The 57,671-nt window shown below is 63.1% G+C and carries 47 protein-coding genes and 1 tRNA gene (1 of these 48 running past the window's edge); 22 read left to right on the forward strand and 26 right to left on the reverse strand.

Annotation, left to right across the window (positions count from 1 at the left end; genetic code table 11):
* Window positions 1-482: 482 nt before the first annotated feature.
* Window positions 483-1,559 carry an ABC transporter substrate-binding protein gene (locus ACK59Z_RS09295; protein ID WP_108191861.1) on the reverse strand — a complete coding sequence of 359 codons (1,077 nt, stop codon included), beginning with the start codon at window positions 1,557-1,559 and terminating at the stop codon, window positions 483-485.
* 213 nt (window positions 1,560-1,772) lie between these two features.
* On the opposite strand from ACK59Z_RS09295, the gene ACK59Z_RS09300 reads away from it, so the two are divergent.
* Both ACK59Z_RS09300 and ACK59Z_RS09305 read left to right on the forward strand, forming a co-directional pair.
* Window positions 1,773-3,425 carry a nitrite/sulfite reductase gene (locus tag ACK59Z_RS09300; protein ID WP_012052949.1) on the forward strand — a complete coding sequence of 551 codons (1,653 nt, stop codon included), beginning with the start codon at window positions 1,773-1,775 and terminating at the stop codon, window positions 3,423-3,425.
* Window positions 3,409-3,903: a DUF934 domain-containing protein gene (locus ACK59Z_RS09305; protein ID WP_003250391.1), complete on the forward strand. Its 495-nt coding sequence runs from the start codon at window positions 3,409-3,411 to the stop codon at window positions 3,901-3,903. Before ACK59Z_RS09300 ends, ACK59Z_RS09305 begins: the two co-directional genes overlap by 17 nt.
* Window positions 3,904-3,949: 46 nt before the next feature.
* On the opposite strand, the gene ACK59Z_RS09310 is transcribed toward ACK59Z_RS09305, so the two are convergent.
* On the reverse strand, window positions 3,950-8,137 hold the full coding sequence (locus tag ACK59Z_RS09310; protein ID WP_409292869.1) for an NEL-type E3 ubiquitin ligase domain-containing protein: 4,188 nt from the start codon (window positions 8,135-8,137) through the stop codon (window positions 3,950-3,952).
* Window positions 8,138-8,341: 204 nt separating this feature from the next.
* On the opposite strand from ACK59Z_RS09310, the gene dkgB reads away from it, so the two are divergent.
* The 5 genes from dkgB (at window position 8,342) to ACK59Z_RS09335 (ending at window position 13,924) form a co-directional block, all read left to right on the forward strand.
* A complete protein-coding gene (gene dkgB, locus ACK59Z_RS09315; protein ID WP_108191863.1) occupies window positions 8,342-9,145 on the forward strand; it encodes a 2,5-didehydrogluconate reductase DkgB in 804 nt (267 codons plus the stop codon).
* A 20-nt stretch (window positions 9,146-9,165) separates the two neighbouring features.
* Window positions 9,166-10,338 (forward strand): MFS transporter, encoded by a 1,173-nt coding sequence (locus ACK59Z_RS09320; RefSeq protein WP_047604042.1) that lies wholly within the window; start codon window positions 9,166-9,168, stop codon window positions 10,336-10,338.
* Between the two features lie 253 nt (window positions 10,339-10,591).
* Window positions 10,592-11,824: an MFS transporter gene (locus tag ACK59Z_RS09325; RefSeq protein WP_409292871.1), complete on the forward strand. Its 1,233-nt coding sequence runs from the start codon at window positions 10,592-10,594 to the stop codon at window positions 11,822-11,824.
* 36 nt (window positions 11,825-11,860) lie between these two features.
* A complete protein-coding gene (locus tag ACK59Z_RS09330) occupies window positions 11,861-12,634 on the forward strand; it encodes a helix-turn-helix domain-containing protein (protein WP_108191865.1) in 774 nt (257 codons plus the stop codon).
* Window positions 12,635-12,775: 141 nt separating this feature from the next.
* Window positions 12,776-13,924: a M14-type cytosolic carboxypeptidase gene (locus ACK59Z_RS09335; RefSeq protein WP_003250378.1), complete on the forward strand. Its 1,149-nt coding sequence runs from the start codon at window positions 12,776-12,778 to the stop codon at window positions 13,922-13,924.
* 76 nt (window positions 13,925-14,000) lie between these two features.
* On the opposite strand, the gene ACK59Z_RS09340 is transcribed toward ACK59Z_RS09335, so the two are convergent.
* The 7 genes from ACK59Z_RS09340 to ACK59Z_RS09370 all read right to left on the reverse strand — a co-directional run bounded on the left by ACK59Z_RS09340 (window position 14,001) and on the right by ACK59Z_RS09370 (window position 20,345).
* Window positions 14,001-14,972, reverse strand: coding sequence for a spore coat U domain-containing protein (locus tag ACK59Z_RS09340; protein ID WP_108191866.1), 972 nt, complete (start codon window positions 14,970-14,972; stop codon window positions 14,001-14,003).
* Window positions 14,969-17,266 (reverse strand): fimbria/pilus outer membrane usher protein, encoded by a 2,298-nt coding sequence (locus ACK59Z_RS09345; RefSeq protein ID WP_108191867.1) that lies wholly within the window; start codon window positions 17,264-17,266, stop codon window positions 14,969-14,971. The genes ACK59Z_RS09340 and ACK59Z_RS09345 overlap by 4 nt, the downstream gene beginning before the upstream one ends.
* A 108-nt stretch (window positions 17,267-17,374) precedes the next feature.
* Entirely contained in the window at window positions 17,375-18,151 is a 777-nt protein-coding gene (locus ACK59Z_RS09350; protein WP_014861818.1) for a molecular chaperone, read from the reverse strand.
* A gap of 40 nt (window positions 18,152-18,191) precedes the next feature.
* Window positions 18,192-18,695, reverse strand: coding sequence for a spore coat U domain-containing protein (locus tag ACK59Z_RS09355; protein ID WP_003250371.1), 504 nt, complete (start codon window positions 18,693-18,695; stop codon window positions 18,192-18,194).
* 3 nt (window positions 18,696-18,698) lie between these two features.
* A complete protein-coding gene (locus ACK59Z_RS09360) occupies window positions 18,699-19,232 on the reverse strand; it encodes a spore coat U domain-containing protein (protein ID WP_060537680.1) in 534 nt (177 codons plus the stop codon).
* 18 nt (window positions 19,233-19,250) lie between these two features.
* Window positions 19,251-19,787, reverse strand: coding sequence for a spore coat U domain-containing protein (locus ACK59Z_RS09365; RefSeq protein ID WP_003250366.1), 537 nt, complete (start codon window positions 19,785-19,787; stop codon window positions 19,251-19,253).
* A 30-nt stretch (window positions 19,788-19,817) separates the two neighbouring features.
* Entirely contained in the window at window positions 19,818-20,345 is a 528-nt protein-coding gene (locus tag ACK59Z_RS09370; protein ID WP_033725550.1) for a spore coat U domain-containing protein, read from the reverse strand.
* A 268-nt stretch (window positions 20,346-20,613) separates the two neighbouring features.
* On the opposite strand from ACK59Z_RS09370, the gene ACK59Z_RS09375 reads away from it, so the two are divergent.
* Genes ACK59Z_RS09375 through ACK59Z_RS09385 form a run of 3 tightly spaced genes read left to right on the forward strand, consistent with a single transcriptional unit; the run spans window position 20,614 to window position 25,738 of the window.
* The gene (locus ACK59Z_RS09375; protein WP_004575754.1) at window positions 20,614-22,860 is read left to right on the forward strand and encodes an ATP-binding protein; all 2,247 of its coding nucleotides are present in this window, start codon (window positions 20,614-20,616) and stop codon (window positions 22,858-22,860) included.
* 15 nt (window positions 22,861-22,875) lie between these two features.
* Window positions 22,876-23,337 carry a response regulator gene (locus tag ACK59Z_RS09380; RefSeq protein WP_003250360.1) on the forward strand — a complete coding sequence of 154 codons (462 nt, stop codon included), beginning with the start codon at window positions 22,876-22,878 and terminating at the stop codon, window positions 23,335-23,337.
* A gap of 13 nt (window positions 23,338-23,350) precedes the next feature.
* Complete coding sequence (locus tag ACK59Z_RS09385; protein ID WP_108191869.1) at window positions 23,351-25,738, forward strand: hybrid sensor histidine kinase/response regulator; 2,388 nt, start codon at window positions 23,351-23,353, stop codon at window positions 25,736-25,738.
* A gap of 124 nt (window positions 25,739-25,862) precedes the next feature.
* On the opposite strand, the gene ACK59Z_RS09390 is transcribed toward ACK59Z_RS09385, so the two are convergent.
* Window positions 25,863-25,937: transfer RNA gene (locus tag ACK59Z_RS09390), tRNA-Gln, on the reverse strand.
* A gap of 259 nt (window positions 25,938-26,196) precedes the next feature.
* On the opposite strand from ACK59Z_RS09390, the gene ACK59Z_RS09395 reads away from it, so the two are divergent.
* Together ACK59Z_RS09395 and zapE are read left to right on the forward strand one after the other, a co-directional pair.
* A complete protein-coding gene (locus tag ACK59Z_RS09395; protein WP_012052965.1) occupies window positions 26,197-26,439 on the forward strand; it encodes a hypothetical protein in 243 nt (80 codons plus the stop codon).
* A gap of 132 nt (window positions 26,440-26,571) precedes the next feature.
* Complete coding sequence (gene zapE, locus ACK59Z_RS09400; protein ID WP_409292876.1) at window positions 26,572-27,642, forward strand: cell division protein ZapE; 1,071 nt, start codon at window positions 26,572-26,574, stop codon at window positions 27,640-27,642.
* A gap of 349 nt (window positions 27,643-27,991) precedes the next feature.
* Here the strand turns inward: zapE and ACK59Z_RS09405 are convergent, their stop codons facing one another.
* Window positions 27,992-29,881: a propionyl-CoA synthetase gene (locus tag ACK59Z_RS09405; RefSeq protein ID WP_102885213.1), complete on the reverse strand. Its 1,890-nt coding sequence runs from the start codon at window positions 29,879-29,881 to the stop codon at window positions 27,992-27,994.
* A 180-nt stretch (window positions 29,882-30,061) separates the two neighbouring features.
* On the opposite strand from ACK59Z_RS09405, the gene ACK59Z_RS09410 reads away from it, so the two are divergent.
* The gene (locus ACK59Z_RS09410) at window positions 30,062-30,928 is read left to right on the forward strand and encodes a LysR family transcriptional regulator (RefSeq protein ID WP_004573884.1); all 867 of its coding nucleotides are present in this window, start codon (window positions 30,062-30,064) and stop codon (window positions 30,926-30,928) included.
* Here the strand turns inward: ACK59Z_RS09410 and ACK59Z_RS09415 are convergent.
* From ACK59Z_RS09415 to ACK59Z_RS09435, 5 genes are all read right to left on the reverse strand, one after another.
* The gene (locus ACK59Z_RS09415; protein ID WP_047604054.1) at window positions 30,902-32,056 is read right to left on the reverse strand and encodes an HPP family protein; all 1,155 of its coding nucleotides are present in this window, start codon (window positions 32,054-32,056) and stop codon (window positions 30,902-30,904) included. The two genes, ACK59Z_RS09410 and ACK59Z_RS09415, sit on opposite strands and share 27 nt — an antisense overlap.
* A 322-nt stretch (window positions 32,057-32,378) precedes the next feature.
* Complete coding sequence (locus ACK59Z_RS09420) at window positions 32,379-33,698, reverse strand: sensor histidine kinase (RefSeq protein WP_409292878.1); 1,320 nt, start codon at window positions 33,696-33,698, stop codon at window positions 32,379-32,381.
* Window positions 33,695-34,363, reverse strand: a complete 669-nt coding sequence (locus tag ACK59Z_RS09425) for a response regulator transcription factor (RefSeq protein WP_003250345.1) — start codon at window positions 34,361-34,363, stop codon at window positions 33,695-33,697. The genes ACK59Z_RS09420 and ACK59Z_RS09425 overlap by 4 nt, the downstream gene beginning before the upstream one ends.
* Window positions 34,364-34,678 (reverse strand): PepSY domain-containing protein, encoded by a 315-nt coding sequence (locus tag ACK59Z_RS09430; protein ID WP_003250344.1) that lies wholly within the window; start codon window positions 34,676-34,678, stop codon window positions 34,364-34,366. It lies immediately after the preceding gene.
* Complete coding sequence (locus tag ACK59Z_RS09435) at window positions 34,678-34,986, reverse strand: PepSY domain-containing protein (protein ID WP_088512902.1); 309 nt, start codon at window positions 34,984-34,986, stop codon at window positions 34,678-34,680. The genes ACK59Z_RS09430 and ACK59Z_RS09435 overlap by 1 nt, the downstream gene beginning before the upstream one ends.
* A gap of 219 nt (window positions 34,987-35,205) precedes the next feature.
* Here ACK59Z_RS09435 and ACK59Z_RS09440 point away from each other — a divergent pair, with 219 nt between their 5' ends.
* Both ACK59Z_RS09440 and queD read left to right on the forward strand, forming a co-directional pair.
* Window positions 35,206-36,285, forward strand: a complete 1,080-nt coding sequence (locus ACK59Z_RS09440; RefSeq protein ID WP_004573881.1) for a patatin-like phospholipase family protein — start codon at window positions 35,206-35,208, stop codon at window positions 36,283-36,285.
* Window positions 36,286-36,338: 53 nt separating this feature from the next.
* Window positions 36,339-36,695, forward strand: a complete 357-nt coding sequence (gene queD / locus ACK59Z_RS09445) for a 6-carboxytetrahydropterin synthase QueD (protein ID WP_003250327.1) — start codon at window positions 36,339-36,341, stop codon at window positions 36,693-36,695.
* 10 nt (window positions 36,696-36,705) lie between these two features.
* Here queD and ACK59Z_RS09450 read toward each other — a convergent pair whose 3' ends face one another.
* Window positions 36,706-37,188, reverse strand: a complete 483-nt coding sequence (locus tag ACK59Z_RS09450; RefSeq protein WP_181318770.1) for a DUF1289 domain-containing protein — start codon at window positions 37,186-37,188, stop codon at window positions 36,706-36,708.
* 405 nt (window positions 37,189-37,593) lie between these two features.
* Here ACK59Z_RS09450 and acnB point away from each other — a divergent pair, with 405 nt between their 5' ends.
* A complete protein-coding gene (gene acnB / locus ACK59Z_RS09455) occupies window positions 37,594-40,203 on the forward strand; it encodes a bifunctional aconitate hydratase 2/2-methylisocitrate dehydratase (RefSeq protein ID WP_014861831.1) in 2,610 nt (869 codons plus the stop codon).
* Window positions 40,204-40,378: 175 nt separating this feature from the next.
* Here acnB and prpD read toward each other — a convergent pair whose 3' ends face one another.
* The 6 genes from prpD to ACK59Z_RS09485 form a co-directional block, all read right to left on the reverse strand.
* Complete coding sequence (gene prpD, locus ACK59Z_RS09460) at window positions 40,379-41,863, reverse strand: 2-methylcitrate dehydratase (protein ID WP_003250321.1); 1,485 nt, start codon at window positions 41,861-41,863, stop codon at window positions 40,379-40,381.
* Between the two features lie 171 nt (window positions 41,864-42,034).
* The gene (gene prpF / locus ACK59Z_RS09465) at window positions 42,035-43,225 is read right to left on the reverse strand and encodes a 2-methylaconitate cis-trans isomerase PrpF (protein ID WP_108079072.1); all 1,191 of its coding nucleotides are present in this window, start codon (window positions 43,223-43,225) and stop codon (window positions 42,035-42,037) included.
* Window positions 43,226-43,290: 65 nt separating this feature from the next.
* A complete protein-coding gene (gene acnD / locus ACK59Z_RS09470; RefSeq protein WP_019752043.1) occupies window positions 43,291-45,879 on the reverse strand; it encodes a Fe/S-dependent 2-methylisocitrate dehydratase AcnD in 2,589 nt (862 codons plus the stop codon).
* Window positions 45,880-46,040: 161 nt separating this feature from the next.
* Entirely contained in the window at window positions 46,041-47,168 is a 1,128-nt protein-coding gene (gene prpC, locus ACK59Z_RS09475; protein ID WP_003250313.1) for a 2-methylcitrate synthase, read from the reverse strand.
* Window positions 47,169-47,228: 60 nt separating this feature from the next.
* Window positions 47,229-48,119, reverse strand: coding sequence for a methylisocitrate lyase (prpB, locus tag ACK59Z_RS09480; protein WP_003250310.1), 891 nt, complete (start codon window positions 48,117-48,119; stop codon window positions 47,229-47,231).
* Window positions 48,116-48,832 (reverse strand): GntR family transcriptional regulator, encoded by a 717-nt coding sequence (locus ACK59Z_RS09485; RefSeq protein ID WP_003250308.1) that lies wholly within the window; start codon window positions 48,830-48,832, stop codon window positions 48,116-48,118. Before ACK59Z_RS09485 ends, prpB begins: the two co-directional genes overlap by 4 nt.
* Window positions 48,833-49,138: 306 nt before the next feature.
* Between ACK59Z_RS09485 and ACK59Z_RS09490 the strand changes: the two genes are divergently transcribed.
* From ACK59Z_RS09490 to ACK59Z_RS09510, 5 genes are all read left to right on the forward strand, one after another.
* Complete coding sequence (locus tag ACK59Z_RS09490; protein ID WP_010953297.1) at window positions 49,139-49,675, forward strand: ATP-dependent zinc protease; 537 nt, start codon at window positions 49,139-49,141, stop codon at window positions 49,673-49,675.
* A gap of 5 nt (window positions 49,676-49,680) precedes the next feature.
* Entirely contained in the window at window positions 49,681-51,216 is a 1,536-nt protein-coding gene (locus ACK59Z_RS09495; protein WP_003250305.1) for an inactive transglutaminase family protein, read from the forward strand.
* A complete protein-coding gene (locus ACK59Z_RS09500) occupies window positions 51,216-52,196 on the forward strand; it encodes an alpha-L-glutamate ligase-like protein (RefSeq protein ID WP_409292881.1) in 981 nt (326 codons plus the stop codon). The genes ACK59Z_RS09495 and ACK59Z_RS09500 overlap by 1 nt, the downstream gene beginning before the upstream one ends.
* A gap of 208 nt (window positions 52,197-52,404) precedes the next feature.
* The gene (gene pabB / locus ACK59Z_RS09505) at window positions 52,405-53,745 is read left to right on the forward strand and encodes an aminodeoxychorismate synthase component I (protein WP_108191163.1); all 1,341 of its coding nucleotides are present in this window, start codon (window positions 52,405-52,407) and stop codon (window positions 53,743-53,745) included.
* 80 nt (window positions 53,746-53,825) lie between these two features.
* Window positions 53,826-54,560, forward strand: a complete 735-nt coding sequence (locus tag ACK59Z_RS09510) for a phosphoadenylyl-sulfate reductase (protein ID WP_108191164.1) — start codon at window positions 53,826-53,828, stop codon at window positions 54,558-54,560.
* 125 nt (window positions 54,561-54,685) lie between these two features.
* On the opposite strand, the gene cysB is transcribed toward ACK59Z_RS09510, so the two are convergent.
* The 3 genes from cysB to ACK59Z_RS09525 all read right to left on the reverse strand — a co-directional run bounded on the left by cysB (window position 54,686) and on the right by ACK59Z_RS09525 (window position 57,358).
* Entirely contained in the window at window positions 54,686-55,660 is a 975-nt protein-coding gene (gene cysB / locus ACK59Z_RS09515) for an HTH-type transcriptional regulator CysB (RefSeq protein ID WP_003250297.1), read from the reverse strand.
* 128 nt (window positions 55,661-55,788) lie between these two features.
* Window positions 55,789-56,286, reverse strand: a complete 498-nt coding sequence (locus tag ACK59Z_RS09520) for a universal stress protein (RefSeq protein ID WP_003250295.1) — start codon at window positions 56,284-56,286, stop codon at window positions 55,789-55,791.
* A gap of 124 nt (window positions 56,287-56,410) precedes the next feature.
* Window positions 56,411-57,358 (reverse strand): putative 2-dehydropantoate 2-reductase, encoded by a 948-nt coding sequence (locus ACK59Z_RS09525; RefSeq protein WP_108191165.1) that lies wholly within the window; start codon window positions 57,356-57,358, stop codon window positions 56,411-56,413.
* A gap of 232 nt (window positions 57,359-57,590) precedes the next feature.
* On the opposite strand from ACK59Z_RS09525, the gene ACK59Z_RS09530 reads away from it, so the two are divergent.
* Window positions 57,591-57,671: the 5' end (the start) of a 3-deoxy-7-phosphoheptulonate synthase gene (locus tag ACK59Z_RS09530; protein WP_003250292.1), read on the forward strand. 996 nt of this gene lie beyond the right edge of the window; only the first 81 of its 1,077 coding nucleotides appear in the window; it begins with the start codon at window positions 57,591-57,593; the stop codon falls past the right edge of the window.

Genomic DNA, 57,671 nt, shown 5'->3' on the forward strand with positions numbered 1-57,671 from the left:
TTTCGCGGGTAAACCCGCTCCTACGACGGCCTTTCCCCAACCAGCGATGCGTGTGTAGGAGCGGGTTTACCCGCGAATACGGTCGCGGCCGCAACGGTGAACGGCGGGTGGATATTGGCCAGCAGGGCCGGCCCTTTCGCGGGTAAACCCGCTCCTACGACGGTACTGCGCCATTCTCAAGGGATATGTTTTCACCGCGAAGAGGCGGCCACAGGCAATAATAAAGCGCCTGCGAGATTCCCTCCCACAGGCGCCCTGCTACATCACGGTCTTGAGTTTCAAGTCACTGGTGGCTGACCCAATACACGGCAGTGACCACCACCAGAACGATCAGGCAGAGGATCGCCCAGGCATCGACGCTGCTGTCAGCTTTGCGGACCTTGGTTGAGTTTCCCATTGCATTGCCTCTTGTAGTGGTTATGGGAATGCACTTCACCACCAGCAGTTAAGACGAGCAATGCCCTTCCCTCAAGCAGGGTCATTCAATATTCGACCGGTGACGCCAGAAACGGGTAACGGTAACCGGGCGGGCGCCCTTCAGCACTGTAACGCCGAAAATCGACGCCGTAGTCGTCCCTTTCCAACAGCTTCAGCCAACGCCTGGCCTTGGCCTGATCGATTTCCTGCAATACCGGAACACGGCGCTCGCGCAGGCCGTCGCGGTTCAACGCCAGCCCGTGGGCGTCATCGTGCAGCATCACCATGGCCCAACCGCCAAGGGTGAAATGCCCCCCCATCAGCACGCTCAAGCGCCCATCGATACGTGCGCGCAACGCTTCGGGCGAGCTGTTGACGGCAGCGAACAGCACGTCACGACCCGCCGTGTACCCGGCCTCCTCGAACGCCTGCATGGCACCAAAGGCCATCTGGTCATTGGCCGACCACACCAGCCGGGTGGCCGGGTAACGCTCAAGCAACTGCTTCGCTTGCTCGTAGGCGCGCTGGCGGTTCCAGCCGCCGTATACCACTTGCCGCAAGCGCACCTGAGGGAAATCGGCCAAGGCGCGGCGCATGCCCTCAACGCGCAACTGCGAGGCCGGGGTGGTCTTGACCCCGGCAAAAGCCACCAGATCCACCGGCCCTGCGTCGCGAGGCAGCTGCGCGAGCATCAGGTGCAACATCTGGAAGCCTGCCTGCTCGTCGTTGCTCATCAAGGTACCCAGTGGCTCGGCATACTTGCCGGGCTGGGCCTCGATGCTAAGGCGCTGGCTGGCGGTCAGGCCATTATTGACCAGCAGCAGTTTCACCCCGGTGCCACGCGACAACCGCAGGATTTCCGGTGCCACGTACTGCTCATTGACCAGCACCAAGTAATCCGGACGCTGCGGCGCACTCAGGATCGCCCGGGCCTGGGCCAGTGCCAGGTCGGCTCGGCGCTCGCTGTATTGCACCTGCAGGGTCATGCCCAGCTCGTCCGCGGCAGCCTGCATGAAGCGGGTATAGCTGGTCCAGAATGTCTCGGTGGACAGCCCCGGGTTGAGGAACACCACCGAAGCCGGTTGCGCATTTGCCACCAATGGCAACACAAGGCACAAGCTTTGGCACAGGGCCTTGAGCATGGGGTCACATCTCTGCGAAGCAAACGCCGGATTATAAACGCCTGGCGATGCTCCGCGCACAAATGGCAGTCAATCTCACATAGTCCATTTGGTTCTTTTCATATGCAAAAACATCACTTTAGCGCATAACCGCAACCTGCTATCGTTCCCCGGCTCCGTACCGGAGTGCGCGGCCGTGCGCGCGAATAGCTGCATGCCTGAGACAGGACTTTTATGTACGTATACGACGAGTACGATCAGCGGATCATCGAGGACCGCGTCAAGCAGTTCCGTGATCAGACCCGCCGCTACCTGGCCGGTGAGCTGAGCGAAGAAGAATTCCGCCCTCTGCGCCTGCAGAACGGCCTATACATCCAACGTTTCGCGCCGATGCTGCGTGTCGCGGTGCCGTACGGCCAGCTGAACGCCAACCAGGTCCGCACCCTGGCCAAGATCGCTCGCGACTATGACAAGGGCTATGCCCACATTTCCACCCGCCAGAACGTGCAGTTCAACTGGCCGGCGCTGGAAGACATCCCCGACATCCTCGCCGAGCTGGCCACCGTGCAGATGCACGCGATCCAGACCAGCGGCAACTGCCTGCGCAACACCACCACCGACCAGTTCGCCGGTGTGGCCGCAGACGAGATCGTCGACCCGCGCCCGTGGTGTGAAATCGTCCGTCAGTGGACCACCTTCCACCCGGAATTCGCCTACCTGCCACGCAAGTTCAAGATCGCCATCAACGGTTCGCAGGAAGACCGCGCCGCCATCGAAGTGCACGACATTGGCCTGGAGCCCGTGCGCAACGCGGCCGGCGAACTGGGCTTCCGAGTGCTGGTCGGTGGCGGCCTGGGCCGTACCCCGGTGGTGGGCTCGTTCATCAACGAGTTCCTGCCGTGGCAGGACCTGATCAGCTACCTCGACGCCATCCTGCGCGTGTACAACCGTTACGGTCGCCGTGACAACAAGTACAAGGCGCGGATCAAGATTCTGGTCAAGGCCCTTACCCCGGAAGTGTTCGCCGAAAAGGTCGAGGCCGAAATGGTCCACCTGCGTGGCGGCACCACCACCCTGACCGAAGCCGAAGTGCAACGCGTATCGCGCCACTTCGTCGACCCCGAGTACCTCGCACTCGACAACGTCGACTACACCGCCCTGGATGCGGAGCACCCAGGGTTCGCCCGCTGGCGCTCGCGCAACACCCGCGCCCACAAGCGCCCGGGCTACGTGGCTGTTACCCTGTCACTCAAGCCTACCGGTGTTGCCCCGGGCGACGTGACCGACAAGCAGCTGGACGCCGTGGCCGACCTGGCCGAACGCTACAGCTTCGGCTTCCTGCGCACCTCGCACGAGCAGAACATCATCCTCGCCGACGTCGAGCAACGCCAGCTGCACGCGCTGTGGCTTGAACTGCGCGAAGGCGGCTTCGCTACCCCGAACATCGGCCTGCTGACCGACATCATCTGCTGCCCAGGTGGCGACTACTGCTCGCTGGCAAACGCCAAGTCGATCCCGATTGCCGAGTCCATCCAGCGCCGCTTCGACGACCTGGACTACCTGTTCGACATCGGCGAAATCGACCTGAACATCTCCGGCTGCATGAACGCCTGCGGCCACCACCACGTGGGCCACATCGGCATCCTCGGCGTGGACAAGAAGGGTGAGGAGTTCTACCAGGTGTCGCTGGGCGGCAACGCCGCACGCGGCGCAAGCCTGGGCAAGATCCTTGGCCCGTCCTTCGCGCAGGATGACATGGCCGATGTGATCGAGAAGCTGATCGCCGTGTACGTCGAGCAACGTACCGAGGAAGAGCGTTTCATCGACACCTACCAGCGTATCGGCATCGACCCCTTCAAGGAACGCGTCTATGCAGCGAATCATTAAGAACAACCAGATCGTCGACGAAACCTGGCACCTGCTGCCCAAGGAAACCTCGTTCGACGAGCTGACCAACTGCGACGACTACATCGTGCCGCTGCAAATGTGGCGCGACCATGCCCATGTGCTCAAGGCCCGCGATGGCGGCCTGGGTGTATGGCTGGACAGCGACCAGGAAGCGGAGGAAATCGGTGAAGACGTGCACCACTTCCAGGTCATCGCCCTGAACTTCCCGGCATTCACCGACGGCCGCAGCTACTCCAATGCGCGCCTGCTGCGTGACCGCTACAAGTTCAAAGGCGAACTGCGCGCCATCGGCGATGTGCTGCGCGACCAGCTGTTCTTCATGGCCCGCTGCGGCTTCGACGCATTCGCCATCCGTGCCGACAAGGACCCGGAAGACGCGCTGCAAAGCCTGAAGGACTTCTCGGTGACCTACCAGGCCGCCACCGACGAACCGCTGCCGCTGTTCCGCCGCCGCTGATCGTCCCGCCCCAGCGAACAGCCCGCCTCTCGGCGGGCTGTTTCGTTCACAGGGCGTGGCGTTGAATTGCCTCTCGGCTCAATTCAAGCAAAAGCTGCCGTTTCGCGACCTCACGCGCTGCGCAGATATGCTCGACCTGGGCAAAGTAGTCGCCATCGCTCAACGTCTTCGACTGTTCGAGCAACGCATCCAGGCGCTGCTGAAAAGGCTCGTCCAAGCGGCTGAAGCGCGCCGCCTGCTGCTCGTGCAGGTAGTCCTGCCAGAAGGATCGATCTGCCAGCGCCTGCGCCAAGGCTTGTGGCGTTTCCTGCCGCAGCACCTCGCTGCGCGCGGCGTCCAGGTCTTCGCGGCCAACCCCGCTGAAACTCTCATACGAAAGATGGCTGGGCTGCACCGGAAGGTCGAGACTATCTGCCAGCCTGACGCGATAGGTCAGGTAAACCTCAACGGGATCGTTCGAAAAGTAATCCGCAATATGCCGCGCGGCAATTGCGTTGACTTTGTCGAGGCGGAACAACGAGCGCCCCAGCCTGACCAGCGCCCGCTCCTTCTGCAACCCGGTACCGGCTGTTCCGGCCTTGGCGACCAGCACGCCAACCTCCAGCTCGCTGAGCGTCAGCAGCAACTCGTCGCTGCAACTGCGCGGCCGGGCAACTTGCTCGAACAGGCTCGCGCGTACTTCAGCGTGCTGCTCGCAGGCTTCGAGGATATGCCACACCCGCGCCTGAAGGTCGCGCGGTTGTGCGTCGTATTCACGCAGGGCGCGTAAATCATAGAAAAAGCGAAACAGATCCTGTGCCCCGGCTTCCTGGCTCAAGCGGTTCCAGCTCGCCAATCGCATCTCGCGCTGGGCTGGCGTGAACCCTGAAAACCAAGGGGCTGCAGCGTTCGGGATCGAAGTGGCATGAGCTGCACGTCGACGCTCGGCGGCCCCGGCCGACGCCCTGGCCAACTGCAAGCGCTGCAGGGTTTCGTCCGAGAGTGGATTGTCGTGCAGCTCCAGGCCCCGCAGCAAGCGAAGCGGCACTAAAGACAGCGCTTCAGGCAGCGTCTGGATCTGGTTATCACGCATGTCCAGCAACTCCAGATTACCGTGCCTGGCCAGATCAGCGGGCAGTTCGCCCAGCCCGGTGTTGCGCAAGGACAGCCGGCGCAGCAGGGGGAAAGACGCCAAGGGTGGCAGCAAACCGACCGGGTTGCCGTTGAGCTCCAGGCGGCGCAGTTCCACAAGCTGGCTCAAACGCAGGTTATCCTCGCTGGAAAGCACGATCTGGTTGCCGCCAAGGCGCAGGTTTTTCAATTCGGTCAGTTGCTCGATACCTGCAGGTAGGCGTGTCAGCCGGTTGTTCCGCAAGTCCAGGTTGCGCACCTTGCTGAAGCGACTAAGAAAGCCCGCATCAAGGCTCGTCAGCTGCATATCGCGCAGGGTCAGGTGCGTGATGTGGTCAAAACTCACATTTTCAGGCAAAGCCGGCAGGTCACCCACCCGCTCACCCACGAGGGTCAGGTGGTAGTCACCCGCCACCTCCCCAGGGGTAAAGCGCTGCCAGCTTGCCGTAATGCGCCTGGCAACCTTGATACGACGCAGGCGGCGAACAATGTTCAGCCCTGCGTCATTTCGCCAGGCTTGCAATGCCTGCTTGAGGCTGACCTTGGCCTGTAACAGTTGGCTGACATGGTTCCACGGGTCCACCCCCCGCTGCGCCAGGTCTTGCAGGTAGACCTCCAGCTGCTCACTGCTCATCACCGGAAACACGTGGTTCAACGTGCGCCGCAGTGCCTGGCGGGTGCCTGTCAGGTGGCCACTGAGCGGGTAGCCCAAACGCCCATCGAACAACCGCACAGGAGGGCGAATCCCCTGCCCCACACGGGCCAGCCCAATCATTCGGGCCGCCGCTTCACGGTCAGCGAGCGCCTCACGCCCAAGCCGCTCACCCAGTGCGTCATCCGTCATCTGGCTAATACCAAGCAACTGTCGCTGGCGGCTGTCCAGTTGCCGTCTCAACGTCTGCAGCAACCCACCCCTGCCCGCGGCAGGCAGCTCAACGTTGACCCCAGCCGACCAGGGGGCGATGGCATCAAGCAGGCCCAGCGCGAGCTTGCCGGTATCGTCATTTTCTGCCGCGGCCTGGCGCAACCCTGCGCAGGCACGGTCTATCCGACTGTCGCGTATTGCCCAGCGTGCACGTTCCGCCAAGGCCAAGGGCACCCGGCCTGCGCCCGTCAGGCTCTCCATCTCGACACTGCTGGCCCCCTCGACGATTTCCCGTGCGCAGCGGTGGGAAAGGCCTGGGAAGTCCCGCATCAAGACCCGGTCTGCTGCTTGCGGGCTGATCTGTCGCTCGTTGAAGAGCTCCTCGAAAGCCTCACCTCGCAACGCCGGGAAATCACGGTGCAATTGCTGGCGCTCGATGGCATCGAGCAAGCGTGCCGGCGGGGGCGCATTTTCCAGTAACAAACGGCGCAGGCTGTCAGCCTCGAAACCCGTGGCCTGCAACGCCGCAGTCACCGCCTCATCGGGCACCAGCGCCGTCCGACTGGCAAGGCGGCGCACCATGTAGGCGGCGTCATGCCAGCGCTGCGGTTGTTCGAACTCATGCACCCATCCCCCGGCACCATTGTGCTCAAGTGCCGGTACGTAGGCCTGTGGCCTTGATGGATGATGAATACGCCATGCGCCATCGTCCCCTTCACTCACCTCATAGACAGCATCGTGCAGGCGCCTCAGCGAACGGCCAGTTTCATACACGGCCTGTCCTACCATCAGATCGACGCCCTCACGCTGATAGCCCGACAAGGACGGGTCACACAGCCGCAACTGGCCATCGCCCAGGCTTACCGGCACCAAGGCATCCACCTGCGCCACTCGCTGGGCCAGCTTGCCAAGTGCCGTCGCCCCGGCCGTCGTCACCGCCGTCATCACAACCGTGTCGGCCACGTTGAACAAGTGGCCCAACGCGGCGTCGCGATCACCCAACTGCCAATCCTGATAGCCTTCGTACACCTCACCTGCCAGTTGCACCACCGTAAGCCCCAGCAGGGCCTGCCCCAACACAGGCACAAACAGCGCTGCCAGGCCTGCCACGCTCAACCCCAAATCCAGATAGCCCTGCAAACGTGCGCGACGGTCGGCGACATCTTCATCCTCTGTCGAAACCGCCAATACCCGTGCGTCATCCAGCATTTTGTCGATCCGGGCTTGGCGCAGCGCGACAAACACGTCGCCCTCGATCGCAAAACAGCGGCCATCCAGCTCAAGCGGGAGAACGGTATTACCGTGGCTGAGCAGCGCGTTCAGCGCCGCGCAGAAGGCGACGCGATCACGCTCTGCGACGAAGCGCTGGAAGTAGCGCCGATACGCTTCATTACGCAAACGTATGCCAAGGGTCATGTACAGCAGCTCCCAGCTGGTGTGCCAACTCACCGGGGCATACGGGTCCTCAGGGAACCACGCGATAACACCAAGCAGGCGGGCGTTCTGACGCACTTCGATCACCAGTGCGCCAATGACCTCCTTGCCCAACAGCCGCAGGGTGTGACACTTCAACACGGCGTTGTCGGCTGGCAGGAAAGACCCTGTGCCCACCACCTGGTTGATCCACTGACAGGTCTGCTCATCGATTTCACCCTTGATTCTTGCGGCGATTGCAGCAAGCGCCAGGTTGGCGCTCATCGCCTCCTCCAGGGCACTCTCGACGGCCACTCCCTCGCCTTCAAGCTTCGATTGCAAATGGCTTTGATAACGCCTGCCAATATCAATGTCTCTGCAAAGGCGGACAAAAGCTTGCGCACTTAGCGGCAGCAGGTGCCCGCTGGCAGTGACCAACTGCGACCCGGCCGCGAACCAGCCAGGCTGCATTTCCTTTTCGTGGAAGTTATGCAGTGCCGCCGAGAGAAGCGTCTGGTTGCTGACGATGCGTGTTGACGTGCTAGGTAGAGCAGGTGATATCGACGGTTTGGGCTGCAGGGTCACCAGCCTGAGCTGAGACTGGCGCAAATCTACCTGCTTGATCGAATGGGCCTCGGGTGCACGTTTGAGCAACGACTCGGCGAACTCATCCAAGGGGGTTATAGCCCCTAACCAGGCGTCGACGTGGTCCTGCGCCCGCTGTTGGCGCAAAGCAGCAGCGCGCAGCCATGTCAGCTCTTGGGCAGATGCGCGCTTGAGCCAGCCTGGCAGCTGACGGGCAATCAGCGCATCGATGGAGTCGGCGGGTATTACTGAAGGGGTCATGGGCAGCCTCAACGCTTGATAAAAAAGCGCTAGCTGAACAAGGTTCCAATCCCCTCGGGCCCTATTTATGTAGTGAATGCACAGCTTGAAAATGTATTTGTGACTACAGGTCAAAGGACTTTGGCGCCATGGCGGCTTATTCGCTGCCGTTCAAACCTGCACACTGGGCACCACATGATCCCCCCCCTATTCAGGAGCAACCCCATGAGCGTTCCTTCCTTCGGCCTCGGCACCTTCCGCCTCTCCGGCCAAACCGTCATCGACTCGGTCAAGTCTGCCCTGGCTGTCGGCTACCGCGTCATCGATACCGCCCAGATCTACAAGAACGAAGCCGAAGTGGGCCAGGCCATCGCCGAAAGCGGCGTGCCGCGCAGCGAGCTGTTCATCACCACCAAGATCTGGGTCGACAACTACGCCGCCGACAAGCTGATCCCCAGCCTGCGTGACAGCTTGCAGAAACTGCGCACCGACTACGTCGACCTGCTGCTGATCCACTGGCCAGCGCCGGGCAACGGCGTAGAACTGCCCGAGTACATGAAGGCCCTGGCCGACGCCAAGCAGCAAGGCCTGACTCGCCAGATCGGCGTTTCCAACTTCAACATCGAGCTGACCAGGCAAGCCATTGCCGTGGTCGGCAAAGGGGAAATCGCCACCAACCAGATCGAGCTCAGCCCCTATCTGCAGAACAGCAAGTTGACCGCGTTCCTCAAGGAACAAGGGATCACCGTGACCTCGTACATGACCCTGGCCTACGGCAAAGTGCTGAAAGACCCGGTACTGGCCCAGATTGCCGCCAAGCACAAGGCTACCGTCGCCCAGGTTGCCCTGGCCTGGGCCCTGCAACTGGGCTATGCCGTGATCCCGTCGTCGACCAAGCGTGAAAACCTGGCCAGCAACCTGCTTGCCCGTGGCCTGACGCTGGACACCGACGATATGGCACGCATCGCCAAGCTGGAGCGCAATGGCCGCGAGGTCAGCCCTGACGGCCTGGCGCCAACCTGGGACTGACACTGATGACTGCTCAAACAATGAGACCCGGCCGCGTGCTCTTCGCGCTGGCCATTGGCGCCTTTGGCATCGGCACTACCGAGTTCACCCCGATGGGGCTACTGCCAGTCATCGCCCAAGGCGTGGAGGTGAGCATCCCCAGCGCCGGCATGCTGATCACCGCCTATGCCATTGGCGTGATGGTCGGCGCGCCGATCATGACCTTGCTGTTCAGCCGCTTTGGGAAGCGCGCTGCGCTGATGGCGCTGATGGCCATCTTCACCCTTGGCAACCTGCTGTCGTCACTGTCGCCGGACTACTACACCCTGCTCGCTTCGCGACTGGTCACCAGCCTCAACCATGGTGCGTTCTTCGGCCTGGGAGCCGTGGTGGCAGCCAGCGTGGTGCCCAAGGAGAAACAGGCCAGCGCCGTGGCCACCATGTTCATGGGCCTGACCATCGCCAACATCGGCGGCGTGCCGGCCGCCACCTGGATTGGCCAGCAGATCGGCTGGCGCATGGCATTTGCCGGTACCGCCGTACTTGGCCTGCTGGCCATGGCCGCGCTGTGGTACGCCCTGCCCAAGGGTGAACGCGGCAGCGTGCCGCATGTGCGCAAGGAACTGGCGGTCATTGCCCGCCCCAGCGTGCTGCTGGCAATGGCCACCACCGTGCTCGGTGCCGGCGCCATGTTCACCTTGTACACCTACGTGGCGCCGGTGCTGGCCGAACTGACCGGTGCCTCGGACAGCTTCGTAACCTTGGCGCTGGTACTGATCGGCGTTGGCTTCACCCTTGGCAACAGCCTGGGTGGCCGCTTGGCCGACTGGTCGCTGGATGGCGCGGCGAAAATCTTCCTTGCCGTGCTGGCGCTGATCATGCTGCTGATGCCCCTGGTACTGAGCAGCCACCTCGGCACCGCCATCGCCCTGCTGGTCTGGGGCATGTTCACCTTCGCCGTGGTACCGCCGCTGCAAATGCGCGTCATGACTGCCGCCATCGAGGCGCCGGGCCTGGCATCTTCGATCAACGTGGGGGCGTTCAACCTGGGTAACGCCGTGGGCGCGGCGCTGGGTGGTGCGGTTATCAGCCTGAACCTGGGCTACGCCGCCGTGCCAATGGCCGGAGGTGTGCTGGCGGCTGCGGGGCTGTTGCTGGTATGGCTGGGCGGCCGCCACAAGGTCGCCGGCAAGACCGCAGCCGATATGGCCTGAAGGCAACCACCTGCAGGAGCGGCCCACCGCGATACAAGGCCGCTTCTGCACACGGGCCGCACCTGACGCCTGCGACGCGCCGTTCCTCACTGCAATGATGAAATGCCGGGCGATTGCGTGCGCTTGTCAGGCTGTGGGCACGGGTGCCCGAAACGCGACATTGGCTGCCCGTTCGGCGTGAGACAGGCAACCTCGGCACTGGATAACCTGCTGCGGCAATGCCTTGCTCCCTTGCCATAGAAGAACCTTGCCCATGACAACTTCCGCCGCCTCCGTAGCCGCCGCCACGCCTGCCGACCAGCCTCAGGGCTTTGTCGTGCGCATCGTCGGTGCTGCTGCATTCGCCCACCTGCTCAACGACCTGATTCAAGCCGTACTGCCGTCGATCTACCCCATGCTGAAAGGCGATTTCGCGCTGAGCTTCGCCCAGATCGGCTGGATCGCCTTGGTGTATCAGGTGACCGCTTCGCTGCTGCAACCTTGGGTCGGCATGTTCACCGACAAGCACCCACAACCCTACCTGCTGCCTGCCGGCATGGTGGTGACGCTGGTGGGCATCGCCCTGCTCGCCTTTGCCGGCAGCTATGAAATGCTGCTGGTGGCCGCCGCCGTGGTCGGCGTGGGTTCGGCCACCTTTCACCCAGAGGCCTCGCGGGTCGCCAGGATGGCTTCCGGCGGGCGCTTCGGGACCGCGCAATCAACCTTCCAGGTCGGCGGTAATACCGGCTCGGCCCTCGGCCCACTGCTCACCGCTGCCATCATCATTCCGCACGGCCAACCGGCCATTGCCTGGTTCATGCTCGCCGCTGCGCTGGCCGTTCTGGTGCTGCTGCGGGTGACGGGCTGGAGCGTGCGCCACGGCCAGGCCCGGCTCAAGAGCTTCGCGGGCCAACAGGCCCCCGGCCTGTCGCGGGGTGCCATGTGGCGCGCTGTGGTGGTGATCGCCGTGCTGATGTTCGCCAAGTTCGTCTACATCGCTTCGTTCACCAACTTCTTCACCTTCTACCTGATCGAGCATTTCGGCCTGAGTGTGCAGCACAGCCAGCTGTACCTGTTCGTGTTCCTCGCAGCCGTTGCGCTGGGCACCTTTGCCGGTGGCCCGGTGGGTGATCGCATCGGGCGCAAGGCCGTGATCTGGGTCTCGTTCCTCGGCGTGGCGCCCTTCGCCCTGGCCCTGCCCCATGCCAACCTCGCCTGGACAGCCGTACTGGCGGTGGCCATCGGCCTGGTGATGTCCTCGGCATTCGCTGCCCTGGTGGTGTATGCCCAGGAGGCGGTGCCAGGCCGGGTCGGCATGGTTTCGGGGGTGATGTTCGGGCTGATGTTCGGCATCAGCGGCGTGGGTGCAGCCGGCCTGGGCACACTGGCCGACCGGCATGGCATCGAATGGGTGTACCAAGCCATCGCGTTCCTGCCGCTGCTCGGGTTGGCCACCGCCTTGCTACCGGCCACCCGCTCGCGGGCCCGCCCTGGCCGTTGCTGCTAAAGTGGCGCTGCCAGGCTGCTTCGATACGAGGTCACGATGGTAAAGCCGCAGCGTGAATTGCTGGTGGAGGTCGATGAGTGGACCTGGGAAGTGGGTAGCCGTGCGACAGACTACCCAAGCGACTGGTTCATCGAGCCCCATAGCCATACCAAGCATCAACTGATCTATGCCATCAAAGGCCTGATGATCGTCGAGTCCGGGAACGAATGCTGGACAGTGCCACCCAGCCGCGGTGTGTGGATGCCTTGCGGCCAGGTGCACGCCATTCGCTGTGTCGGCGACGTGAAGATGCGCAGTGTGTTCGTGCGCATCGACGCGGCAACAGGCCTGCCCCTGCAGAGCAAGGCCATCAGCATCTCGCCCTTGCTCAGCGAACTGATCAAGGCCTCGGTGGGGTTCACCGCACCCTTTGCCGAGGACTCGCGCGAAGCCCGGGTCATGCGCCTGATCCTCGACGAGATCTGCGTACTGCCGACCTTGCCGCTGAAGCTGTCGCAGCCCAGCGACCAGCGCCTGCGGGTGATCTGCACGGCATTGCATGAACGGCCCGACGATAACGCCACCGTTGCCGACTGGGGTTTGCGACTGGGGGTGGACGAAAAGACCATCCAGCGGTTGTTCCGCAAGGAAACCGGCATGACCTTCGGCCAGTGGCGCCAACAGGCGCGGCTGATGCAGGCACTGGAGCGGATTGCCTTGGGCGAGCGAATCATCGATGTGGCGGGGGCCTTGGGCTATGACAGCCCAAGTGCCTTCGCCAGCATGTTCAAACGCCAGTTCGGTACCACGCCCAGCCAGTTCTTCAGATAACCTGAAGTCCACGCATTTGCCGGCACTGGCCCGCCGCATACGGGCTGTCCGCTCACGGCTCGCCCTGCCTGTTCTTGCACAGCATCCCCGCCAAGCCGTATACAGTACCCCTACAACAATGCCCGCAAAGGAGCCCGGCACATGACCGTGACGCTGTCCCCCCTGCAGATCGACTGCGATTTCGACTCCGGCAACATACAGGTACTGGATGCCAGCAACCCGGCCCAGGTACACCTGGCCATTCGCCCGGACACCCACAGCGGCCACTACCAGTGGTTCCACTTCAAGGTCAGCGGGCTCACACCGGGGCAGGTCCATCGCTTCAGCCTGGACAACGCTTCTGGCTCCTCGTACAAGAACGCGTGGAGCGGCTACAACGCTGTGGCCAGCTACGACCAGCAGCGCTGGTTCCGCGTGCCCAGCCAGTTCGACGGTACGGCGCTATCGTTCGAGGTCAAGGCTGAACAGGACCAGATCTGGTTCGCCTATTTCGAGCCCTACCCGCGTGCGCGCCACAACCAGCTGATCGAACGGGCCCGCCAACTCCCGGGTGTCGAGTTGCTGGCCAGCGGCCGCAGTATCCAGGGCCGCGATATCCCGCTGCTGCGGGCAGGCGACGGTGCCGAAGGCAAGCGCAAGCTGTGGCTGATTGCCCAGCAGCACCCGGGCGAGCACATGGCCGAATGGTTCATGGAAGGTGTGATCGACCGCCTGCAGGCCAACGACGCAGTGGTCCAGCAATTGCTGGCCAAGGCCGACCTTTACCTGATCCCCAACATGAACCCCGACGGCGCCTTCCTCGGCCACCTGCGCACCAACTTCAAGGGCAAGGACCTCAACCGCGCCTGGCAGGACGCCAGCGTCGAATTCAGCCCGGAAGTGTTCTTTGCACAGGCACAGATGAAGCAGTACGGTGTGGATGCCTTCATCGACGTGCACGGTGACGAAGAGATCCCGCACGTGTTCACGGCCGCATGCGAGGGCAACCCCGGTTACACCCCTCGGCTGGCCAAGCTCGAAGAGCAGTTCCGTACCACCTTGTGCAGCCTGACTCGCGACTTCCAGACGGTGCATGGCTATACCCGTGACGAACCCGGACAGGCGAACACGACGCTGGCCTGCAATGCGGTGGGCATGGCCCATGACTGCCTGTCACTGACGCTGGAGATGCCGTTCAAGGACCATGACGACGCGCCCGATGCAGTCGCCGGGTGGTCGGGGGCGCGCTCGAAGGCACTGGCCGGCGCGGTGCTGGAGACCCTGGCAAGCATGGTAGGCGATTTGCGCTGAACCTCGTCTTGCGCAGCCCCTGCAGGAGCAGCACGTCGCGACACGCGGCGGCTCCTTCGGGGGTATAGACCGCCGTTCAGAACTGCACATCCAGTATCACACTGTCGGTATAGGTCGCAGCCGGCGGTGTCGCCTGATCGGTATAGACCTTGGCGTTGTAGTTGAACACCTGGCTACCCGTGCCGGTACCCACGCCGGGGTTGATGTCGGCGTCCGTACTGGAACGCCTGGCAGCCCCGGACGCCCCCCAGCGCACGGTACCGGCACTTTTGAAAATGTCATAGGCCAGGTAGTTGTTGGCCGAAGACTTCATCCGCCGCCGCCCACCGGACACGTTCTGCCCGTCACCCAGCCCTACCGTGTAGCTGCTGCCCTTGGTGCATGACACGTTTATGCCCTGGCTCACCGTGCCGAACCCCGCCACCACCGGCGCACTGGCGAAGCTGATGTCGGGGGTGGTGATCTGGCAATCGTTGGTCACCGTCAGGCTCACGTTCAAGACCTGGCTACCCGAGCCGATGTCACGCCCAAGGCATATCCCCAACGCACCAATACCCGAACAATAATCCCAGCTCCAGGCCACGGTCAGGGCCTCTTGATACAACCCGGCCGCGACATTGCTGCCAATTTGGGTGCGCATGTAGATCGGCACCGCCTTGGGCGTGGTACCGCCGAGCAGCCCCAGCAAGTCGAGGATACCGTTGCGGGCGAAGTCGTAGGCCACACCCCGGGTAATCGGGTAGCGGGTGGTGTTGTCGGCATAGAGCGTGTAGGGAATGACATCGCCTGTCGGGCCGACCAGACCGCCCGAAGCGGGCGTGATCGTGGCGTAGAAATGATCACCGCTGCTGAGCACGGTCAGTAGTGAACCGGTGCACTGCAACCCGGAGTTGAGGCTGGAAGCCGTCTGTACCGTGTTGCGAACCTGCGTCGAATTAAGGCTGCCAAACGCTGCCGGCAAGGTGGCCACCGACGAACAAAGCGCCCAGGCCGTACTGCTCGGCAACAGCAGCACGCTCGCCACCAGGCCCCGCCGCCAGGCATTCATCGGCACACCAACGGACCAATCAAAGGGACCGAGCCTTGCGCGTCAGGCAGGTCGAACGCCACTTCGCAATGCCCACCCCCTTCAAGCGCTACCTGAAGATGGTTATTCGACGACAGGTTCTCCAGGTACACCAACCCGTCCCACCCCACCACCGCCTGGGTGCCACTCTCTGCGTGGGTGACACGGCTACCCAGTTTGAGCACCTGCTGGTTGCCATCCACCAATTCGACACTGGCCGCCATGACGCGCTTGAGGGGGAACTCCAGCAAGTAACCGCTGCCCCGTCGTACCGCCACACGCTGCTCAACGTCCGGTGCGAGGACATCCGGTGGCAGGTTCATGGGGTCGATCTCGTACTTGCCCCGGTAGTAACCGCTGCTGTAAGGCACCAGCAAGTGCCCCTTGGCATCGGTACGGCCGATTTCCTGGTTTTCATAACGCACCGGCACATCGGCGTAACCTGCGGTGCTGACCACCACGAAGGCATCATCGATACGGTTGGCGGCGAACACGCCGGCATCCATCCACACCAAAGAACCACTGGCGTCGGCCCAGCGGGTCATCTCGCCGCTGCTGCCATACACACCGGCCTGCAATTGCACCGATTGCAGGCGCCAGGTGACGTCGGCCTGGCGATAGGCATCACGGTCGCTGCCTGCGGCATAGCCCAGGTTGTAACCGACGCCGACACCCGCTGGCACCGCACGGCTGTAGTTGACCCGTTGCAGGGTCTCGCCTTCATTGCTGCGTTCCATGCTCAGCGCCAGGGTGCCGTGCAGGTCGAACGGGATCACCAGCTGCGCCTGCACCGCCCACTGGCTGTCACCCACTTCACGGTTGGCCGACAGGTACACACTGCTGCTGCCCCACAGCGGCTTGCTGTAGCTCAGGTTGATCAACCGGGTACGCGTTCCGTCACCGGCGCGCACGTCGAAGTAGCCAGCGCCAATGCTGCCGTACGCGTTCAGGTTGACACTGAGGGTAACCTGTTCGCTGCTTTTGCTCAGTTGCATGTCCGGGGAGCCCACACGGCTCAGGTCGGCATAATCGCCATGGCGTTGCAGGCGCTGGTAACCGAAGCCGATGCGCTGGCTGTTGTACTGGTAGCCAAGGGCGACCTGGTGGCCTTTGTCGCCCTCGAACCGGCTTTGCGCCAAGGCAGCGTTGAGCACGCCGAAATTGCCCACGCGCATGTTGCCACCCAGCCCTCCGAGCATCAGCGACTCCGCCGTTTCGGCGTGGGTTTCCAGGGTGAACATGTCACTGAGCCCATAGCGCAGGCTGCCCGAGGCAATACCCGGCCCATAGCTGAAATCGCGTACGCCGTAATCCCGGCGCAGGCTGCCGGCGGCCACCGAGTAGTCCGACAGGCCCTTCTGCAGCAGGCTGCTGGTGACGTAGAACGGCAAGGTGGTCGACACCTGCCGGCCAAGGGCATCAGTGGTGACCACCACCGCCTCCCCGGCACCGTTGATGAACGGCACGTTGGTGAGGGTGTACGGGCCTGGCTGCAGTTCGGTGGTGCTGGACTTGAAACCGTTGATGAACAGGTCGAGCGACGTCGGCACCGCCGCTTCGCCGGCGAACGCAGGCAACGGGTAAGTGACAAGATCCGGACGCGCCGCGAAGTCGCGTGACAGCTGCACCCCGCCCACGCGCACCGAACTGCTCCAGGGCAAGGCGCCCGTCACGAAGTCACCGGCTTCGTAGGTCAGCAGGCGCTGCTCGTCGGTGAAGCGCCAGGTGGTGTCGTAACGCATGAAGCCACGGCGGGTATCGTCCGCCTGTGCGCCATTGAAAGACTGACGCCACTGCCCGGTGCTGGAAAAGGTACCCCAGCTGTCGAACAGGCGCAGCTCGTTCCAGGCGGCCAGGTAGGTGCCGCCTTGATCGGTGTCGTTGAGATACAGGTCGTAGTTGAACAAGGCGCCAAAACTGCTGCGCGCATCGCTGGCCGGGTAAAGGTTGCGATCACCCACTTGCTGGTCAGGCAACCAGGCCGGCGGTACCTGCAGCAACAGGCGCTGGTTCTGACTGTCGTAATCGGTATGCAGCCCCGCGATGCTGTCCAGGGCCACCTCCCCCTGGGGGTTGCCCGGCAGCGAAACGCCGGCTGCACGCAATAGGTCGCTGTCCAGGTACAACCGCCCGGCCCGCTGCTGCACCGGTATCAGTTCAACCCTGGGCATCTGGTTCACCACCAGGTCGAGGTAAAGGGTGGCCTCGGCGATGGCGGACATCTCCGTGGGCGGTGGGGGCAAGTCGTCGGCCAGCACCAGCGCGGGGCTGACCATGGCCAGCCCTAGGCACCAGCGGCACGTCGTCGCCGGGAGCCATTTCACACACGGTTTCCAACCATTGCCGGGTCCTCCTTGGCCCCTGCACTTCATTCAGCCGTTGGCTCATTGGCCTTGGCGGATGGCGTCCGCCGAGTGTTGACCATTGACCCTGCCCTTCAGCACGCTAACGTTGCCGGATGCCACGGGAGCCGGCCAGCGCATGCTTGCCCCTGGCAGTACATAGCCCAGCAGGCCTTCAGCCAGTGGCTTGCTCTGGGGGCCTTGCTGCACGACCACATCGGTCAGCCGCGCATGTACCGGGCCCGTGTTACGCAGCTCAATGTAGGGCTTGCCCTGCACCGTCACCGGGCGCCAACTGAGCTGTGGCTTGCCCACGCCCTCGGCATTGCGTTTGCCTTCAGGGTCGGCCTTGCCCCACAGCCCTTCGCCATAGACGAACAGCGGCACCGAATAACGCATCTGCAAACGAATGGCCGCCGTGGCACCGGGCTCGGCCTTGTCGACCGGGATGGCGGGCGGAATCTCGTCGATGATGATGCGGTAGGCCTGCTCCTGGCCGGCGGGTGAAGGGCCGGTACGGGTCAGGCGGATCAGCTGCTTCTGCCCGGGCGCAATGTTGGCGACCGGCGGGCTGCCGATAATCTCGCGCTGTGCCTGGAACTGCTCCTGGTAATCACCCTGGCGCCAGGCGAATACCCGCACCTGCAGGTTTGCCGGCGCAGTGCCACGGTTTTCCAGCCACAACGCACCGGCCTTCTGGTCGGCCTCCAGCACCGGGTCGATCGGCCAGATCAGCACCGAAGTGGCCGCCCAGGCCGGCAGGCTTGCCAGCGACAACAATCCAGTCAATCCACGCGTCCACTTCGCGCCTGCCCGCATGCAGCTCTCCTTAGACACTTGTCAGGGGTGGCGCTGGCCGTTACCAGGTCACCGTCACTTGCACCACATCGGTATAGGTCCCTGCCGGCAGTGTGCCGGTCAGCTGGACCCGCCCGTACACCGGAAGCTTGATCGCCGTCGGGTCGGAATAGCTCACCGCCACGCTCTGGCCGATTCCCAAGGCCTGGCTATAGGCGGCGTCCCGGTACAACTGGTAGGCCAGCACTTGCGTGCCACTGGTGCGCTTCAGGTTGCGTGTGCCACTGGCAGTGTTTTGCCCGCCGTCCAGGCTCATGCTCATGGCCACGCCCGGCGTGCACTGGAACGTCACGGTAGAACCACCCAGCGATGTGCTGAGCAGCCCCGTGGACAGCGCCGACTGCGAGCCATAATCGAGCGTGCCGTAGCTGGTGACACCCCCCACCACCAGGCACCCGGCGACAACCTGCGCCGTCACCGTGAAGGTACTGGTGGTCACTGCCCCCAGTGGGGCGGCCAACAACATGCTGACGCCAGTCAGGCTACCTGCCAGCCAGCCGCGCATGGGTCAGAACGACAGCTCGACCGAGATCGTGTCGCTGTAGACCCCTGCGGGCAGGCCCGCCTTGCCGACGGCCTTGCCGTAAAGGTTGACGGTCTGGGCGGCGCCGGTACTGGTCGGCAGGGTGATGGTGTCGTCGACAGCCAGCAACGCCGTACGCCCAGCGTCGGTATAGAGGTCGTACGGTACAAAGTTGCCAGAACCATCGGCGAGCGCACGGGTGCCGCCGCTCGACTGGCCGTCATGCAGGCCGGCACGCACTTTGATCACGGGCACCGTACCTGCCGAGCACAGGATGCTCATGGCGCCCCCCCCGCCTCCCAGCACCTGGGCATTGGCGGTGACGAACAAGGCATCCTGGGTACCGAAGTTCAAAGCACCGAAGTTAAGCCCCGACGTGCCCGACGTGCCATTGACCTGGCACGCCGCAGTCAGCGTCAGGGTCGAGCTGATACTTCCCGTTACCGTGGCCGCCTGGGCCTGGGAAGCCAACGCCAGGCCCAGGCCTGCGAGGACGCAAAATGAAAGGTTCGTTCGCATCGGAGTCTCCTTGCGTGGTTACCAGTCCAGGGTCACTCTGAGGGTGTCGCGGTAAAGCCCGGCCGGCAGCGCACGCGGTTGCGCCACTACCACACCGTAGATGGGAATCGGTACTTGCTGGCTGCTGCGAATGGTGAAGGCACGCGCCTGGCCGACGCCGTAGCGGCTGTTACCGCCTGGGTCGACCGCCAGCTGATAAGGAATCAGTTCACGGCCGTTGCTCAGGCGGCGAATGCCATCGTCGCCATTGAGGCCACCATTGATGCGCACGTTGAAGGCCCGAACTTCAGGCGTGCAACTGATTTGCAGGCTACCCTGGCCGCCCACTTCGTCCACCTGGCTGCGCAACGGCTGGTCCCAGTTCGGACCGCGCTCGCCAAAGTCCAGTACGCCTGGGTCACCCAGCACGGCCGGTTGCGTCTCGTTGCTGCTGATCTGGCAAGACGCGCTGATCACCAGCCGCGCCTGGATGAAACCGGTGGTGCTGCCATGCACCGCGCCGCCGGGGACCAGCAGCGGGCCGAGGGTTAGCAACAGGATCGAAGTGCGGTTCATGGCATGGCGTCCTTGTGCATGGCGGCGTCCCTACCAGGTGACGGTGACTTTCAGCAGGTCGGCATAAACCCCTGCATCCGGCACCCAGGCCAATTTGTCGATACGTGCGTACAACGGCAATTCAACCGAACCGCTGCCCGGCACACGCGCCGACTGGGCCACCCCCACCGCCAGAGGCTCACGCCAGGCAGCGTCACGGTACAAGCGATAAGGAATGGGCCGCGCCAGGCGATCGTCGCTGGCCAGGTAGCGCAGTTCGCCGACGCCACCATGCTGGCCACCGTCGACCCGCACCTGATAGGGCGTATCCGGGTTGCACTCCAGGCGCGGCGGGCGCTGGCTTAGCAGCACACCGCTCAAGGGCGCGCCAGGGCCATCCAGGCGCGCCGTCGCCCCCAGGTCGATACGTCCCAGGGCCTGAGCTCCCGCATCGCGGGTCTGGTTGACCAGCATGCAGCCACGCTGCACCAGTACCCGCACTTCCACGAGAAAATCCGCCGCCACGGTACTGCCGCTGAACAACAGGCCGAACAGCGCGGCCAGCATGCGCTCCGTCACCTTGTTATCCTTATCGAAACGTCCTGAACTGAGCGTAGCAGTGAGGCGGCGCAGCCGATGTGGCATAACGCCATTTTTTTTGTATTAGCGATAAAGCGATACCGTGGCATCAAAAAAAGCCTGTACCACACAGAACCCGTGGCCAACCCGTGCCTCCAATGGCCAAGAGCCGGTAAATGCACCGGGATTCTGTTAGGGTGAATCGTACTCGTCCTGCGCCAGACACCTGTGCCGTACACGGACGGACATGACAGGAGCTTTTTCAATCATGACTGCAGACAACTCACTGGCAGACGCCATGGAGCGCTGTGCCCAGGAGCCGATCCAGGTTCCGGGCAGCATCCAGCCTCACGGCTTTCTGCTGGTGCTGGATGCCACCGACCTGTGCGTGCTGCAGGCCAGTGAAAATGTCGAGCACTGGTTGGGCTTGCCAGCCCGTGAACTGATCGGTTGCCGCTTCGCCGACCTGGTTCACGAGGGCTTTGACCTGCACGCGCACCTCACGCGGCTTCCTGAAGATGAAGTCTTCCCGTTCCATATTGGCGACGTGCGCTTGCACCAGGGCGCCCCCATCAGTGCCCTGCTGCACTTGCTGGTTCATTGCCACGATCAGGTACTGATTGCCGAGTTCGAACCGCCCCGCCTGCCAGCAGACCTGGTCGGGCAAGGCGACTATTACCCGTTGGTGCGCAGCTTTGTCGCCAGTCTGCAAGTGGCCAGCAGTATTGAAGACCTGCTGCAGCAAACGGTGTTGCAGTTCAAGCGCATCACCGGCTTTGGGCGGGTCAAGGCCTACCGTTTCGATGCCGAAGGCAACGGCCAGGTGCTGGCCGAAGTGGCCGACCCAGGCTACCCCAGCTACGCGGGCCTGTGCTTCCCGGCTGCAGACATCCCGCGCCAGGCGCGCGAGCTGTACCGGGTCAACCGTATCCGCGTGATCGAAGATGCCAACTATCAACCCTCGCCACTGCTGCCCGCTACCAACCCGCGCACCGGCAAGGCGCTGGACATGAGTTTCGCCGTACTGCGCAGCGTATCGCCCGTGCACCTGCAGTACATGCGCAACATGGGCACGCTGGCTTCGATGTCGCTGTCGATCGTGGTCGACGGCGAGCTGTGGGGGCTGATTTCCTGCCACCATCAGCAGCCACGCCCGGTGGACCTGCGCACCCGCACGGCCTGCGAGCTGTTGGCCAGCGTGCTGTCGTTGCAGATAGAGTCCCGCGAGTCCCATGCCAGCACGCGCAAGCTGTTGGCGCTGCGCCAACACATCGTACGCATGATCTCGTCCATGGCCGACCACGACAGCGTCAGTGACGGCTTGCGCGACCTGCCTCACGTGCTGCTGGCCTTCGCCGACGCCCAGGGCGCGGCAGTGATCTCGGCCGAGCGCTGTGACCTGATCGGCCAGACTCCGCCTGAGGCCCAGGTGACGGCGCTGGTGCACTGGCTAGGCCAACGTGACGAAGACAGCGTGTTCCATAGCGACAACCTGCGCCGCGACATCACTGAGCTACCCGAGTTGGCAAACCATGCTGGCGGGGTGCTGGCGGTGGCCATCTCGCAGATCCACTCGCACTACCTGCTGTGGTTCCGCCCCGAGCAGATACGCACGGTCAACTGGGCCGGCCAGCCGACCAAGCAGGTCGGGCCACAGGGCAACCTCGACCCGCGGCACAGTTTTGAACGCTGGCAGGAAGAACTGCGCGGCTATTGTCAGGCGTGGGACCCACTGGTGATCGAGGGCGTGATGGAACTGCGCACCGCGGTACTGGGCATTGTCCTGCGCAAGGCCGAAGAGCTGGCACAACTGGCTGGCGAATTGCGCCGCTCCAACAAGGAGCTCGAAGCGTTTTCCTACAGTGTTTCCCACGACCTGCGCGCCCCGCTGCGGCACATCGCCGGCTATACCGAACTGCTTGGCGAAATCGAAGGCCAGGGCCTGAGCGAACGCGGCAAGCGCTTCCTGCAGCATATCGGTGAAGCGGCGCACTTTGCCGGCAGCCTGGTCGACAACCTGCTCAACTTCTCGCAGATGGGCCGCTCGGCCTTGCGCCTGTCCGACGTCGACCTCAACGCCCTGGTCGAGGCCATTCGCAGCGAGCTGGCCCCCGATTACGAAGGCCGCGCAATCGTTTGGGACATCGCCCCGCTGCCCAAGGTGATCGGCGACCCGGCATTCATCAACATGGCCTTGCACAACCTGATAGCCAATGCCATCAAGTACACTCGCGGCCGTACGCCTGCTCGCATCGAGATCAGTGCCGTACAGCACCCTGACGAAACCGAGGTCTGCATCCGCGACAATGGCGTGGGCTTCGACATGGCCTACGCCAACAAGCTGTTCGGCGTCTTCCAGCGCCTGCACCGCATGGAAGATTTCGAAGGCACCGGCATTGGCCTGGCGAGCGTACGCCGCATCATCGAGCGCCATGACGGTCGAGTCTGGGCCACTGGCCAGATCGACCAGGGCGCCAGCTTTCACTTCACCCTACCCCGAAACACTGCTACCTGAGGCACCGCTACCATCATGCTCAAGCCCATTCTGCTGGTCGAAGACAATCCCCGAGACCTGGAGCTGACCCTGCTGGCCCTGGAGCGCAGCCAGTTGGCCAACGAAGTCATCGTGCTGCGTGACGGCGCCGATGCGCTCGACTACTTGCTGCGCCGCAACGCCTATGCCGAGCGCGATGACGGCAACCCTGCCGTGCTGTTACTCGACCTGAAACTGCCTAAGGTCGACGGCCTGGAAGTGCTCAAGGAAGTGCGCGCCACTGCCGAACTGCGCAGCATCCCCACCGTGATGCTGACCTCTTCGCGCGAAGAGCCCGACCTGCTGCGCGCCTACGAGCTGGGGGTAAACGCTTATGTGGTCAAACCCGTGGAGTTCAAGGAATTCGTCACCGCCATCTCCGACCTCGGGGTATTCTGGGCCGTGCTAAACGAACCGCCACCCGGCTCACTGCGACTGAACCGTCGCGGTAGCAACTGAGGCCGCCGCGACGATGCAGCAAACGCCGCTGAAAATACTGATGGTCGAAGACAGCTCGATGGACGCCGAGCTGACCCTGATGCGCCTGGAGCGCAGCGGGCTGCATGTTCAGTCACAGCTGGTGTTCGACCATACAGGTGTCGAACATGCCCTGCGCCAGGCCCGCTACGACCTGATCTTGTGTGACTGCGTGCTACCAGGCTCATCCGGCACCGAAGTGCTGGCCATCGCCCAACGCCTGGCACCCGACATCCCGTTCATATTCCTGTCCGGCATTTATGGCGAAGAGCACGCGGTGGAAATGATCCGCCTGGGCGCGACCGACTATGTGCTGAAGAAGAACCTGCCACTGCTGCCCAAAGCCGTGCGCCGAGCCCTGAGCGAAGTGCAGGAACGCCAACGCCGTCGCCGCGCCGAAGAGGCCCTGGCGGACGTCGAAGCACGTGCTCGCATTGCCATCGACGCCGCCGGCATGGGCACCTGGGACCTGCGCCCGCAAGAGGGCCTGTTGCTGTGGGATGACCGCTGCAAGACCTTGTTCGGCGTGCCCACCAGCACCGAAATGAGCCTTGAAGTGTTCTACGCCGGCATCTACCCCGATGACCTGCCACTGGTGCGCGAGGCAGTGGAACATGCCATGCGCCCGGAAAGCGGCGGTCATTACCGCGTGGAGTTTCGGATCGCGCAACCCAATGGCTTGGAGCCTCGCTGGTTGCTGAGCAGCGGCCAGAGCCAGTTCGTCGATGATCAGTGCGTTCGCTTTTCAGGCGTACTGCAGGACATCCACACGCAACGCCAGGCCACCCAGGCGCTGCGTCAGCTGAACGAGATGCTCGGCGAGCGGGTTGAGCGCCGTACCCGCGAACGCGATCGTGCCTGGGAGCTGTCGCAAGATTTGCTGGCCGTGCTGAACAAAGACCTGACCCCGGTCGCACTGAACCCCGCCTGGGAAGCCAGCCTGGGCTTCTCGCGCGAACGCCTGAGCCAGTCCTCCTTGCTGCACCTGCTGCCTGAGCACGACCAGGAACAGTTACTCACCGAACTGGCCGCCCTCTCCCACGGCCGCACCAGCGCACGCTTTGTCGGCCGCATCCTGCATGCCGGCGGCCAACAGCGCTGGCTGTCGTGGGTGGTGGTGCCGGAGGACACCCTGCTGTACGTGGTGGCACGCGACATCACCAGCGAGCGCGAAGCCGCCCTGGGCCTGGCAGATGCCAACGCCCGGCTGCGCGAACAGATCAACGAGCGCGAGCGCATCGAGGCCGCTCTGCAGCAGATGCAGCGGCTGGAAGCGGTTGGGCAACTGACGGCTGGCGTGGCGCATGACTTCAATAACCTGCTGACGGTGATACTCACCGGTGCCAGCTTTCTGGAGCGCGACCTGGCCAAGGCCGACCTGGACAAGGCCCGCACTCGCCTCACCCATATCCGCGAAGCGGGTGAGCGCGGTGCCAAGCTGACCTCGCAGTTGCTGGCCTTCTCCCGCCGCCAGCGTCTGGAGCCGGTGCCGCTGAACCTCAACCGTACCCTGGCCGGCCTGGAAGAGCTGCTGCGCCGCACGCTGGGTGGCAACGTTTCGGTGCGTCTGGACCTGGACCTGGCCCTGTGGCAGGCACTGACCGACCCCACCCAGACCGAGATGATCATCCTCAACCTGGCGATCAATGCCCGCGATGCCATGCCCGACGGCGGTCAGCTGACCCTGACAACGCGCAACACCCACATCGACCAGCGCCCGCAACGTCCGGAAGACCCAGACCCGGGCGAGTACGTGATGCTGAGCATCCGCGATACCGGTTGCGGCATGAGCGAGGACGTGCTGGCCAAGGTATTCGAGCCTTTCTTTACCACCAAGGACATTGGCAAAGGTTCGGGCCTGGGCCTGGCCCAGGTGTTCGGCTTTGCCAAGCAGTCCGGTGGCGGCGTGCGCATCGACACCACACTCGGTCGTGGTACCGAGGTGGCGGTATACCTGCCGGCGGTAAAAGAGGAGATGGTGAACGAACCCGTAGCAGCAGTGCTCAGTCAGTCAATCAGCGAAAGCGGCCATAACCGCACGGTGCTGCTGGTGGATGACGACCACCTGGTGCGCGACATGCTTGGCGATGTGTTACGCCAATACGGCTACCAGGTGCGCCAGGCGCACAGCGGCGAGCAGGCATTGGCATTGCTGGATGACGATATTGACCTGCTGCTGACTGATTTCGCCATGCCCGAGTTCAATGGTGCACAACTGGCGCTGGCTGCCCGCGAACGGTACCCCCGCGTGCCGGTGGTGTTTCTGACCGGTTATGCGGAGTTGCAGGGGCTGGAACTGCCGGGCAGCCTGGTGATCCAGAAACCGGTGCAGGCTGATGAACTGGCCAGGGCGCTGAACGAAATGCTGGGGATTTCCGGGTAACCCGGTACGGCACGACCCGCGCTCAGGAGGCGCGGAGGCGCGCAAAATCACAAACCGCGAAAACGCGAAAACCCAGCGCTCATCTTTCTTGGCACCGGGTTAAATACGTTTGACTCTTGAAAAATGGCAGGGGCGGCTGGATTCGAACCAACGCATGGCAGGATCAAAACCTGCTGCCTTACCGCTTGGCGACGCCCCTGTATCGGATGCAGCGTTTGCTGCTCTGACAATTCCAACTGAGTGACAACTGGGTTGTTGTCTTGGAATGCGCGGCACTTTAACAACAAACTTTCGGTCTGTGAACCCCCCTGATAAAAAAAATTGCCAAAAAACAGCGAGTTAGTCATTTCTGGGCTGGCGCAGCGACCGTCCGTCGGTTTCCGCCCGCCTCGCTTCAACACAATCGCATTCCGCACTTCCAATCAGGTAAGCCCATCGCATTGACCAAGGAGGACCCCATGCCCGTCTCTCACGACCTCTACCAGGACCTGCACTACCCGCGCGAAATCGTTCAGCAGCGCCGCCAGCAGGACAAGGCGCTGGACCGCTTGCTGGACGAATACATGGACATCGACAACCAGGTGCTGGCTGCCGAATCGATATCGGCCGGTAACTTCGTCGACGAAGACCTGCGCCACCTCAAGGAGCGTCGCCTGGCGGTGAAGTACCTGATCGAGCGCCAGCTGGAACGAAAGGCATAGCCCGTGAGGGCAAACAGACGGCCAGACCTATCGCAAGAAGTGATGATTGCCCGGCACTTTCTCTATTAGTCAAAATGGCCGCTCTCGGGCAATCTGCAGGCTGCCCCCGCCATCGCCCAAGGAGCGTCGCTTTTGTCTGCCTGGATCCCTACCCCGCTGCGCCAGCTTGGCCAACGCTTGCGCGGCGCCGCCCATCAACAGAGCGAGCTGCTCGGCTGGTTCGAGGACAAGGCGCACAGCCGCGGTTATCAGCTGAGTGACGGCCAGCGGCGGGTAATCCACTGCATGGCCGAACAACTGACGCAGCTTGAACAAGGTCAACCGCGCAGTCTGTACCTGTACGGCTCGGTCGGCCGTGGTAAAAGCTGGTTGCTCGATGGCTTTTTCCAGGCCGTGCCGATAGCCGACAAGCTGCGCCTGCATTTTCATGATTTCTTTGCACGCCTGCACCAGGGCATGCACCGCCACCGGGCGCTGGACGACGCGCTGGGCGCAACGCTGGACGAGCTGGTGGGTGGTTGCCGGGTGCTGTGCTTCGACGAATTCCACGTGCATGACATAGGCGATGCCATGCTGCTCACCCGGCTGTTCAACGCCTTGTTCGCCCGTGGCGTGTACCTGCTGGTGACCTCTAACTACGCGCCCGAAGGGCTGTTGCCCAACCCGCTGTATCACGAACGTTTTCTGCCGGTCATTCGCCTGATCAACAGCTCGATGCACGTGCTCGAAGTCGGTGGCGACACGGATTTTCGCAGCTTGCCGGCCAACCGCGAGCATCAGCGTTTTACCCAGGGCCATTATGTCTGGCCGGGTGATGCGGCGCAGCGCCAGGCGCTGAACGTGCCGAACGAACAACCGGTGATACTGGACGTGAACAAGCACCCGCTGCGAGCGCTGGCCATCGATGGCCGGCGGGTGGTGCTTGGCTTTGACGATCTGTGCGAGAAGGCCACTGCGGTCATCGACTACCTGGTACTGGCCAGGGAGTATGACGAGTGGGTGATCGATGGGCTGGATGACCTCTCGGCGTGTTCGCTGGCGGCTCAGCAGCGCTTCGTCAACCTGGTGGATGTGCTGTATGACCAGGATCGGCGGGTGATTGTCATAGGTAAACGTCCGCTGGAAGCGAGCCTGGGCGGCCCGCTGGCCGACCTGATGCGTACCCGCAGCCGGTTGGGGCAACTGCACCAGATTGCCCCCTGAGCCTGCAGTGCCTGAGCCGGCCCTTTCGCGGGTGAACCCGCTCCTACAACGACCTGGTGTAGGAGCGGGTTTACCCGCGAATACGGTAGCGGCCGCAACGCTGAACGGCGGGTGGAGATTGGCCAGCAGGCCCGGCCCTTTCGCGGGTGAACCCGCGCCTACAACGGTCTGCGCACGTCCTGTGTAGGAGCGGGTTTACCCGCGAATACGGTAGCGGCCGCAACGCTGAACGGCGGGTGGAGATTGGCCAGCAGGCCCGGCCCTTTCGCGGGTGAACCCGCGCGTACGACGGCCTCTGCCGAACCACCGATGCGCATCCCGCCCGCGAAGGGCCATCGAGGTCAAACCATCAACCCGCCCTGGGCAAATCCGCCAGCACCGCTTCGATCTCTCCCAGCACTGCAGGGTCATCCAGGGTCGAAGGCGGCACATAATCCTGCCCATCGGCAATCTTGCGCAGCACCGCCCGCAGAATCTTGCCGGAACGGGTCTTGGGCAGGCGCTTCACCAGCCGTACTCGATTGAAACAGGCCAGCGGGCCAATTTCCTCGCGCACGCTGCCCACCAGCTCCACCAGCAACTGCGCCTCGGCAATGCCCTCTCCATCCTTGAGTACCACCAGCGCCAACGGTACCTGGCCCTTGATCTCGTCATGCACGCCGATCACAGCACACTCCGCTACCGCCGGGTGCCGGGCGACCAGGTCTTCCATTTCGCCGGTGGACAACCGATGACCGGAAACGTTGATCACATCATCGGTGCGCCCCATGATGTAGACGAAGCCATCATCGTCCAGATAGCCGCCATCGCCCGTGTGGTAATACCCCGGATACGTGCGCAGGTAGGCCTGCAGGTAGCGCTCGTGATCCCCCCACAGCGTCTGGCTGCAGCCGGGGGGCAGTGGCAGTGCAATCACGATCGAACCCTGATGGTTGGCCCCGAGCAAGTGGCCTTCGTCATCCAGTACGCGAACGTGGTAACCCGGCACCGCGCGGTTGCTCGACCCTGGCTTCGCCGCGCTGCCCTCCAGCCCGACGCAAGGCGCGGTGACCGGCCAGCCGGTCTCGGTCTGCCACCAGTGGTCGTGCACCGGCTTGCCACTCACCCGCTCCAACCATTCATGGGTGCTGGAATCCAGCTTTTCCCCCGCCAGGAACAGTTGACGCAGCGAGCTGAGGTCATGGTTGCGGATCAGTTCGCCCTCCGGGTCTTCCTTGCGAATGGCGCGCATGGCCGTAGGTGCACAGAACAGCGCGTTGACCTGGTACTGCTCCACCACCCGCCAATAGGCCGAAGCATCCGGGGTGCGGATCGGCTTGCCTTCGTAGAACACCGTGGTACAGCCGCTCATCAACGGCCCGTAGACGATCAGTGAATGGCCGACCACCCAACCGACGTCGGAAATGCCCCACCACACATCGCCGGCCTGCATGCCATAGATATGGCGCATGGCGTAACACAGCGCCACGGCATTGCCGCCGTTTTCCCGAACGATACCCTTGGGTTTCCCGGTGGTGCCCGATGTGTACATGATGTACAGCGGGTCGCCGGCATCCAGCTCGACGGGCGCCACCGGCTCGGCGCCGGCCAAGGCCGCCTGCCAGTCCAGGTCGCGGCCTGGCAGCAGTTCAGCGTGCGCCTGTGGCCGCTGCAGCACCAGCACATTGCGCGGCTGGTGCCGGGCCAGTTGCAGGGCACGGTCAACCAGCGGTTTGTAGGCAATGACCCGGTCGAACTCCAGCCCGCACGATGCCGTCAGCAACAAGGTGGGTCGGGCGTCATCGATGCGTAGGGCCAACTCATTGGCGGCAAAGCCACCGAACACGACCGAATGCACCGCGCCGATCCGCGCGCAGGCCAGCATCGCCATGGCCGCTTGCGGCACCATGGGCATGTAGATGATCACGCCATCGCCCTTGTTCACCCCCAGCTGGCGCAGCAAACCGGCCAGGCGTGCTACCTCGTCGCGCAACTGGTTGTAGGTGTAGGTCTGCTGCACGCCGGTCACTGGCGAATCGTAGATCAGCGCCAACTGCTCGCCCCGGCCCTGCTCGATCTGGTGATCGAGGGCCAGGTAACAGCTGTTGAGGCGGCCGTCAGCGAACCAGCGGTGGGTACCGTCGGCGTTGTCTTGCAGGGTCAAGGCAGGCTTGCGGTGCCAGGCCAGGTGTGCGGCCTGTTCCGCCCAGAACGCGGCAGGGTCGGAAATGGAGTGGGCGTAGCTGTGCTGGTAGCTCATGTCGTTAGAAACCCGGTACTTGTTGTTATTGAAGGGCGAAACTTGAGTATGGACCGCTATACCCGCGCCGCCATGGGACTAAAGTCACAACCGACCTGCAAATTTGCAGACAACGCAATAGCGCCCCATAACGGTGCAAAGCCTCTAGAATAGGCAACCCCTTCAAACACCGAGCAGCCCATGGACATCGATCAGGCCCGTACCTTCCTGGAAATAGTGCGTTGCGGCAGCCTGGTCGCCGCGGCCGAACGCCTGTTCGTGTCACAAACCGCGATCACCGCGCGCGTGCAGCGCCTGGAACAGCAATTGGGTTGCCAGTTGTTCGTGCGTAGCCGCAGCGGCGCCAGCCTGACCAGCGATGGCGAAGCGTTCGTCAGTTATGCCAACCAGTTGGTGCAAACCTGGGAAGCCGCGCGCCGCGACCTGCCGTTGCCTGAAGGTTGCCAGCAGGTGCTGCATGTGGGCGGTGAGGTGAGCCTGGGCAACCCGATGATGCTCGACTGGGTAAGTGCCCTGCACCGTGAATTGCCCAGCCATGCCATCCGCAGCGAGGTGAGCGATGGAGAGTCGCTGCTGCGCAAGGTCGAGATGGGCTTGCTGGACGCCGCGCTGGTCTACCAGCCGACCTACGGTCCAGGCCTGCAGGTGGAGCAGTTGATGGAAGAGAAGCTGATTCGCGTGCGCCGGGTCGAGCGGCCCGAGCCGTACATCTACATCGACTGGGGCGAGGCCTTCCGCCGCCAGCATGATGCGGCCCTGCCCGACTGCGCACGCCCGGCGCTAAGTTTCAACCTTGGCCCGCTGGCCCTGCAGTTCATACTCGACCAAGGTGGCAGTGGCTACTTCCGCACGCGGGTGGTGCAGGCCTATCTGGACAGCGGCGTGTTCGAGCGGGTACCGCAGGCACCGGAGTTCACCTACCCGACCTTTCTGGTGTACCCGCGTAAACGTGACAGCGAAGCCCTGCAACAGGCCTTCGCGATCCTGCGTCGGCTGGTAGCTGCCGGCGCCAGCGACTGGTCACAACGCTGGGACCCGGTTATCTGAAGCCTCGGTCTTGCTGAGCAACTGACGCTTGAGGCCGGCGATCAGGTCGGTCTGGGTGATCACCCCCACCAGCTTGTCGGCATCAAGCACCGGCAAGCAGTGCAGGCCTTGTTCGCACAACAAGGGCAGCAGGCGTTCCAACGGGTGCTGGCTGCTGACACTGACAACCCGCCTGCTCATCACTTGCGCCATGCGCACCGCCTGGCGGCCGAACAGACCGCGCCAGCTGAAACGCCCACGCTGCATCGCCGGGCCAACCAGGTCGCTGAGGCTGACGATGCCTACAAGCTTGCCGTGCTGCAGGACTGGCAGGGTTTTCAGGTGATGGCTGGCGAGCATTTTCCAGGCCTGCTCCAGCGTGGTATCAGGCGTGACGAACTGCACATCGCGGGACATCACCGAGGCCGCGGTGATACCGCCAAGGCTGCGCTGCAGGGCGTGCTGCTCGGTGGCGAGGATGATGCGCTCCAGCTCGTCACGGGTGACATCGACGAACTCGCCCAGCTCTTCCAGGGCCTGGTCCAGGTCTTCACTGCGGATGCCGACCCGCTCGCCGGGCAGCGGGTCATGGGTGTGGTGCAGGTCTTTGCGTGGCACCGTGCCTTTCGGGTAGCGCACACCCGTCAAACGGTTGTAGGCGATTGCCACTGTCACCAGGATCAGCGCATTGAGCAGCACCGGCTCCAGCAGGTGATCGCCCATGGCGGTCAACCCCGGGTCGGCCAGCACCGCGCTCACTGCCACACCGCCACCCGGCGGGTGCAGGCAGCGCAACAGGCACATGACCAGGATCGAGATGCCGAGCGCCGCAGCGGCCACCCACAGCTCGGCGCCGAAGCCTTCACGCATGGCCAGCCCCACTGCACCCGCCAGGGCGTAGCTGCCCAACACCGGCCAAGGTTGGGCCAAGGGGCCGGAATGCACCGCAAACACCAGTACCGCCGAGGCTGCCAGCGGGCCGAGCAAGTGCAGGGCGATGCTGGGGCCATAGACCATGCTGGTCAGCCAGCCCGCGAGGAAAAGGCCAAGCAGCGCACCGATACCGGCACGCAACCATTCTTTTGGGGGGATGTTGAGAGGGGCCGGCAACAGCCGCTGCAGACGACTTTCGGAACGCGAGGCAGACATTTGGGCAATCGGGATCTTTGGTTTTTCTGTTTAAAAAGAAAGCCCAGCCGAGTTGGCCTGGGCCTCGTATTGCGCATGCAATACCACAAGGGGCTCCGTCCGTGGAGAGATGGAAACCGCAGGGTTTCGTGGGGGGATTTTGCCGGGTGGGGGGGAATTTGGGCTAATTCAAAAAACTGCGGCTGAACTGCAATTTTTTTGCAGTACTGATAGGGCCAAAGGGGCACTGCGCGCCCTTTCGCGACACAAGGCCCCCACAGGGGATTGCGTACACCTGTGGGAGCGGCCTTGTGTCGCGATGGGCCGCACAGCGGCCCCGGCATTAACGAGCCTTACGCGGCAGGTCGATGCTCACCCGCAACCCGCCCAGCGGGCTCTCCAGCAAGGCCAGGCGCCCGCCCCAGGCATCAACGATATCGCGCACGATGCCCAACCCCAGCCCATGCCCAGCCACCTGTTCGTCCAGCCGCGAACCACGCTCCAGCACCTGCTGCCGCTGGTCTTGCGCAATACCCGGGCCGTCGTCATCAACCCACAGCCGGTAGCCCTCGGCGTTCGGCGCGATACCCACGCGCACTTCGCTGTCTGCCCACTTGCAGGCGTTGTCCAGCAGGTTACCCAACAGTTCCAGAACGTCCTCGCGGTCCCATGGCAACAACACCCCGGGCGACACATCACTTGCCAGCAGCAGGCCCTCGCCATGAATCATGCCCAAGGTGCCGAGCAACCCCGGCAGTTCGGCATCACAATCGAACTGCGCGCCCGGCAGCGCATCCCCTGCCAGGCGCGCACGGTTCAGCTCGCGCGCCAGGCGTTCCTGAATCTGCTGCAACTGCTCACGCATTTGCGCCCGTACCTCCGGCAGACCCTGCAAGCGTTCACTGGAGGCCAGGCTCAGCAGCACCGCCAGCGGCGTCTTCAGCGCATGGCCGAGGTTACCGAGGGCATTGCGTGAGCGGCGCAGGCTGTCTTCGGTATGGCTAAGCAAATGGTTGATCTGCCCCACCAGCGGTACCAACTCGCTGGGCACCTCGGCATCCAGCTGCGAGCGCTGCCCCTGCTGCAGCTGGGCGATCTGCTGGCGTGCCCGCTCCAGCGGCCGCAGCGAGCGGGTAACCGTGATGCGCTGCAGCACCAGAATCAGGATCAGCGCCACCAGGCCCATGCCCAGGCCGATCTGCTGCAAGCGCCGAAAACCTTCGCGCACCGGCGAATAGTCCTGAGCCACACTGATCGAAATGTCCTGGCCCAGGCGCCGGTAGTCGGCACGCAGGGCCAGCAGTTGCTGGCCTTCCGGGCCGAGTTCATGGCTATCGGAAAGCCCGGGCGCTGCGGGCTTGGGCATGTCCAGGTCCCACAGCGAACGAGACCTCCAGGTACCCTGGTCGAAATCGATGCGGAAGTAGTAACCGGAAAACGGCCGCTGATAGGCAGCCGAGATGCGCCGCTCATCCAGCTGCAGGCCGGAAGGCCCGCGCACCAATGCCACCAGAAGGTTCTCGCTTTCGTTGCGCAGGCCGTTTTCCAGATAACGTTGCAGACCGGCCTCGAACAGCCACAAGGTCAGTTGCGCCAGCACCACGCCGACCACCACCAATACCGCCACCAGGCCCAGGCTCAGGCGCGCCTGGATCGACTTCACTCGCCGCTCCCGGCATAGATGTAGCCTTGCCCGCGACGGGTTTCGATCACACTGCGGCCCAGCTTGCGGCGTAAATGGTTGACGTGGACCTCCAGCACGTTCGAGTCGCGCTCGGTTTCACCGTCGTAGAGGTGCTCGGCCAGGTGGCTTTTGGACAGGATCTGCTGCGGGTGCAGCATGAAGTAGCGCAGCAGGCGGAACTCGGCGGCAGTCAGTTGCACGTCCACACCCTCGCGGCTCACGCACTGACGGCTTTCGTCAAGGTGCAGACCGGCCGCTTCCAGCTTCGGCTGATTGGCCAGGCCACGGGCACGGCGCAGCAACGCCTGGATGCGCAGTTGCAGCTCCTCGGGGTGGAAGGGCTTGCTCAGGTAATCGTCAGCCCCGGCCTTCAGCCCTTCGATGCGCTCGGCCCAGGAGCCGCGGGCGGTGAGGATCAATACCGGTGTGGCCAGGCCAGCGGCGCGCCACTGGGCCAGCACGTCCAGGCCAGGCAAGCCAGGCAGGCCGAGGTCCAGGATGATCAGGTCGTAAGGCTCGCTTTGCCCCTGGTAAACCGCGTCACGGCCATCAGCCAGCCAGTCCACGGCATAGCCCTGGCGCTGCAGGCCGGCGGTCAGTTCATCGGCCAACGGTACGTTGTCCTCGACAAGCAACAGGCGCATTCAGTCATCTTCCTCGTCTTTGAGCAGGGCGCCGGTGCTGGCATCGAGCTTGATCTCGCGCACCACACCTTCAGTCGTCAGCAACTCGACTTCATATTCGTAGCGATCATCGTCTTCTTCCAGCTCGGCTTCCAGCAGACGCGCCCCGGGGTGACGCCCCAGGGCGGTCTCGAGCAGTTGCTCGAGCGGCAGGATGATGCCCTTCTGACGGAGCTTCAGGGCTTCATCCTGGTCCAGGTCGCGGGCAACAGCCAAGGAGCAGACGGCAAGCAGCGAGAGCGCCAGGTAACGTGCCGTCCGGGATACATGGATCATCAGTTGTCTCGTTCGTCCTTGAGCACCTCACCGGTCTTGGCATCCATGTCGACGTCCCATTCGACGTTCTGCGGATCACGCAGTTCGACCTTGTAGATGTAGCGGCCGTACTCGTCTTCAAGCTCCGAGTCAGTGACGGTGGCGCCTGGGTGCTTGGCCACGGCAGCGGCCTTGAGCTCGTCCAGCGACTTGATGGTCTTGGCGTTGACCAGTTTGACCACTTCGTCAGGCTGAACGTCCTTGGCGAAGGCGGCATTGGCGCCCAGGGCGAGGGCAGCGGCGGTGATCAGGGCAGTCATGGTTTTCATCGTTCTTCTCTCCTGAGAACTGTGCAAGTTGTCTACGGGGTTAAGATTAACCAGCGGTCCTTAATTCAACCTGAAAACAGCTGGCGGCATGATAGCGCAGTTACGCCGCCAACCCGACTCGGCCCTGTGCAAGGTACGGCCTTGTGCCGCGAAAGGGCCAATACAGGCACCTACAGGTGTGTTATCTGTAACGGCTGCTTTTCGCCCAAGAGACCCGCCATGAGCGCCATCCACATCAAATACCCCGCCCTCACCTTCAAGGCCGGCCAGCGTGCCTTGCGACACATCCGCGAGCGCGGCCTGCAGGCGGCCGATGTCGGGGTATTGCCGGGCGCGGCGGGTGGGCCGAAGCCGCTGGGCATCCAGGGCCTTGACCTGGCGCTGTTCGGCGAGTGGCTACCCTCGGCACCCCGTCAGCGTGCCCTGATCGGTGCTTCGATCGGTGCCTGGCGCTTTGCCAGCGCCTGCCTCGACGACCCGGTCGCCGGCATCCGTCGCCTGGGTGAGCTATACACCGAGCAGGATTTCGCCAAGGGCGTCACCCCGGCCGAAATCAGCCGCAGCTGCCAACGCATGCTCGATGACCTGCTGGAGGGCCGCGACGGCCAGCTGCTGGCCAACCCACACTACCGCCTGAACATTCTGGTGGTGAAAAGCCATGGCCAGCTCGCGCACGACCATCGCGGCCGCCTGGGCCTGGGCCTGGGCTCGGTGGTTGCCAGTAACCTCCTGGGCCGTTCGCGCCTGGCCCGCCACTTCGAGCGCATCATTCTGCACGATGGGCGCGCCGCGCCTCCGCTCGACACGCTGACCGACTTCCCCTCACGCTACCTGCCGCTGGACTTGACCAACCTGCGCCACGCCCTGCTCGCTTCCGGGTCGATACCGATGGTCATGCAGGGCGTGAAAGACATCCCCGGTGCCGGCGCCGGCACCTACCGCGACGGCGGCCTGCTCGACTATCACCTCGACCTGCCCTACCGCGGCGACGACCTGGTGCTGTACCCGCACTTCACCGACAAGGTCGTACCCGGCTGGTTCGACAAGGCCCTGCCCTGGCGCAAGGGCGATGCCACCCGCCTGCAAAACGTGCTGCTGATGACGCCTTCGCCGCAATACCTGGCCGCCCTGCCCTACGGCAAACTGCCCGACCGCAACGACTTCAAGCGCTTCATGGGCGATGCGCCAGGGCGCAAGCGCTATTGGTACAAGGCCATTGCCGAAAGCCAGCGCCTGGGTGATGAACTGCTGGAACTGACCGCCACCGGGCGGCTGCATGAACGCCTGCAAGCCTTGTAGCGGCCATGCTGGTAGACTGCGCGCATTATTGATTCACACAGAGTTATGACAGCGTGGAAATTTTCAAGGAATTCACATTCGAATCGGCCCACCGCCTGCCCCACGTCCCTGAAGGGCACAAATGCGGCCGTTTGCATGGCCACTCGTTCAAGGTCGGCCTGCACCTGACCGGCCCGCTCGACCCACACACGGGCTGGATCCGCGACTTCGCCGAGGTCAAGGCGATCTTCAAGCCGATCTATGATCAGCTGGACCACAACTACCTGAACGACATCCCCGGCCTGGAGAACCCCACCAGCGAAGTGATCGCCAAGTGGATCTGGGACCAGGTCAAGCCGCTGATGCCGGAGCTGTCCAAGGTGCGCATCCACGAAACCTGCACCAGCGGTTGCGAATACACCGGCGACTGATTCGCCCGGCTCACTGGCCCTGCGCGCTGCCCATGGCATCGCGCAGGAAGCTGGGGGCGATGTAGCGCTGGTAGTGCGCCTCTGAAAGCAGGAAGAACTCGCGATCGATCGCATCGCGCAATTGGGGCAGTTCCCAGTTACGGAACTCCGGCAGCAACGCCATGCCATAGGCCTCCAGATCACGGATCATCCGCGCCCCGCGGGCAATCAGCTGGTAAGCCCAGCAATACGCCGACTGCTGCTCGACAAAGCGGATGGAGCGCTGCTCCAGTTGCTGGCGCAGCAGGCCTTTGTCGAACACCTCAAGCTTGGCCATCATCACCTGCACCAGCAGCTGCTCAAGGCGCAACCACACGGCACGCTTCTGCGTGTCGTCGTAGCCGTTCCAGTTGATCACTTCATGGTGAAAACGCTTGCAGCCACGGCACACCGTGTCTCCGTACACCGTGGAGCACAGGCCGACGCAAGGGGTTTTGATGGACTTGTTGGACATGAAAAACAACAGCTTGGCGATGGAACACAGGCCCATGTTAGCCCTTTGTCTAACCAGGGTCACTCGTTAAAGTCACGAACACCGCCTTACCTTCAGGCTTTTTTTACCGTAGAATCACCCGGCCTTTTCAAAGGCAACAATGTCCGTTGGAAGCTGTTTTCAAAGCGTCACGAGCACAGTTGATCCGGTAGAACGGCGTTGGCCCGGGCCATGCATCCCTCGCATGCCCGCGCCAGCCCTCATCAGTCCCCGTTCTGCAGGCGTAAAACTTTGAAAGCAGCTTCTGTAAGGATTCCTTGCGACCCTGGTTGGGCGGCCCACAAAGCCGCGGCAGCGCATGGGTGCATTGAATGCTGGATAAGCGTCCCGGACCCCCTTTAGGGACCACTGATGAGGGAAATAACTGTGCTTGAAGCCTACCGCAAACACATCGAAGAGCGCGCCGCCCTGGGTATCGTTCCCCAGCCGCTGAACGCCGAACAAACTGCAGGCCTGGTCGAGCTGCTGAAAAACCCGCCGGCCGGCGAAGAAGCCTTCCTCGTAGACCTGATCACCAACCGCGTACCGCCAGGGGTCGACGAAGCTGCCTACGTCAAGGCCGCTTTCCTCTCCGCCGTTGCCAAGGGCGAAACCAAGTCGCCACTGATCGACCGCAAGCACGCCACCGAACTGCTGGGCACCATGCAGGGCGGCTACAACATCGAAACGCTGGTCGCACTGCTGGATGACGCCGAACTGGGCGCCGTCGCGGCCGAACAGCTCAAGCACACCCTGCTGATGTTCGATGCCTTCCACGACGTGGCCGAAAAAGCCAAGGCCGGCAACAAGCACGCCAAGGCCGTCCTGGAATCCTGGGCTGCCGGCGAGTGGTTCACCTCGCGCCCGGCCATCGCCGAGAAGTACACCCTGACCGTGTTCAAGGTGCCTGGCGAAACCAACACCGACGACCTGTCGCCTGCCCCGGACGCCTGGTCGCGCCCTGACATTCCGCTGCACGCCCTGGCCATGCTGAAAATGGCCCGCGACGGCATCGAGCCGCAGCAGCCTGGTTCGGTCGGCCCGCTGGCCCAGATCGAAGCCGTCAAGGCCAAGGGCTTCCCGGTTGCCTATGTCGGCGACGTGGTCGGTACCGGTTCCTCGCGTAAATCCGCTACCAACTCGGTACTGTGGTTCTTCGGCGACGACATCCCGTACGTGCCGAACAAGCGTGCCGGTGGCTTCTGCTTCGGCACCAAGATCGCCCCGATCTTCTACAACACCATGGAAGACGCCGGCGCCCTGCCGATCGAATTCGACTGCACCAACCTGGGCATGGGCGACGTCATCGACGTTTACCCATACAAAGGTGAAGTACGCCGTCACGACAGCGACGAGCTGGTCACCACCTTCGAGCTGAAAACCGAAGTGCTGCTGGATGAAGTCCGCGCTGGCGGCCGTATCCCGCTGATCGTCGGCCGCGGCCTGACCGAAAAAGCCCGCGCCGAGCTAGGCCTGGGTGCTTCCGACCTGTTCAAGAAACCAGAGCAGCCTGCCGATTCCGGCAAGGGCTTCACCCTGGCGCAGAAAATGGTCGGCCGTGCCTGTGGCCTGCCAGAAGGCCAGGGCGTGCGCCCAGGCGCCTACTGCGAGCCAAAAATGACCACCGTCGGCTCCCAGGACACCACGGGCCCGATGACGCGCGACGAGCTGAAAGACCTGGCATGCCTGGGCTTCTCTGCTGACCTGGTCATGCAGTCGTTCTGCCACACCGCGGCCTATCCGAAGCCGATCGACGTCACCACCCACCACACCCTGCCAGACTTCATCCGCACCCGTGGCGGCGTGTCGCTGCGCCCAGGCGACGGCATCATCCACAGCTGGCTGAACCGCATGCTGATGCCTGACACCGTAGGTACCGGCGGCGACTCGCACACCCGCTTCCCGATCGGCATCTCGTTCCCGGCCGGTTCCGGCCTGGTGGCCTTCGCTGCCGCCACCGGCGTCATGCCACTGGACATGCCAGAATCGATCCTGGTGCGCTTCAAGGGCAAACTGCAGCCAGGCATCACCCTGCGTGACCTGGTTCATGCCATCCCTTACTACGCCATCCAGAAGGGCCTGCTGACCGTCGAGAAGAAAGGCAAGAAAAACGCCTTCTCCGGCCGCATCCTGGAAATCGAAGGCCTGGACGAACTGACCGTCGAGCAAGCCTTTGAGCTGTCCGACGCCTCGGCCGAGCGTTCCGCTGCCGGTTGCACCATCAAGCTGCCGGAAAAGGCCATCGCCGAGTACCTGCAGTCCAACATCACCCTGCTGCGCTGGATGATCGGCGAAGGCTACGGCGATGCCCGCACCCTGGAGCGCCGCGCCCAGGCCATGGAAGCCTGGCTGGCCAAGCCTGAACTGCTGTCGGCCGACGCCGATGCCGAATACGCCGAAATCATCGAAATCGACCTGGCCGACGTCAAAGAGCCTGTGCTCTGCGCGCCGAACGACCCAGACGATGCCCGTCTGCTGTCCTCGGTACAAGGCGAGAAGATCGACGAAGTGTTCATCGGTTCGTGCATGACCAACATCGGTCACTTCCGCGCTGCCGGCAAGCTGCTGGAGAAGGTCAAGGGTGGCATTCCGACCCGTCTGTGGCTGGCTCCGCCAACCAAGATGGACGCTCACCAGCTGACCGAAGAAGGCTACTACGGCATCTACGGCAAGGCCGGTGCACGCATGGAAATGCCAGGCTGCTCGCTGTGCATGGGCAACCAGGCTCGTGTGCAGACCGGTTCGACCGTGGTCTCCACCTCGACCCGTAACTTCCCGAACCGTCTGGGCGACGCAACCAACGTGTACCTGGCATCGGCCGAGCTGGCCGCTGTCGCTTCGATCATCGGCAAACTGCCGACCGTCGAAGAGTACATGCAGTACGCGAAAGACATCGACAGCATGGCTGCCGACGTTTACCGCTACCTGAGCTTCGACCAGATCGCCGAGTTCCGCGAAGCGGCAGCCAACGCCAAGATCCCGGTGGTTCAGGCGTAAGCTGAGTTACACGTTGTAAACAAAGCCCCGGCAGCGATGCCGGGGCTTTGTTGTTTTGGCCTGTGCCGGCCGCTTCGCGGCTAAAGCCGCTCTTACAGGGCCCCCACGGTGTTCGAGACCTGCGCATGCCCTTGTAGGAGCGGCTTTAGCCGCGAAGCGGCCGGCACAGGCCACCTCATATCACAAACAAGTCCACGAACCTGTGCACAGCCGTGCCTTCCAGCTTCTGCTGGTCCTTGCACAGTTCGAAAACCTGCTGGCACCGCTGCCGGGCAAAGCGGGTCGCCAGGTTGGCCCTGAACTTGGCCTCCAGCAACGGTATCCCCTCTCCCCGCCGCCGACGATGCCCGATCGGGTATTCCACCACCACTTGCTCGGTGCTGCTGCCATCCTTGAAGAACACCTGCAGCGCGTTGGCGATCGAACGCTTGTCCGGCTCCAGGTACTCGCGACTGAAGCGCGGGTCTTCCACCACCTCCATCTTCTCGCGCAGGCGGTCGATACTGGGGTGGTTGGCATGGAAGGCGTCCTCATAATGCTCGGCCACCAAATGGCCAAAGATCAGCGGCACGGCCACCATGTACTGCAGACAGTGGTCACGGTCGGCGGCATTGGCCAGCGGGCCGCTCTTGGAAATGATGCGGATCGCCGACTCCTGGGTGGTGATGACGATGCGGTCGACTTCATGCAGGCGGTTACGCACAAGTGGATGCAGAATCACTGCTGCCTCACAGGCGGTCTGGGCGTGGAACTCGGCAGGGAAACTGACCTTGAACAGCACGTTTTCCATCACATAGCTGCCCAACGCCTGGGGCAGGCGCAGCTCGTACTGCCCGGCGGGCTTGAGCGCCAGGTCTTTGTTGGTGTGGCTGAACGAAACATCGTAGAACCCCCACTGCGTCGCCGTGAGCACGCCCGGTACGCCCATCTCCCCGCGCAAGGCGATGTCGGCCAGGCGCACACCTCGGCTGGAGGCATCACCCGCAGCCCAGGACTTGCGCGAACCGGCGTTGGGCGCGTGGCGATAGGTTCGAAGGGCCTGGCCGTCGACGAAGGCGTGGGACAAGGCCGAGAGCATCTGCTCACGATTGGCCCCCATCAGCCTGGCACACACGGCGGTCGAGGCGACCTTCACCAGAATCACGTGATCGAGGCCGACGCGGTTGAAGGCGTTTTCCAGCGCCAGCACGCCCTGGATCTCATGCGCCATGACCATGGCCTCCAGCACATCACGCATCAGCAGTGGCTGTTCACCCGCGGCAACCCGTTTCTGTGACAGGTGGTCAGCCACTGCCAGGATGCCGCCAAGGTTGTCCGAGGGATGAGCCCATTCGGCGGCCAGCCAGGTGTCGTTGTAGTCCAGCCAGCGCACCGTGCAGCCAATGTCCCAGGCAGCCTTGACCGGGTCGAGGCGATAGGAGGTGCCGGGGACGCGAGCACCATTCGGGACCAGCGTGCCTTCCACCTGAGGACCAAGGAGCTTGGTGCACTCAGGGAAGCGCAAGGCGAGAAGGCCGCAACCGAGGGTGTCCATCAGGCAGTTGCGCGCGGTGTCCAGGGCCTCGAGGGATTCGACCCGGTAGCCGATGGCGTAATCGGCCAGGGTTTGTAGCACCCGGTCGTAGTCCGGGCGGTCATTGAGGTCTACGTTGGCGCTCATATCCAGCTCCCTTCAGAATTGCCGGGGTTGCTGTGCAGCCCTTCGCGGGCTTGCCCGCTCCCACAGATTGACCACAGCATTCAGAACCAGTGGTTACCCTGTGGGAGCGGGCAAGCCCGCGAAGGGCCGCACAGCGGCCCCAACGAACTAAAGCCGAGCGCCAGTGGTGCGTTAGAAGCTATCGCCAGGCACGCGAACCCAGCCCTCCATCAGCACGCGAGCACTACGGCTCATGATTGCCTTGGTTACCGTCCACTCACCCTCCACCTGGCGCGCCTGGGCCCCAACCCGCAAGGTGCCCGAGGGGTGGCCGAACCGTACGGCACTGCGCTCACCCCCACCAGCAGCAAGGTTGACCAGCGTACCCGGAATGGCCGCTGCGGTGCCGATTGCCACCGCCGCCGTTCCCATCATGGCATGGTGCAGCTTACCCATCGACAACGCCCGCACCAGCAGATCGATGTCGCCCGCCTGCACCGCCTTGCCACTGGACGCAGTGTAGGTGCTCGGCGGCGCGACGAACGCCACTTTCGGCGTGTGCTGACGCCCGGCAGCCTGATCGACGTTGTCGATAAGCCCCATGCGCACAGCGCCGTAGGCGCGAATGGTCTCGAAGCGCAGCAGCGCCTGCGGATCGCCGTTGATGGCGTCCTGCAGTTCGGTACCGGTGTAGCCGATATCGGCAGCATTGACAAAAATGGTCGGGATACCGGCATTGATCATGGTCGCCTTGAACGTACCGATCCCCGGCACTTCCAGGTCATCGACCAGCTTGCCAGTGGGGAACATGGCACCGCCACCGCCGTCTTCATCGGCTGCAGGGTCAAGAAACTCCAGCTGCACCTCGGCCGCCGGGAAGGTGACCCCGTCCAGCTCGAAGTCGCCGGTTTCCTGCACTTCACCTTCAGTGATCGGGACGTGGGCGATGATGGTCTTGCCGATATTTGCCTGCCAGATACGCACGGTGGCGATACCGTTGCGCGGAATACGCGCCGGGTCGACCAGCCCACTGCTGATGGCAAACGAACCGACCGCAGCGGACAGGTTGCCGCAGTTGCCACTCCAGTCGACGAAGGCCTTGTCGATGCTGACCTGGCCAAACAGGTAGTCGACATCGTGTTCGGGCTTGATGCTTTGCGACAGGATGACGGTCTTGCTGGTACTGGACGTGGCGCCGCCCATGCCGTCGATCTGCTTGCCGTAAGGGTCGGGGCTGCCGATTACCCGCAGCAGCAGTGCGTCGCGAGCGGGGCCTGGAATTTGCGCCTGCTCGGGCAGGTCTTGCAGGCGGAAGAACACGCCTTTGCTGGTGCCGCCGCGGATGTACGTGGCGGGGATTTTGATCTGGGGTACATGTGCCATTTTCTTGGGCATCCTGATAGTCCGGTGAAATACCCTGGGGCCGCTTTGCGGCCCCCGATTCATGCTCAGGCGGTCGCTTCGAGGAAGTCCTGGGCAAAGCGCTGCAGCACCCCGCCCGCTTCGTAGATCGACACTTCCTCGGCGGTGTCCAGGCGGCAGGTCACCGGTACCTCCAGGCGCTCGCCATTGGCACGGGTAACCACCAGGGTCAGGGTCGCCCGTGGCGTACGCGCACCCAGCACGTCATAGGTTTCGCTGCCATCCAGGCCCAGGGTCTTGCGGTCGGTGCCCGGCTTGAACTCCAGCGGCAGCACGCCCATGCCTACCAGGTTGGTGCGGTGAATACGCTCGAAGCCTTCGGCCACGATCGCCTCGACACCCGCCAGGCGCACGCCCTTGGCCGCCCAGTCGCGCGACGAACCCTGGCCGTAGTCGGCACCCGCAACGATGATCAGCGGCTGCTTGCGCTGCATGTAGGTCTCGATCGCCTCCCACATGCGGGTAACCTTGCCTTCCGGCTCGATACGCGCCAGCGAGCCCTGCTTCACGCTGCCATCGTCGTTGCGCACCATTTCGTTGAACAGTTTGGGGTTGGCGAAGGTGGCGCGCTGGGCGGTCAGGTGGTCGCCACGGTGGGTAGCGTAGGAGTTGAAGTCTTCTTCCGGCAGGCCCATTTTCGCCAGGTATTCACCGGCGGCGCTGTCGAGCATGATCGCGTTGGACGGCGACAGGTGGTCGGTGGTGATGTTGTCCGGCAGCACCGCCAGCGGGCGCATGCCGCGCAGGGTGCGCTCGCCGGCCAGGGCCCCTTCCCAGTAGGGAGGGCGGCGGATGTAGGTGCTCATCGGGCGCCAATCATACAGCGGCGCAACTTTCGGCCCGCGGTCTTCCTCGATGGCGAACATCGGGATGTAGACCTTGCGGAACTGCTCCGGCTTGACCGCAGCACGCACCACCGCATCGATCTCTTCGTCGCTGGGCCAGATGTCCTTGAGGCGGATTTCCTTGCCGTCGACCACCCCCAGTACATCCTTCTCGATGTCGAAGCGGATGGTACCGGCTATGGCGTAGGCGACCACCAGCGGTGGCGAAGCCAGGAAGGCCTGCTTGGCGTACGGGTGGATACGCCCGTCGAAGTTGCGGTTACCCGACAACACGGCAGTGGCGTACAGGTCGCGGTCGATGATTTCTTGCTGGATCACCGGGTCCAGGGCGCCGGACATACCGTTGCAGGTGGTGCAGGCGAAGGCGACGATGCCAAAGCCAAGCTGCTCCAGCTCCTTCTCCAGCCCTGCCTCCTCCAGGTACAGCTGCACCGCCTTGGAGCCGGGTGCCAACGACGACTTGACCCACGGTTTGCGGGTCAGGCCCAGCTTGTTGGCATTGCGCGCAATCAGGCCTGCGGCAATCACGTTGCGTGGGTTGCTGGTGTTGGTGCAACTGGTGATGGCAGCGATGATCACCGCGCCGTCCGGCATCTGCCCCGGCACTTCTTCCCAGCTGCCGGCGATGCCTTTGGCCGCCAGGTCGCTGGTGGCGACGCGGGCATGCGGGTTGGACGGGCCGGCCATGTTGCGTACCACGCTCGACAGGTCGAAGCTCAGGGTGCGCTCGTAGACGGCGCCGCCCAGGCTGTCAGCCCACAGGCCGGTGGCCTTGGCGTAGGTCTCCACCAGTTTGACCTGCTGCTCTTCACGGCCGGTCAGGCGCAGGTAGTCGATGGTCTGCTGGTCGATGGCGAACATCGCCGCCGTGGCGCCGTATTCCGGGGCCATGTTGGAAATGGTGGCGCGGTCGCCCAAGGTCAGGGCACGGGCACCCTCGCCATGAAACTCCAGGTAAGCGCCGACCACTTTCTGCTTGCGCAGGAATTCGGTCAAGGCCAGTACCAGGTCGGTGGCGGTGATGTTCGGGGCCAGTTTGCCAGTCAGCTCGACGCCGACGATTTCCGGCAGGCGCATCCAGGAGGCGCGGCCGAGCATCACGTTTTCGGCTTCCAGGCCGCCTACGCCGATGGCGATCACACCCAGTGCATCGACATGCGGCGTGTGGCTGTCGGTGCCGACGCAGGTGTCCGGGTAGGCGACACCGCGGTCGCTGTGGACCACCGGCGACATCTTCTCCAGGTTGATCTGGTGCATGATGCCGTTGCCCGGCTGGATCACGTCGACGTTCTTGAACGCCTTCTTGGTCCAGTTGATGAAGTGGAAGCGGTCTTCGTTGCGGCGGTCTTCGATGGCGCGGTTCTTTTCGAAGGCCTGCGGGTCGAAACCACCGCACTCGACGGCCAGCGAGTGGTCGACGATCAGTTGCACCGGCACCACCGGGTTGACCTGGGCCGGGTCACCGCCTTTGTCGGCAATGGCGTCACGCAGGCCGGCAAGGTCGACCAGCGCAGTCTGGCCAAGGATGTCATGGCACACCACGCGGGCCGGGAACCACGGGAAGTCGAGGTCGCGCTTGCGCTCGATCAGTTGGCTCAGCGAGGCATCGAGCGTAGCAGGATCGCAGCGGCGCACCAGGTTCTCGGCGAGCACGCGGGACGTGTATGGCAAGCCGTCGTAGGCGCCGGGCTTGATCGCCTCGACCGCCGCGCGGGCATCGAAGTAGTCCAGGTCGGTGCCTGGCAGGTGCTTGCGGTATGCAGTGTTCATCATGGAATCAGGCTCGGTCACAGGGTTCGGAAGGTTTCACCGTACCTGTGGGAGCGGGCGTGCCCGCGAATGCGTCAGCAGGTGCACAGTGGTTGCAAGGCCGGCGCATTCGGGGGCACACCCGCTCCCACAAGGGGAACGGGTTGCCTCTCTATAGCTATTCAGCGCTGCTCGATCGGCACGAACTGGCGCTGTTCGACGCCGACATACTCGGCGCTCGGGCGGATGATGCGGTTGTTGGCGCGCTGCTCGAAGACGTGCGCCGCCCAGCCGGTCAGCCGCGAGCAGACGAAGATCGGGGTGAACAGCTTGGTCGGAATGCCCATGAAGTGGTACGCCGAGGCATGGTAGAAGTCGGCGTTGGGGAACAGGCGCTTCTGCTCCCACATGGTCTTGTCGATGGCTTCGGACACCGGGTACAGCACCTTGTCACCCACTTCGTCAGCCAGCTGCTTCGACCAGCCCTTGATCACCTCGTTGCGCGGGTCGGACTCTTTGTAGATGGCATGGCCAAAGCCCATGATCTTGTCTTTGCGCTCGAGCATGCGCAGCAGCTCGGCGGTGGCTTCCTGCGGGCTCTGGAAGCGTTCGATCAGTTCCATCGCAGCCTCGTTGGCACCGCCGTGCAGCGGGCCACGCAGCGAGCCGATGGCTGCGGTAACGCAGGAGTACAGGTCAGACAGGGTCGAGGCGCAGACGCGGGCAGTGAAGGTCGAGGCGTTGAATTCGTGTTCAGCGTAGAGAATCAGCGACACGTTCATGACCTTGACGTGCAGCTCGCTCGGCTTCTTGCCGTGCAGCAGGTGCAGGAAGTGGCCACCCAAGGTGTCTTCATCAGTGGTGCAGTCGATGCGTACACCATGGTGGGTGAAGCGGTACCAGTAGCACATCACGGCCGGGAACAGCGCCAGCAGACGGTCGGTCTTGTCGCGCTGGGCTTCGAAGGTCAGTTCTGGTTCGAGGGTGCCCAGTACCGAGCAACCGGTGCGCATGACGTCCATCGGGTGGGCATCGCGCGGGATGCGCTCAAGCACTTCCTTCAAGGCTTGCGGCAGGTCACGCAGGCCCTTGAGCTTGCGCTTGTAGTCGGCCAGTTCGGCCTGGGTTGGCAGCTCGCCGTACAGCAGCAGGTAGGCGACTTCTTCGAACTCGGCACCGGCCGCCAGGTCACGCACATCATAACCACGGTAGGTCAGCCCGGCACCGGCCTGGCCCACGGTCGACAGTGCAGTCTGGCCGGCCACCTGGCCACGCAGGCCTGCGCCACTGAGTACTTTTGCTTCGGCCATGGTGTTTCTCCTTTCTTGAATTTGTTATGGATGCTTTCTGGCTAATTCGGGCGCTAGCGCTTAGCCCTTCTTCTGGGCAAACAGTGCATCGAGGCTCTGCTCGAAGGCGTGATAACCAATGGCATCGTAAAGCTCCATGCGAGTCTGCATGGTGTCGATCACGTTCTTTTGCGTGCCGTCACGACGCAGTGCGGCATACACGTTCTCGGCCGCCTTGTTCATGGCGCGGAACGCCGACAGCGGGTACAGCACCAACGACACGTCGACCGAGGCCAGCTCTTCGGTTGTGTACAGCGGCGTGGCACCGAACTCGGTGATGTTGGCCAGGATCGGTGCCTTCACCCGATCAGCGAAAGTCTTGTACATCTGCAGTTCGGTGATGGCTTCCGGGAAGATCATGTCGGCGCCCGCTTCGACACACGCCTCGGCACGGTCCAGGGCGGCGTTCAGGCCTTCGACGGCCAGCGCATCGGTACGCGCCATGATCACGAAGCTGTCATCGCTGCGGGCGTCGACGGCAGCTTTGATACGGTCGACCATTTCCTGCTGGCTGACAATTTCCTTGTTGGGACGGTGGCCACAACGCTTGGCGCCAACCTGGTCCTCGATATGGATAGCGGCAGCGCCGAACTTGCTCATCGAGCGCACGGTACGGGCAACGTTGAAGGCCGAAGCGCCGAAGCCGGTGTCGACATCCACCAGCAGCGGCAGGTCGCACACGTCGGTGATACGACGCACGTCGGTGAGCACGTCGTCCAGGCCAGTGATGCCCAGGTCTGGCAGGCCCAGGGAGCCAGCGGCCACGCCGCCACCTGACAGGTAGATGGCCTTGAAGCCGGCACGCTTGGCCAGCAGGGCATGGTTGGCGTTGATGGCGCCAACTACCTGCAGCGGGTGTTCAGCGGCAACGGCGTCACGGAAACGCTGACCGGGGGTGCTCTTGACTGTCATTTCTCACCTCGTGTGCTGTTGTTGTGGGCGTCCAGGTAGTGACGCTCGATATTGCGCTTGGACGCGCCGATGTGGCGGCGCATCAGGAGTTCGGCCAGTTCGCCGTCACGGTCGGCGATGGCATCAAGAATGCGATGGTGCTCGGCAAAGGCCTGGCGTGGCCGGTTGGGGGTGGCAGAGAACTGGATACGGTACATGCGCACCAGTTGGTACAGCTCGCCGCAGAGCATCTTGACCAGGGTCTGGTTGCCGCTACCCTGAATAATCCGGTAATGGAAGTCGTAGTCACCTTCCTGCTGGTAGTACCCCAGGCCGGCCTGGAACGCGGCATCGCGCTCATGGGTGTCGAGCACCCGGCGCAGTTCGTCGATGTCGGCCTGGCTCATGCGTTCGGCGGCCAGGCGGCAGGCCATGCCTTCCAGCGACTCGCGAATTTCGTACAGCTCGATCAGTTCGGCGTGGTTGAGCGATACCACCCGCGCGCCCACATGCGGCACGCGCACCAGCAGGCGCTGGCCTTCAAGGCGGTGGATAGCTTCACGTAGCGGCCCGCGGCTGATGCCATAGGTGCGCGCCAACTCCGGCTCGGAAATCTTGCTGCCGGGGGCGATATCACCCTTGACAATGGCCGCCTGGATGCGTCGGAAGACGTTTTCGGAGAGGGTTTCCGTTTCGTCTGTCAGCACCGGGCCGGGGGTGGAAAGGTCCTGCATATTGTCGACACCTTTTAAATCTCTTCGCCAGAAACTATCGAAACGAGCCTTTCAAGTCAAAGACAAAATGAACATTGTCGACAATCGTCTAATCGCGAACTATCACCACTACAACGCTGTCAGATCGCGCACCGCTGGCGTCAAGACGTCGGCGTGATAGAATGCCGCGCCTCCGATGGGGTATGGATAGCCTGTCTGTCATGCATTCGTGCCTGTTGACAGATCAACGAGGAAGCTTGCGCAGTAATTGCCAGTCACCTTGACCTGAACCTTGCCTAGAACCTTGCAATGCACCGCGCCAGGAATATGAGACTTACACCCGTTTTATTGCTGCTATGCCTCACCCTGCTGCCGGCCCTTGGCCAGGCTGCGGGCAAGACCGTGTATGGTCTCAACGAATACGCACATCTGGGCGACCTGGACCTGGAAGTGGCCGCCAAGCTCGACACCGGTGCCAAGACCGCCTCGCTCAGCGCCCGCGACATCAAGCGGTTCAAGCGCAATGGCGAAAGCTGGGTACGCTTCTACCTCGCCATCGATGCGGCCCATTCGCACCCGATCGAACGCCCACTGGCACGCGTCAGCAAGATCAAGCGCCGGGCCGGCGACTATGATGCCGAATCAGGCAAGGCCTACACGGCCCGCCCGGTCATCGAACTCGAAATCTGCATGGGCCAGACCAGGCGCACCATCGAAGTCAACCTCACCGACCGCAGCGCCTTCCAGTTCCCGCTGCTGATCGGTTCCGAGGCGCTCAAGCACTTCGACGCACTGGTTGACCCAAGCCTTAAATATGCGGCCGGCAAACCTGCCTGTGCCACCGACGCTCCCAAAGCAGAGTAATCCCGATGCGCTCTCTCACCCTCCATCTGAAAGTCCTGATCACCGTGCTGGTGCTATTGGGCGTGGCGGTCACGGCTTATCAGATCTTCGTGCTCGGCATCCCGGTGACCGAGGATGAAACCGACGACCTGTGGAACATCGACGCCAAGGTCGAGTTCGTGGCCAGCAGCAAGGACCCGGTCAAGGTGCAGATGTTCGTGCCTCCGCTGAACCGCGACTACGTCAGCCTCAACGAGAGCTTCATCTCCAACAACTACGGGGTCAGCATCAACCGCGCCGACGGCAACCGCAAGGTTACCTGGTCGGCACGTCGCGCCAGTGGCAACCAGACCCTCTACTACCGCCTGGTACTGACCAAGCGCTACAGCAACGAGAAGACCAAGATCAAAGGCCCGACCTTCCGTGACAGCCTGGCCGTCGAGGGCCCAGAGAAGATCGCCGCTGAAGCCCTGATGGCCCCTATACGTCAGCACTCGGCCGACGTCGAGACCTTTGTCAGCGAAACCATCAAGCGGGTCAACAACCTCAACGACGACAACGTCAAGCTGCTGCTGGCTGGCGACACTTCGGCGATGAAGAAGGCCCAGGTCATCGACCTGCTGCTGTCGATCGCCCACGTACCGATGGAAAAGGTGCACACCATCCGCCTGCTGGCCGACACCCCGCAAACCCCGGAGCTGTGGCTGCGCAGCTTCAACGGTGACGACTGGCTGTACTTCAACCCGGACACCGGTGAGCAAGGCCTGCCGAGCGACCGCCTGCTGTGGTGGACCGGTGACGATAACCTGATCACCGTCGATGGCGGCAAGAAGGCCACTGTCACCTTCAGCATGAACAACAGCGAGATGAACGCCATCCGCCTGGCCAAGCTGACCGACGAGAACACCGACGCCGACTTCCTCGAATACTCGCTGTACGGTCTGCCGCTGCAAACCCAGCAAACCTTCATGATCATGGTCATGATCCCGATCGGCGTATTGGTGATCCTGGTGCTGCGCAACCTGATCGGCATCCAGACCCTGGGCACATTCACCCCGGTGCTGATCGCCCTGGCGTTCCGCGAAACCCAGCTGGGCTTCGGTATTGTGCTGTTCACGGTGATCACGGCCCTGGGCCTGTCGCTGCGCTCGTATCTGGAACACCTCAAGCTGCAGATGCTGCCACGCCTGTCGGTGGTATTGACCTTCGTCGTGGTGCTGATTGCCGCCATCAGCCTGTTCAGCCACAAGCTGGGCCTTGAACGCGGGCTGTCTGTAGCGCTGTTCCCGATGGTGATCCTGACCATGACCATCGAACGCCTGTCGATCACCTGGGAGGAGCGTGGTGGCGGCCATGCCATGAAAGTGGCCATCGGCACCCTGTTCGCCGCCTCCCTGGCACACCTGCTGATGATGGTGCCGGAGCTGGTGTACTTCGTGTTCACCTTCCCGGCGGTGCTGCTGATCCTGGTGGGCTTCATGCTGGCGATGGGCCGTTATCGCGGCTACCGCCTGACCGAACTCGTGCGCTTCAAAGCCTTCCTGAAAAAGGCTGACTCCTGATGTTTGGCCTGATCAAGACGTGGAAAGCCCTGGAGGCCCGGGGCATCATGGGGATCAACCGACGTAACGCGGACTATGTGCTGAAGTACAACAAGCGCAGCCTGTACCCGATCGTCGACGACAAGATCATCACCAAGGAGCGCGCACTGGCGGCCGGCATCCATGTGCCGGAAATGTACGGCATCATCGAGACCGAAAAAGAGATCGATAAGCTCGACCAGATCATCGGCGGTCGCAGCGATTTCGTCATCAAGCCGGCGCAAGGCGCCGGCGGTGACGGCATCCTGGTAATCGCCGACCGCTTCGAGGACCGCTACCGCACAGTGTCGGGCAAGATCATCAGCCACGAGGAAATCGAGCACCAGATTTCCAGCATCCTCACCGGGCTGTACTCCCTCGGCGGGCACCGCGACCGCGCGCTGATCGAGTACCGCGTGACCCCGGACCAGATATTCAAGAGCATCAGTTACGAAGGCGTACCGGACATCCGCATCATCGTGCTCATGGGTTACCCGGTGATGGCCATGCTGCGCCTGCCGACTCGCCAGTCCGGCGGCAAGGCCAACCTGCACCAGGGCGCCATCGGTGTGGGTGTCGACCTGGCCACCGGCGTGACCCTGCGCGGTACCTGGCTGAACAACATCATCAGCAAGCACCCTGACACCACCAACGCGGTGGACGGCGTGCAACTGCCGAACTGGGACGGCTTCATGAAGCTGGCCGCTGGCTGCTATGAACTGTGCGGCCTGGGCTATATCGGCGTGGACATGGTGCTTGACCAGGACAAGGGCCCGCTGATTCTGGAGCTCAACGCCCGCCCGGGGCTGAACATCCAGATTGCCAACGATTGCGGCCTGACTCAGCGCACCCATGCCATCGAGGCGCACATCGAAGCACTGGCCAAGGAGGGTGTGACCGAAGACGCCGAGCAGCGGGTACGGGTAGCACAGAGTCTGTTCGGGCATGTGCCCAACCGCTGAAATACAGGGGCTGCTTTGCAGCCCATTCGCAGCACAAGGTTGCTCTTGCAAGCACTGCAGTTGAATCATGCGCTTCGCTCAACCTGCAGGAACTGCCTTGTGCTGCGTATGGGCCAAACACAATGTTGAATGTCGTACCCAGCGCTAGGCGCTTTTCCTGCACAGGTCTACAATCGCCCTCCTCGCTTTTACATCGCCGTCCATACTGATGCCGACCTGCACGCTACACCCCCTGCCCTACCAACCCGACCCTGCCGCCTATTTCGCCCACCTGCGCCGGGCCCCCGGTGCGATCCTGCTCGACAGCGCCCGCCCCGGCGCCGAACGCGGGCGTTTCGACCTGCTCAGCGCCTGGCCGCTGCAACAACTGCAGGCGCAGCCCGATGAAGATGGCCGCGTCTTCCTCCAGCGCCTGCGCGCTGGCCTGGCACAACTGGGCCACGCCGACTTGCCCAACGGTGTAGAACTGCCCTTTGCCGGGGGCCTGATCGGCTACCTGAGCTACGACTTCGGCCGCCGCCTGGAACACCTGCCAAGCCTGGCCGTGGACGACCTCGGCCTGCCAGACGCACAACTGGGCCTGTATGCCTGGGCACTGGTCAGCGATCATCTGCTCGGCACCAGCCAGCTGGTGTTCCACCCGAGCCTGGCAGACGACGAACGCCAACGCCTGATCAGGCTGTTCCAGGACACCACCACCACCATCGGCGACTTCCGGCTGCTCGCACCGATGGTCGGTGACCTGGAGCCCGAGCAGTACAAAACAGCGTTCGACCAGGTACAACGCTACATCCAGGCAGGTGACTGCTACCAGATCAACCTCACCCAACGCTTTCGCGCGCCCTGCCAAGGCGATCCATGGCGAGCCTACCAGGCCCTGCGCCAGGCCTGCCCGACACCCTTCTCCGGCTACCAGCAACTGGCCGACGGCAGTACCCTGCTGAGCTTTTCGCCCGAGCGCTTCATCCGCGTCAGCCAGGGCCAGGTGGAAACCCGGCCGATCAAGGGCACCCGCCCACGCGCCAGCGACCCGGCTGAAGACCAGCGTAATGCCCAAGAGCTGCTGCACAGCCCGAAGGACCGCTCGGAAAACCTGATGATCGTCGACCTGCTGCGCAACGACCTGGGGCGCACGTGTGAGATCGGCTCAGTGAAGGTACCGGAACTGTTCAGCCTGGAGAGCTACCCCAACGTGCACCATCTGGTCAGCAGCATCACCGGCCAGCTGGCCAGCGACAAAGATGCGCTGGACCTGATCGGCGACAGCTTCCCTGGCGGCTCGATTACCGGCGCCCCGAAAATCCGCGCCATGCAGATCATCGACGAACTGGAACCCGCGCGCCGCGCGCTGTACTGCGGCTCGCTGCTGTATGTGGATATACGCGGCGAAATGGACAGTTCGATCGCCATTCGCAGCTTGCTGATCAAAGATGGACAGGTCAGTTGCTGGGGCGGCGGCGCGGTGGTAGCCGACTCGCAGTGGCAGGCCGAGTATGAAGAGTCGATCGCCAAAGTGCGGGTGCTGATGCAGACCCTGCAGGGCTTGTGAGCCCATCTAGACCACGTTTTTTTTGTTACCATCCCCCTACTACGAGCGCACAGCGCCACAGCCAAGATGGAAACCGCCTGATGAGCCAACCCTTCGACGTCGCCGCCCTGGCCGCGACCTATGCCAACAAGTCCCCGCAGGACATCCTCAAGCTTGCCTTCGAGCACTTCGGTGATGACCTGTGGATCTCCTTCAGCGGCGCCGAGGATGTGGTGCTGGTCGACATGGCCTGGAAGCTGAACAAGCAGGTAAAGGTATTCAGCCTCGACACTGGGCGCCTGCACCCGGAGACCTACCGGTTCATCGACCAGGTACGCGAAAAGTACAACCTGCCGATCGAAATCCTCAGCCCGGACCGCGCCAAGCTCGACCCGTTCGTCAAGGAAAAGGGCCTGTTCAGCTTCTACAAGGACGGCCATGGCGAGTGCTGCGGCATTCGCAAGATCGAGCCGCTGCGACGCAAGCTGGCCACCGTCAGCGCCTGGGCCACCGGCCAGCGCCGCGACCAAAGCCCGGGCACCCGCAGCCAGGTGGCAGCACTGGAAATCGACAGCGCCTTTTCCACGCCTGAGCGCACGCTGTACAAGTTCAACCCGCTGGCGCAGATGAGCAGTGAAGAAGTATGGGGTTATATCCGCATGCTCGAGCTGCCGTACAACAGCCTGCACGAGCGTGGCTTCATCAGCATTGGCTGCGAGCCATGCACCCGCCCGGTGCTGCCAAACCAGCATGAGCGTGAAGGGCGCTGGTGGTGGGAAGAGTCGACGCAGAAGGAATGCGGGTTGCATGCGGGCAACCTGATCAGCAAGGCTTGAGATAGCCCGGGCGGTCTGTAGGAGCGGGTTTACCCGCGAAGCAGGCGACGCGGTGCATGGCACCGCCTTTGCCGGTGATCGCGACCAAAGCCGCCCGCTCCCACAGCGGCCCCATCACTCCCGAATCAGTGAACCGGCAGCTCGACACCTTCGAACAACGCTTCCAGCTCTTGCTTGTTATGGCACTGAATGGCCTTGGCCATCACTTCACGGGTCAGGTGCGGGGCAAACTTCTCAATGAAGTCGCACATGAAGCCGCGCAGGAAGGTACCCCGACGGAAGCCGATCTTGGTGATGCTGGCTTCGAACAGCTCACTGGCATCCAGCGCCACCAAGTCACTGTCGAGCTTGGCGTCCACAGCCATGCCGGCAACGATACCCACGCCCAGCCCCAGGCGCACATACGTCTTGATCACGTCGGCGTCAGCCGCGGTGAAGACCACCTTTGGCGTGAGGCCACGGTGATTGAAAGCCTCATCCAGCTTTGAGCGCCCGGTGAAACCGAACACGTAGGTGACGATCGGGTACTCGGCGACGGCTTCCAGGGTCAGTTTCGGCAGCTTGGCCAGCGGGTGCCCCTGCGGCACCACAACGCAACGGTTCCACTTGTAGCACGGCATCATGATCAGATCGCCGAACAGCTCCAGCGCCTCGGTGGCGATGGCGAAATCGACCGTACCGTCCGCAGCCATCTCGGCAATCTGCATGGGCGAACCCTGATGCATGTGCAGGGACACCTCCGGATACTGCTTGATAAAGCTGCTGATAACCGGCGGCAACGCGTAGCGCGCCTGGGTGTGGGTGGTGGCGATGGACAGCGTGCCCTTCTTCTCGTTGGAGAACTCTTGGGCAATCTGCTTGATGCTCTCGACCTTGCGCAGGATTTCGCCTGCGGTATTGATGATGCGCTCACCGGCCGGGGTCACGCGGGTCAGATGCTTGCCGCTGCGGGCAAAGACTTCAACACCCAATTCGTCTTCGAGCAGGCGGATCTGCTTGCTGATACCTGGCTGGGAGGTATACAGGCTCTGCGCCGTCGCGGAGACGTTGAGGTCATGGTGCGCCACTTCCCAGATGTAGCGCAGTTGTTGAAGCTTCATAGGTTTCCCTCGGTTCAGCGATGAGTCCGCGGCAGCAGGCAGCGACGATATATAACTATATTAGTGGTTCTGGAAATAAATCTAGAACTATTTTGTTACATGCCCACGGAAATGGACTGCACCTATCTTCACGTTTTCCTACGCCCCAGATGCTGCGCCAAGGGCACCATGTACACCGGCACCGGCGACAGCTGCAGCAGCCGCACCGCCGTGCGCCCCAGCGGTACGTCCACCCCGGCACCGGCACTGTGGCTACCGAATATCAGCAGGTCGACGCTTAGCCGCTGAGCCTGGTCGAGAATCACCTGCGCCGGGTCGCCCTGACGCACACGCACGGCCTTGATCACTGCCAGGTCAGCCTCTTCGCCCAACTCGTCGCGAAAGTTTTCCAGCACACGCTGCTCTATGTTCGCCATCACTGTATTCACCCCCTGGCTGTGCAATTGATCGAGCGTCTGCTCATCGAGGTAGCTTTGCAGGAGGGATTCGGCGAACTGGCCCATCGGCTCGACCGCGTGGATCACATACAACTCGGCACCGAACGTGCGCGCCAGGGCCAGCGCGTGTTGCATCACGAAAGGGGCGTAGACACCGAGGTCGGTGGCGTACAGCATGGAGCGGATCATTCGACCTCCTCGACTGCCGCAGCGGCAGAGCAAGCTTCAGCTTAGCAGCGCGCCGGACGCTCGCTTTGCCGTCCGGCGCGCTGCCGCCGTGGGCTGGAGGGCCCCGCCGAAGCCTCGGCCACCCTCAGGCCGGCCGGTCGCTGCTGTCGATGAAACTCAGCGCTTGGTACAGCATTTCAATGCGCGGCATGCTGCAGCCTGCCGCCCGTGCGCGTGCCAGCGGCTCGGCGTAAATGGCCCCCAGCTCCAACGGGCGTTTGTGGACATGGTCGTGATACATGCTCGGCCAGTAGTCGGGCATGCGCTCGGTCACCTGGAACAAGTGCTCGGCATAGCCCTCGGGCAGTACATGGCCACAGGCTGCCGCCCCCTGCACCACCTCGGCCATCAAGGCCTGTATCAGCTCGCGGCTATTGCTGTCGGCCATCAGTGGCGAAGTGCTGGCCCCCAGCAGCACCGACAGCCCGTTGTAAGGCACGTTCCACACCAGCTTCTGCCAACGCGCCAAGGCCAGGTTCGGCATGGCCTGCGAGTCGATCCCCGCAGCCCGGAACAACCCGGCGCCTTCATTCACCAGCGCGACACCGCAATCGGTGGCCGGCCCGCTGTGATACCCCAGGTTGACCGCCCCCAGCGCCTGGTGGCGGATTACACCTGGCGCCTGGCGGTTGACGCAGATGAAGCACAGACCGCCGAGCAGGTGCATGTCGCTGCGCAAGGTCGGACGCAACTGCTCCTCGACACCCAGGCCGTTCTGCAACAGCACCACCTTGGCGCCGGGCGCAGCAGCCTGGACGATCAACGGTGCCAACTGCTCGTTGCTGGTGGCCTTGGCCCCGATCAGAAGCCAGTCACAGGGCGGCATGTCGGCGGCGCTGACGTAAGCCTGCACCCGCATGTGCAGTGCGCCATGCACGGCACTGTCCAGGCTCAGCCCGCGTTCACAAACGGCCTGGTACTCGCTGCGCAACAGAAAATGCACATCGAAACCGGCCCGGGCCAGCATCAACCCATAAAAGCCGCCGATGGCGCCACTGCCGATGATGCCGATGCGAGGGGGGTGCGAATGCATGCCAATCTCCAGGTAAAGGGTCAGCACTCTTTTTACACAGGTTACGTAGCGCTGGGCAGTCCATTCGCGCGCAACCCCCTCGCTCAGGTAAAAACCCCACAATGACTGGGTTCAGCCCATTGTCGTGCCATCTGTAACGCGCTAAGGTTCGGCTCCCCGCTGCGATTATTCTTGCTGCTGGGCCGCACGGGGATAGTTGGCGGCCGGCACCCGTGACCTGACGAGTAACACGATGGCTGATTTACCGATCGATGACTTGAACGTTGCCTCCAACGAGACCCTGATCACCCCTGATCAGCTCAAGAAGGAAATC

It is taken from the genome of Pseudomonas sp. KCJK9058 (assembly GCF_046230975.1).
Lineage (GTDB): Bacteria > Pseudomonadota > Gammaproteobacteria > Pseudomonadales > Pseudomonadaceae > Aquipseudomonas > Aquipseudomonas alloputida.

Bases quoted from the DNA above. Each gene is read 5' to 3' on its own strand.
- ACK59Z_RS09295 (WP_108191861.1), bottom strand. From the start codon at position 1,559: ATGCTCAAGGCCCTGTGCCAAAGCTTGTGCCTTGTGTTGCCATTGGTG.
- ACK59Z_RS09300 (WP_012052949.1), top strand. From the start codon at position 1,773: ATGTACGTATACGACGAGTACGATCAGCGGATCATCGAGGACCGCGTC.
- ACK59Z_RS09305 (WP_003250391.1), top strand. From the start codon at position 3,409: ATGCAGCGAATCATTAAGAACAACCAGATCGTCGACGAAACCTGGCAC.
- ACK59Z_RS09310 (WP_409292869.1), bottom strand. From the start codon at position 8,137: ATGACCCCTTCAGTAATACCCGCCGACTCCATCGATGCGCTGATTGCC.
- dkgB (WP_108191863.1), top strand. From the start codon at position 8,342: ATGAGCGTTCCTTCCTTCGGCCTCGGCACCTTCCGCCTCTCCGGCCAA.
- ACK59Z_RS09320 (WP_047604042.1), top strand. From the start codon at position 9,166: ATGAGACCCGGCCGCGTGCTCTTCGCGCTGGCCATTGGCGCCTTTGGC.
- ACK59Z_RS09325 (WP_409292871.1), top strand. From the start codon at position 10,592: ATGACAACTTCCGCCGCCTCCGTAGCCGCCGCCACGCCTGCCGACCAG.
- ACK59Z_RS09330 (WP_108191865.1), top strand. From the start codon at position 11,861: ATGGTAAAGCCGCAGCGTGAATTGCTGGTGGAGGTCGATGAGTGGACC.
- ACK59Z_RS09335 (WP_003250378.1), top strand. From the start codon at position 12,776: ATGACCGTGACGCTGTCCCCCCTGCAGATCGACTGCGATTTCGACTCC.
- ACK59Z_RS09340 (WP_108191866.1), bottom strand. From the start codon at position 14,972: ATGAATGCCTGGCGGCGGGGCCTGGTGGCGAGCGTGCTGCTGTTGCCG.
- ACK59Z_RS09345 (WP_108191867.1), bottom strand. From the start codon at position 17,266: ATGGTCAGCCCCGCGCTGGTGCTGGCCGACGACTTGCCCCCACCGCCC.
- ACK59Z_RS09350 (WP_014861818.1), bottom strand. From the start codon at position 18,151: ATGCGGGCAGGCGCGAAGTGGACGCGTGGATTGACTGGATTGTTGTCG.
- ACK59Z_RS09355 (WP_003250371.1), bottom strand. From the start codon at position 18,695: ATGCGCGGCTGGCTGGCAGGTAGCCTGACTGGCGTCAGCATGTTGTTG.
- ACK59Z_RS09360 (WP_060537680.1), bottom strand. From the start codon at position 19,232: ATGCGAACGAACCTTTCATTTTGCGTCCTCGCAGGCCTGGGCCTGGCG.
- ACK59Z_RS09365 (WP_003250366.1), bottom strand. From the start codon at position 19,787: ATGAACCGCACTTCGATCCTGTTGCTAACCCTCGGCCCGCTGCTGGTC.
- ACK59Z_RS09375 (WP_004575754.1), top strand. From the start codon at position 20,614: ATGACTGCAGACAACTCACTGGCAGACGCCATGGAGCGCTGTGCCCAG.
- ACK59Z_RS09380 (WP_003250360.1), top strand. From the start codon at position 22,876: ATGCTCAAGCCCATTCTGCTGGTCGAAGACAATCCCCGAGACCTGGAG.
- ACK59Z_RS09385 (WP_108191869.1), top strand. From the start codon at position 23,351: ATGCAGCAAACGCCGCTGAAAATACTGATGGTCGAAGACAGCTCGATG.
- ACK59Z_RS09395 (WP_012052965.1), top strand. From the start codon at position 26,197: ATGCCCGTCTCTCACGACCTCTACCAGGACCTGCACTACCCGCGCGAA.
- ACK59Z_RS09405 (WP_102885213.1), bottom strand. From the start codon at position 29,881: ATGAGCTACCAGCACAGCTACGCCCACTCCATTTCCGACCCTGCCGCG.
- ACK59Z_RS09410 (WP_004573884.1), top strand. From the start codon at position 30,062: ATGGACATCGATCAGGCCCGTACCTTCCTGGAAATAGTGCGTTGCGGC.
- ACK59Z_RS09415 (WP_047604054.1), bottom strand. From the start codon at position 32,056: ATGTCTGCCTCGCGTTCCGAAAGTCGTCTGCAGCGGCTGTTGCCGGCC.
- ACK59Z_RS09425 (WP_003250345.1), bottom strand. From the start codon at position 34,363: ATGCGCCTGTTGCTTGTCGAGGACAACGTACCGTTGGCCGATGAACTG.
- ACK59Z_RS09430 (WP_003250344.1), bottom strand. From the start codon at position 34,678: ATGATCCATGTATCCCGGACGGCACGTTACCTGGCGCTCTCGCTGCTT.
- ACK59Z_RS09435 (WP_088512902.1), bottom strand. From the start codon at position 34,986: ATGAAAACCATGACTGCCCTGATCACCGCCGCTGCCCTCGCCCTGGGC.
- ACK59Z_RS09440 (WP_004573881.1), top strand. From the start codon at position 35,206: ATGAGCGCCATCCACATCAAATACCCCGCCCTCACCTTCAAGGCCGGC.
- ACK59Z_RS09450 (WP_181318770.1), bottom strand. From the start codon at position 37,188: ATGTCCAACAAGTCCATCAAAACCCCTTGCGTCGGCCTGTGCTCCACG.
- prpD (WP_003250321.1), bottom strand. From the start codon at position 41,863: ATGAGCGCCAACGTAGACCTCAATGACCGCCCGGACTACGACCGGGTG.
- prpF (WP_108079072.1), bottom strand. From the start codon at position 43,225: ATGGCACATGTACCCCAGATCAAAATCCCCGCCACGTACATCCGCGGC.
- acnD (WP_019752043.1), bottom strand. From the start codon at position 45,879: ATGAACACTGCATACCGCAAGCACCTGCCAGGCACCGACCTGGACTAC.
- prpC (WP_003250313.1), bottom strand. From the start codon at position 47,168: ATGGCCGAAGCAAAAGTACTCAGTGGCGCAGGCCTGCGTGGCCAGGTG.
- prpB (WP_003250310.1), bottom strand. From the start codon at position 48,119: ATGACAGTCAAGAGCACCCCCGGTCAGCGTTTCCGTGACGCCGTTGCC.
- ACK59Z_RS09485 (WP_003250308.1), bottom strand. From the start codon at position 48,832: ATGCAGGACCTTTCCACCCCCGGCCCGGTGCTGACAGACGAAACGGAA.
- ACK59Z_RS09490 (WP_010953297.1), top strand. From the start codon at position 49,139: ATGAGACTTACACCCGTTTTATTGCTGCTATGCCTCACCCTGCTGCCG.
- ACK59Z_RS09495 (WP_003250305.1), top strand. From the start codon at position 49,681: ATGCGCTCTCTCACCCTCCATCTGAAAGTCCTGATCACCGTGCTGGTG.
- ACK59Z_RS09500 (WP_409292881.1), top strand. From the start codon at position 51,216: ATGTTTGGCCTGATCAAGACGTGGAAAGCCCTGGAGGCCCGGGGCATC.
- pabB (WP_108191163.1), top strand. From the start codon at position 52,405: ATGCCGACCTGCACGCTACACCCCCTGCCCTACCAACCCGACCCTGCC.
- ACK59Z_RS09510 (WP_108191164.1), top strand. From the start codon at position 53,826: ATGAGCCAACCCTTCGACGTCGCCGCCCTGGCCGCGACCTATGCCAAC.
- cysB (WP_003250297.1), bottom strand. From the start codon at position 55,660: ATGAAGCTTCAACAACTGCGCTACATCTGGGAAGTGGCGCACCATGAC.
- ACK59Z_RS09520 (WP_003250295.1), bottom strand. From the start codon at position 56,286: ATGATCCGCTCCATGCTGTACGCCACCGACCTCGGTGTCTACGCCCCT.
- ACK59Z_RS09525 (WP_108191165.1), bottom strand. From the start codon at position 57,358: ATGCATTCGCACCCCCCTCGCATCGGCATCATCGGCAGTGGCGCCATC.